General features: G+C 71.1%; 50 protein-coding genes (1 of these 50 running past the window's edge). 26 read left to right on the top strand and 24 right to left on the bottom strand.

Annotation, left to right across the window (positions count from 1 at the left end):
- The 5 genes from IVW53_09390 to IVW53_09370 all read left to right on the top strand — a co-directional run.
- Positions 1-2412, top strand: partial view of an AAA family ATPase gene (locus IVW53_09390; protein ID MBF6605778.1) — the 3' portion only. 1182 nt of this gene lie to the left of the window's left edge; only the last 2412 of its 3594 coding nucleotides appear in the window; its start codon lies beyond the left edge, outside the window; the stop codon is at positions 2410-2412.
- A gap of 176 nt (positions 2413-2588) precedes the next feature.
- On the top strand, positions 2589-4208 hold the full coding sequence (gene pckA / locus IVW53_09385) for a phosphoenolpyruvate carboxykinase (ATP) (protein ID MBF6605777.1): 1620 nt from the start codon (positions 2589-2591) through the stop codon (positions 4206-4208).
- Between the two features lie 58 nt (positions 4209-4266).
- Positions 4267-5202, top strand: a complete 936-nt coding sequence (gene mdh / locus IVW53_09380) for a malate dehydrogenase (GenBank protein ID MBF6605776.1) — start codon at positions 4267-4269, stop codon at positions 5200-5202.
- Between the two features lie 293 nt (positions 5203-5495).
- Entirely contained in the window at positions 5496-6404 is a 909-nt protein-coding gene (locus IVW53_09375; GenBank protein MBF6605775.1) for a prolipoprotein diacylglyceryl transferase, read from the top strand.
- A 144-nt stretch (positions 6405-6548) separates the two neighbouring features.
- On the top strand, positions 6549-8114 hold the full coding sequence (locus IVW53_09370; GenBank protein ID MBF6605774.1) for a CoA-acylating methylmalonate-semialdehyde dehydrogenase: 1566 nt from the start codon (positions 6549-6551) through the stop codon (positions 8112-8114).
- 332 nt (positions 8115-8446) lie between these two features.
- Here IVW53_09370 and hydA read toward each other — a convergent pair whose 3' ends face one another.
- The 4 genes from hydA to IVW53_09350 are packed head-to-tail and all read right to left on the bottom strand — an operon-like array spanning position 8447 to position 12128.
- The gene (gene hydA / locus IVW53_09365; GenBank protein ID MBF6605773.1) at positions 8447-9844 is read right to left on the bottom strand and encodes a dihydropyrimidinase; all 1398 of its coding nucleotides are present in this window, start codon (positions 9842-9844) and stop codon (positions 8447-8449) included.
- Between the two features lie 24 nt (positions 9845-9868).
- On the bottom strand, positions 9869-10876 hold the full coding sequence (locus IVW53_09360) for a TIGR03842 family LLM class F420-dependent oxidoreductase (protein ID MBF6605772.1): 1008 nt from the start codon (positions 10874-10876) through the stop codon (positions 9869-9871).
- Between the two features lie 3 nt (positions 10877-10879).
- Entirely contained in the window at positions 10880-11260 is a 381-nt protein-coding gene (locus IVW53_09355; GenBank protein ID MBF6605771.1) for a hypothetical protein, read from the bottom strand.
- A gap of 19 nt (positions 11261-11279) precedes the next feature.
- Positions 11280-12128, bottom strand: coding sequence for an acyltransferase (locus tag IVW53_09350; protein ID MBF6605770.1), 849 nt, complete (start codon positions 12126-12128; stop codon positions 11280-11282).
- A gap of 136 nt (positions 12129-12264) precedes the next feature.
- Here IVW53_09350 and IVW53_09345 point away from each other — a divergent pair, with 136 nt between their 5' ends.
- A complete protein-coding gene (locus IVW53_09345; GenBank protein MBF6605769.1) occupies positions 12265-13719 on the top strand; it encodes an aspartate aminotransferase family protein in 1455 nt (484 codons plus the stop codon).
- Between the two features lie 15 nt (positions 13720-13734).
- Here the strand turns inward: IVW53_09345 and IVW53_09340 are convergent, their stop codons facing one another.
- Positions 13735-15888: a phosphodiester glycosidase family protein gene (locus IVW53_09340; GenBank protein MBF6605768.1), complete on the bottom strand. Its 2154-nt coding sequence runs from the start codon at positions 15886-15888 to the stop codon at positions 13735-13737.
- Positions 15889-16085: 197 nt separating this feature from the next.
- On the opposite strand from IVW53_09340, the gene IVW53_09335 reads away from it, so the two are divergent.
- The 5 genes from IVW53_09335 to IVW53_09315 all read left to right on the top strand — a co-directional run bounded on the left by IVW53_09335 (position 16086) and on the right by IVW53_09315 (position 21246).
- Positions 16086-17396: an aminotransferase class III-fold pyridoxal phosphate-dependent enzyme gene (locus tag IVW53_09335; GenBank protein ID MBF6605767.1), complete on the top strand. Its 1311-nt coding sequence runs from the start codon at positions 16086-16088 to the stop codon at positions 17394-17396.
- Positions 17397-17426: 30 nt separating this feature from the next.
- Positions 17427-18371: an ABC transporter permease subunit gene (locus tag IVW53_09330; GenBank protein MBF6605766.1), complete on the top strand. Its 945-nt coding sequence runs from the start codon at positions 17427-17429 to the stop codon at positions 18369-18371.
- Positions 18368-19267 (top strand): ABC transporter ATP-binding protein, encoded by a 900-nt coding sequence (locus tag IVW53_09325; GenBank protein ID MBF6605765.1) that lies wholly within the window; start codon positions 18368-18370, stop codon positions 19265-19267. Before IVW53_09330 ends, IVW53_09325 begins: the two co-directional genes overlap by 4 nt.
- Positions 19264-20046 carry an ABC transporter permease gene (locus IVW53_09320; GenBank protein ID MBF6605764.1) on the top strand — a complete coding sequence of 261 codons (783 nt, stop codon included), beginning with the start codon at positions 19264-19266 and terminating at the stop codon, positions 20044-20046. Before IVW53_09325 ends, IVW53_09320 begins: the two co-directional genes overlap by 4 nt.
- Before the next feature lie 102 nt (positions 20047-20148).
- A complete protein-coding gene (locus tag IVW53_09315; protein MBF6605763.1) occupies positions 20149-21246 on the top strand; it encodes an ABC transporter substrate-binding protein in 1098 nt (365 codons plus the stop codon).
- Between the two features lie 72 nt (positions 21247-21318).
- Here IVW53_09315 and IVW53_09310 read toward each other — a convergent pair whose 3' ends face one another.
- Together IVW53_09310 and upp are read right to left on the bottom strand one after the other, a co-directional pair.
- A complete protein-coding gene (locus tag IVW53_09310) occupies positions 21319-22020 on the bottom strand; it encodes a haloacid dehalogenase type II (protein MBF6605762.1) in 702 nt (233 codons plus the stop codon).
- A gap of 73 nt (positions 22021-22093) precedes the next feature.
- On the bottom strand, positions 22094-22738 hold the full coding sequence (gene upp, locus IVW53_09305; protein MBF6605761.1) for a uracil phosphoribosyltransferase: 645 nt from the start codon (positions 22736-22738) through the stop codon (positions 22094-22096).
- A 155-nt stretch (positions 22739-22893) separates the two neighbouring features.
- On the opposite strand from upp, the gene IVW53_09300 reads away from it, so the two are divergent.
- The 7 genes from IVW53_09300 (at position 22894) to IVW53_09270 (ending at position 30793) form a co-directional block, all read left to right on the top strand.
- Entirely contained in the window at positions 22894-24090 is a 1197-nt protein-coding gene (locus tag IVW53_09300; GenBank protein ID MBF6605760.1) for an asparaginase, read from the top strand.
- Positions 24091-24193: 103 nt separating this feature from the next.
- Positions 24194-25231: a DnaJ domain-containing protein gene (locus IVW53_09295; protein MBF6605759.1), complete on the top strand. Its 1038-nt coding sequence runs from the start codon at positions 24194-24196 to the stop codon at positions 25229-25231.
- 75 nt (positions 25232-25306) lie between these two features.
- The gene (locus tag IVW53_09290) at positions 25307-26047 is read left to right on the top strand and encodes a metal-dependent transcriptional regulator (GenBank protein MBF6605758.1); all 741 of its coding nucleotides are present in this window, start codon (positions 25307-25309) and stop codon (positions 26045-26047) included.
- Positions 26044-27564 carry a glutamate--tRNA ligase gene (locus IVW53_09285; GenBank protein ID MBF6605757.1) on the top strand — a complete coding sequence of 507 codons (1521 nt, stop codon included), beginning with the start codon at positions 26044-26046 and terminating at the stop codon, positions 27562-27564. The genes IVW53_09290 and IVW53_09285 overlap by 4 nt, the downstream gene beginning before the upstream one ends.
- Entirely contained in the window at positions 27561-27941 is a 381-nt protein-coding gene (locus tag IVW53_09280) for a nuclear transport factor 2 family protein (protein MBF6605756.1), read from the top strand. Before IVW53_09285 ends, IVW53_09280 begins: the two co-directional genes overlap by 4 nt.
- 61 nt (positions 27942-28002) lie before the next feature.
- Positions 28003-28695 (top strand): response regulator transcription factor, encoded by a 693-nt coding sequence (locus IVW53_09275; protein ID MBF6605755.1) that lies wholly within the window; start codon positions 28003-28005, stop codon positions 28693-28695.
- A gap of 376 nt (positions 28696-29071) precedes the next feature.
- Positions 29072-30793, top strand: a complete 1722-nt coding sequence (locus IVW53_09270; GenBank protein MBF6605754.1) for a proline--tRNA ligase — start codon at positions 29072-29074, stop codon at positions 30791-30793.
- 51 nt (positions 30794-30844) lie between these two features.
- On the opposite strand, the gene IVW53_09265 is transcribed toward IVW53_09270, so the two are convergent.
- The gene (locus tag IVW53_09265; GenBank protein MBF6605753.1) at positions 30845-31681 is read right to left on the bottom strand and encodes a MerR family transcriptional regulator; all 837 of its coding nucleotides are present in this window, start codon (positions 31679-31681) and stop codon (positions 30845-30847) included.
- A gap of 81 nt (positions 31682-31762) precedes the next feature.
- On the opposite strand from IVW53_09265, the gene IVW53_09260 reads away from it, so the two are divergent.
- Both IVW53_09260 and IVW53_09255 read left to right on the top strand, forming a co-directional pair.
- Positions 31763-33034 carry a PAS domain-containing protein gene (locus IVW53_09260; GenBank protein MBF6605752.1) on the top strand — a complete coding sequence of 424 codons (1272 nt, stop codon included), beginning with the start codon at positions 31763-31765 and terminating at the stop codon, positions 33032-33034.
- A 10-nt stretch (positions 33035-33044) separates the two neighbouring features.
- Positions 33045-33731, top strand: a complete 687-nt coding sequence (locus IVW53_09255) for a glycerophosphodiester phosphodiesterase (protein MBF6605751.1) — start codon at positions 33045-33047, stop codon at positions 33729-33731.
- A 5-nt stretch (positions 33732-33736) separates the two neighbouring features.
- On the opposite strand, the gene IVW53_09250 is transcribed toward IVW53_09255, so the two are convergent.
- From IVW53_09250 to IVW53_09210, 9 genes are all read right to left on the bottom strand, one after another.
- Positions 33737-34096 carry a universal stress protein gene (locus IVW53_09250; GenBank protein ID MBF6605750.1) on the bottom strand — a complete coding sequence of 120 codons (360 nt, stop codon included), beginning with the start codon at positions 34094-34096 and terminating at the stop codon, positions 33737-33739.
- A gap of 104 nt (positions 34097-34200) precedes the next feature.
- A complete protein-coding gene (locus IVW53_09245; protein MBF6605749.1) occupies positions 34201-35580 on the bottom strand; it encodes a hypothetical protein in 1380 nt (459 codons plus the stop codon).
- The gene (locus IVW53_09240; protein ID MBF6605748.1) at positions 35492-35989 is read right to left on the bottom strand and encodes a histidine phosphatase family protein; all 498 of its coding nucleotides are present in this window, start codon (positions 35987-35989) and stop codon (positions 35492-35494) included. Before IVW53_09240 ends, IVW53_09245 begins: the two co-directional genes overlap by 89 nt.
- Positions 35990-35996: 7 nt before the next feature.
- Entirely contained in the window at positions 35997-36674 is a 678-nt protein-coding gene (gene phoU / locus IVW53_09235; protein MBF6605747.1) for a phosphate signaling complex protein PhoU, read from the bottom strand.
- 16 nt (positions 36675-36690) lie between these two features.
- Positions 36691-37587 carry a phosphate ABC transporter ATP-binding protein gene (gene pstB / locus IVW53_09230; protein MBF6605746.1) on the bottom strand — a complete coding sequence of 299 codons (897 nt, stop codon included), beginning with the start codon at positions 37585-37587 and terminating at the stop codon, positions 36691-36693.
- Positions 37588-37619: 32 nt separating this feature from the next.
- Positions 37620-38507: a phosphate ABC transporter permease PstA gene (pstA, locus tag IVW53_09225; GenBank protein ID MBF6605745.1), complete on the bottom strand. Its 888-nt coding sequence runs from the start codon at positions 38505-38507 to the stop codon at positions 37620-37622.
- Positions 38504-39406: a phosphate ABC transporter permease subunit PstC gene (pstC, locus tag IVW53_09220; GenBank protein MBF6605744.1), complete on the bottom strand. Its 903-nt coding sequence runs from the start codon at positions 39404-39406 to the stop codon at positions 38504-38506. Before pstC ends, pstA begins: the two co-directional genes overlap by 4 nt.
- 77 nt (positions 39407-39483) lie before the next feature.
- Positions 39484-40389 (bottom strand): phosphate ABC transporter substrate-binding protein, encoded by a 906-nt coding sequence (locus IVW53_09215; protein MBF6605743.1) that lies wholly within the window; start codon positions 40387-40389, stop codon positions 39484-39486.
- A 422-nt stretch (positions 40390-40811) separates the two neighbouring features.
- On the bottom strand, positions 40812-41336 hold the full coding sequence (locus IVW53_09210) for a hypothetical protein (protein ID MBF6605742.1): 525 nt from the start codon (positions 41334-41336) through the stop codon (positions 40812-40814).
- A gap of 173 nt (positions 41337-41509) precedes the next feature.
- Between IVW53_09210 and IVW53_09205 the strand changes: the two genes are divergently transcribed.
- The gene (locus IVW53_09205; GenBank protein MBF6605741.1) at positions 41510-42442 is read left to right on the top strand and encodes a hypothetical protein; all 933 of its coding nucleotides are present in this window, start codon (positions 41510-41512) and stop codon (positions 42440-42442) included.
- Between the two features lie 32 nt (positions 42443-42474).
- Here IVW53_09205 and IVW53_09200 read toward each other — a convergent pair whose 3' ends face one another.
- The 5 genes from IVW53_09200 to IVW53_09180 all read right to left on the bottom strand — a co-directional run bounded on the left by IVW53_09200 (position 42475) and on the right by IVW53_09180 (position 47525).
- Positions 42475-44130 carry a CHAD domain-containing protein gene (locus tag IVW53_09200; protein MBF6605740.1) on the bottom strand — a complete coding sequence of 552 codons (1656 nt, stop codon included), beginning with the start codon at positions 44128-44130 and terminating at the stop codon, positions 42475-42477.
- A gap of 10 nt (positions 44131-44140) precedes the next feature.
- Positions 44141-46315 carry a polyphosphate kinase 1 gene (gene ppk1 / locus IVW53_09195; GenBank protein MBF6605739.1) on the bottom strand — a complete coding sequence of 725 codons (2175 nt, stop codon included), beginning with the start codon at positions 46313-46315 and terminating at the stop codon, positions 44141-44143.
- Between the two features lie 73 nt (positions 46316-46388).
- The gene (locus IVW53_09190; GenBank protein ID MBF6605738.1) at positions 46389-46736 is read right to left on the bottom strand and encodes a hypothetical protein; all 348 of its coding nucleotides are present in this window, start codon (positions 46734-46736) and stop codon (positions 46389-46391) included.
- A gap of 13 nt (positions 46737-46749) precedes the next feature.
- Complete coding sequence (locus IVW53_09185) at positions 46750-47097, bottom strand: heavy metal-binding domain-containing protein (protein MBF6605737.1); 348 nt, start codon at positions 47095-47097, stop codon at positions 46750-46752.
- On the bottom strand, positions 47094-47525 hold the full coding sequence (locus tag IVW53_09180) for a DUF971 domain-containing protein (GenBank protein MBF6605736.1): 432 nt from the start codon (positions 47523-47525) through the stop codon (positions 47094-47096). The genes IVW53_09185 and IVW53_09180 overlap by 4 nt, the downstream gene beginning before the upstream one ends.
- A 59-nt stretch (positions 47526-47584) precedes the next feature.
- On the opposite strand from IVW53_09180, the gene IVW53_09175 reads away from it, so the two are divergent.
- Genes IVW53_09175 through IVW53_09165 form a run of 3 tightly spaced genes read left to right on the top strand, consistent with a single transcriptional unit; the run spans position 47585 to position 52446 of the window.
- Complete coding sequence (locus IVW53_09175) at positions 47585-50134, top strand: HAD-IC family P-type ATPase (GenBank protein MBF6605735.1); 2550 nt, start codon at positions 47585-47587, stop codon at positions 50132-50134.
- Between the two features lie 27 nt (positions 50135-50161).
- Complete coding sequence (locus IVW53_09170; GenBank protein ID MBF6605734.1) at positions 50162-51145, top strand: ATP-binding cassette domain-containing protein; 984 nt, start codon at positions 50162-50164, stop codon at positions 51143-51145.
- On the top strand, positions 51142-52446 hold the full coding sequence (locus IVW53_09165; protein MBF6605733.1) for an ABC transporter permease: 1305 nt from the start codon (positions 51142-51144) through the stop codon (positions 52444-52446). Before IVW53_09170 ends, IVW53_09165 begins: the two co-directional genes overlap by 4 nt.
- 8 nt (positions 52447-52454) lie before the next feature.
- Here the strand turns inward: IVW53_09165 and IVW53_09160 are convergent, their stop codons facing one another.
- Both IVW53_09160 and IVW53_09155 read right to left on the bottom strand, forming a co-directional pair.
- Entirely contained in the window at positions 52455-53180 is a 726-nt protein-coding gene (locus tag IVW53_09160; GenBank protein MBF6605732.1) for a hypothetical protein, read from the bottom strand.
- Positions 53181-53235: 55 nt separating this feature from the next.
- Entirely contained in the window at positions 53236-54486 is a 1251-nt protein-coding gene (locus IVW53_09155) for an ATP-binding protein (GenBank protein MBF6605731.1), read from the bottom strand.
- A gap of 214 nt (positions 54487-54700) precedes the next feature.
- Here IVW53_09155 and IVW53_09150 point away from each other — a divergent pair, with 214 nt between their 5' ends.
- Together IVW53_09150 and IVW53_09145 are read left to right on the top strand one after the other, a co-directional pair.
- Complete coding sequence (locus IVW53_09150; GenBank protein MBF6605730.1) at positions 54701-55318, top strand: hypothetical protein; 618 nt, start codon at positions 54701-54703, stop codon at positions 55316-55318.
- A 160-nt stretch (positions 55319-55478) separates the two neighbouring features.
- Positions 55479-57140: a restriction endonuclease gene (locus tag IVW53_09145; protein MBF6605729.1), complete on the top strand. Its 1662-nt coding sequence runs from the start codon at positions 55479-55481 to the stop codon at positions 57138-57140.
- The last annotated feature ends 531 nt before the right edge of the window (positions 57141-57671 follow it).

Below are 57671 nucleotides of genomic sequence, written 5' to 3'. Positions count from 1 at the left end.
CTCGGTCTCGACCGCACGACATCCGATGGCGGCGGTGCACCGGCGCGGGCCGATGGACTGTTCGCGGCCTGGCGGACATTCTTCGAGCGGATCGCGGCCGAGGGCACCGTGGTCCTCGTGTTCGAGGACCTCCACTGGGCGGATTCCGGGCTGCTCGATTTCATCGACCACCTGCTCGAGTGGGCGCGCAACCTGCCGATCTGCATCGTCACCCTGGCCCGGCCTGAACTCCTCGAGCAGCGAGCCTCGTGGGGGGCCGGAAAGCGGAACTTCACCAGCCTGAGCCTCGAGCCCCTGTCGCCGGCGGCGATGCGCCTGCTCCTCGGCGGACTCGTGCCCGGCCTCTCGGATTCGGTCGTCAGGACGATCGTCGCCCGCGCCGACGGCATCCCGCTCTACGCCGTCGAGACCGTCCGGATGCTCCTGGCCGACGGCCGGCTCACGGAGGAGGGCGGCGCCTATCGGCCAGTCGGCACGCTCGCCGACCTCGCCGTGCCCGAGACACTGCACGCCCTCGTCGCGGCCCGGCTCGACGGTCTCGAGTCAGCCGACCGATCGCTCCTCCAGGATGCGGCCGTCCTCGGCCAGAGCTTCACAATCGCTGGCCTGGCAGCCGTCTCGACCGTGGATGCCGAGACACTCGAGCCGCGCCTCCGGGCCCTGGTCCGGCGCGAGCTCCTCACCCTGGAATCGGACCCGCGAAGCCCCGATCGCGGGCAGTATGCGTTCGTCCAGGCGCTCATCCGCGAGGTTGCCTATAACACGCTCGCCCGGACCGACCGCAAGAGCCGCCACCTCGCCGCTGCCCGCTGGTTCGAGTCGCTCGATGACGGCGAGGGTGCTGGCGAACTCGCCGGTGCGCGTGCCGCCCAATACCTCGCCGCCTATCGCAACGCGCCGGAGGGACCGGAGGCGGACGCCCTGGCCGGCCAGGCGCGGCTCGCGCTCAAGGGTGCCGCGGACCGTGCCGCGTCACTCGGATCGTATCGGCAGGCCCTCGGGTTCCTCCGCCAGGCGCTCGAGACGACGGTCGACCCGACCGAGCTCGCCGTTCTCCGGGAACGGGCCGCCGAGGCAGCGTCGAACGACGCGGACATCGAGACGGTCCGCTCCTTCATCGACCCGGCCATCGCCTGGTATCGCGAGCAGGGCGATCGGACCGGAGTCGCGCGGACGAGCGCGCTGCTGGGCATGGCCCTCACGAACGACGCCCAACCGATCGCGGCGGCCGCCGTCCTCGAGGCCGCCGTCCTCGAGGCAGCCGATCTCGAATCCGAGCCGGACGTCGTGCGCCTCCTGACCGATCTTTCTCGTGCCTACGCGATCGTCAGTGATCCGCGCGCACTCGAGCTCGCCGATCGGGCGATCGCGGCGGCCGAGCGCCTCGAGCTCATCCCGTCCGTCGCGGAGGCGCTGGTCAACCGCGCGCTCGCCCTCGGATTCGCCGGTCGAAGCCAGGAGCCCATCGCGATCCTGCGGGGTGTCATTCCGCTCACCGAGGCTCACGGACTCATCCAGACCCGCCTGCGGGCCGGGAACAACCTGAGCGCAAATCTCTGGGCGTTCGACCCGCGAGCCGCACACGCCATGAATGACGAGCTCATCGACCTCGCCCGTCGCAACGGGATACGGGGCTGGCTCTCCCAGTTCCTGCAGGGCGGTGTCGGGTCCGCGGTGTACGTCGGCGAGTGGGCGGACGCCGACCGGCTCATCGCAGAGATCGACCGGGACGAGTTGACGCCGTCGATGGCGGTGAGCCTCGGCGAGAGCGAGGCACTCCTGTTCGCCCTGCGTGGCGACGCTGCACGTGCACGGTCGACGCTCACGGGGCTCGAGCCGTTTCGCGGCCTGTTCGACGACCCGCGGGCGGAGGGATGGCGGCATCAGACGCTCGCCATCATCGATTCGCTCGCCGGGAGCCTCGACCAGGCGTTTGCCGCCGGCATGCGATGTGCCGGGCTCGGGTTGGACATGGCATTCGTCGGGGCCGAGTGGGCCGCCCGGGCGGCGATCTGGTCGGGTGACGCGCGACGCGCCCGGAGCGCCCTGGAGCTGCATCTCGCCCGGCCGGAGCGGGGTCCGGTGGTCGCCGCCGACCGGCGCGTCCTGGGCGCCGGTGTCAGAGCGCTCGAGGGCGATCGCGCCGGGGCGATCGCCGACTACCGAGTCGCGATCGCCGCCTATCGCGACCTGCGGCTGCCGCTCCACCTCGGGATGAGCCTGCTCGACTACGCGACGATCATCGGCCCGGGTGTCCCCGACGCGCGCGCGGTCGCCGACGAGGCGCGCGAGATCTTCACGCGTCTCGGGTCCCTGCCGCTCCTCGCCCGTCTCGATGCGGGTCTGGCTCGCTGGACGACGTCCGCGGTTCGGGCAGAAGCGCACGCCGCCCGTCCGGTCGCCTCAGCGTAGACCTGCCAGCGTCGCGACCGTGTCGCAACCTTGTGTAACGGGTGTATCATCCGCCGGACTGCGGAAGCCGACTCCCTCCGGGCCCGACGACACCATCGAGCACGGAGCCACGCGCGGCCGGTCGACCACCCGACGAATCGGGCTGGGCCGGCCAGCCTCGCGCACAGGAGACGGAGATGACGTCAGCGCCCACCAACCCCAGGACGCGCCAGGCGACGTCCGCCGGCCCGACACCGCCGCCGTTCGGTCGCCACATCCGCGCCAACCTCGCGACAGCCGAGCTCTACGAGGACGCGATCCGCGCCGGGGAGGGGATCGTCGCCGCGGCCGGCCCCCTTGTCGTCCGGACGGGGAAGCACACCGGTCGCTCGCCGCAGGACAAGTTCATCGTCCGCGAGCCTTCGAGCGAGGGAAAGATCTGGTGGGGCGACGTCAATCGGGCGATCACCCCGGAGCACTACGACCGGCTTCGGGCGCGCCTCGTCGCCTACCTCGCTGACCGACCGCTCTACGCGCAGGACTGTTTCATCGGTGCGGACCCCGCACATCGACGTTCGCTGCGCGTGTACACGGAGACGGCCTGGGCGAGCATCTTCTCCCGAAACCTGTTCCGCCGACCGTCCGCCGCCGACCTCGCGCGGTTCGTGCCGAACTTCACGATCATCGACGTCCCGTCATTCAGGGCGGATCCGGCGACGGAGGGAACGCGCACGGAGACGGCGATTCTCCTGAATTTCGCCAGGATGGAGATCCTCATCGTCGGGACCGAGTACGCCGGCGAGATCAAGAAGGGCGCCTTCACGGTCATGAACTACCTCCTCCCCGACGAGGGGGTGTTGCCGATGCACTCGTCGGTGAACGTCGGCGCGGCGGACGATCCGGCCATCTTCTTCGGCCTCTCGGGGACGGGGAAGACGACGCTCTCCGCCGATCCCGAGCGGACCCTCATCGGCGACGATGAGCACGGCTGGGGACCGGACGGCCTCTTCAACTTCGAGGGGGGCTGCTACGCCAAGACGATCCGCCTCTCGCCGATGTACGAGCCGGACATCTTCGCCACGACCCGTCGCTTCGGGACGATCCTCGAGAACCTCGATCTGGATCCCGTGACCCGGGAGCTCGACCTCGACTCCGAGCGGTTTACGGAGAACACGCGGGCTGCCTATCCGCTCGACTTCATCGGCAACGCGGATCCGACCGGCATCGCCGGGCAACCCCGGAACGTCGTGCTCCTGACGGCCGATGCCTTCGGCGTGCTGCCGCCGATCTCGCGCCTGACGCATGCCCAGGCCGCCTACCACTTCATCAGCGGGTACACGGCGAAGCTCGCCGGGACGGAGGTCGGGGTCAGGGAGCCGAAGGCGACCTTCAGCACGTGCTTCGGGGCGCCGTTCACGCCCCGCCATCCGGGCGAGTACGCGCGGATGCTCGCCGAGCGGCTGGCGCGATGGGACGTCCCCGTCTGGCTCGTCAACACCGGCTGGACGGGTGGACCGTACGGCACCGGGGAGCGGATGAACATCAACCACACCCGCTCGATGGTCCGGGCCGCGCTGTCCGGGGCCCTCGACGGGGTGCCGACGGTCAGCGATCCGATCTTCGGCATCGAGGTACCGGTCGCCTGTCCCGATGTGCCGGCCTCGTTCCTCTCGCCTCGCTCCACATGGGCGGACGGTGCCGCGTACGATCGGGCTGCGGCGCGACTCGCCGCGATGTTCGCGGAGAACTTCGCCGCATTCCGGGACGGGGTCGATCCCGAGGTGGCTGCGGCGGGCCCACGGGTCGCCGGTACGTAGAATCCCTGGACCCGCGGCGTCGGCCGCACTCCCCGTAGCCCCGAAGGAGCCTCCCACCATGGCCCGCCACAAGGTCACCGTTATCGGCGCCGGCAACGTCGGCGCGACCAGCGCGCAGCGGATCGCGGAGGCCGGTCTCGCGGACGTGGTGCTCGTGGACATCGTCGAGGGGCTTCCCCAGGGCAAGGGTCTCGACCTCGCGGAGGCGGCGCCGGTCGTGGGCCATGATGCGCGGGTCGTCGGCACGAACGACTACGCCGACACCGCCGGCAGCGATGTCGTCGTGGTCACCTCCGGTCTCGCCCGGCAGCCGGGGATGAGCCGCGACGACCTCCTGGCGAAGAATGCGGGCATCGTCCGGGCCGTGGTATCGGCGGCCGCCGCCGTCTCGCCGAACGCGATCCTCATCATCGTCACCAACCCCCTCGACGCGATGTGCCACGTGGCGATGGAGGCGTCCGGCTTCCCGCGCGAGCGCGTGCTCGGGATGGCCGGGGTGCTCGACTCCGCGCGCTTCCGTTCGTTCATCGCCGAGGAGCTCGGCGTCAGCGTGAGCGACACGCACGCCTTCGTCCTCGGCGGTCACGGCGACACGATGGTGCCGCTCCCGCGGTACTCGACGGTCGCCGGGATCCCGATCACGGAGCTCATGACGCCCGAGCGGGTCGCCGCCCTCTGCGCCCGGACCGCCAACGGCGGCGCGGAGGTCGTCGCGCTCCTCAAGAGCGGTTCGGCCTTCTATGCACCGGCAGCGTCCGTCTTCGAGATGGTCGAGTCGATCCTCCACGATCGGAAGCGGGTCCTTCCGTGCGCGGTGCTCCTCAAGGGCGAGTTCGGGACCTCGGACCTGTTCGTCGGCGTCCCGATCGTTCTGGGCGCGGGTGGCATGGAGCGGGTCATGGAGATCGCGCTCGCGCCGGATGAGCGAGCCGCCTTCGACCGAAGCGTCGGCGCGGTGCGGGAGCTGGTGGCGACGCTCGCCACGCTCGGCTGACGGGGCGCCGGAGCTCGAGGCCTGAGAATCCGAGCGTCGAGGGGGTCAGACCGGCGCCCGGGTCGATGCCCGGCCCTCCCCCCTCTGGGCCGGGAACCGACCGGTCGGATGGCTCACGCCGAGGGTATCCGACGGGCGGATGATGGTCGGCTGGCCGACGCGTCCGTGAGCTTCGAGCCGACAAACGACCTGTCGGCCTGACGACAGGTCGACGCTCAACCGAACGCGTCGTCCACGTCCAGCCTCCAGTCCACGTCGAGTCGCCCGGTGCGACGGCTACACTCTCGGGCACCGTGCCGTTTGCCGCGATCGTCCTCGATTTCGACCCGATCCTCCGCTTCGGCGGGTATGGCGTGCGCTGGGAGACCCTCGGCATCGCCGGCTCGGTGCTGGTCGGGATCCTGCTCGCCGCCGTCATCGCCGGACGGACGGCGGTCGATGGCCCGGCGACACCCGCGTGGGCGCGGGGGGATCGGGCCAGGCTTCGCCGTGACGACCTCCTGTTCATCGTGCTCGGGGCCGTGCCGGGCGCGGCCGTCGGCGGACGCATCGGCTACGTCCTGCTCCATCGCGATTTCTATGCCGCGAACTCGTCGACGATCCTCGATCCGGGCCAGGGGAGCCTCGAACTCAGCCTGGCCGTCGTCGGGGCGACCCTCACCGGCGCGTATGTCGCACGCCTGCTCGACGCCCCCGTGGGTCGCTGGCTCCACGCTGCGGTCGTGCCAGTCTTCCTGACGATCGGGCTCGGCGAGCTCGCCCGGGTGCTCGGAGGCAGTGGCCAGGGCGCGTCGTCCGACGCGTCGTGGGCGCTCGCATATGGAGGTGCCGGTCCGTGGGGCTCGCTGGGGCCGGCGATCCCGGCCCATCCGGCGCAGGTGTACGGCGCGATCGTCGCCGGCCTCGTCCTCGTGGTCGTCGGCCTCCTCACGGCCCTCGGCGGCTTCCGCGCCCGAGACGGCTCGGTATTCCTCGTCGCGTTGCTCATCTGGGCCCTCGGTCGCGCCGTCGTCTCCGCCACCTGGCGCGACGACCCGCTGCTCGGCCCGCTCCCGGCCGGCGGCGTCCTCGCCCTCGGGGTCGCGTCGGTCGCGCTGGCGAGCCTCGTCGTCCGCCGATGGACCACGCGCCGCCGCGTCCGGGCTGCGGGCGACCTGGCCATGGCGGACTGGCCGGATCCCACGGATCCGCCCCGCGCATAAGTCTCGAACCGTCCCCATCGACCATCGCGCTATCCTTGCCCGAGCGGTCGTCGTCCACGACGCGACGACCGGTTTCGCTCGAACGTGGCCGGCATTCGCCAGGTTGCGCGCATCCGGGCGGCTGACGAACAGCGAGGGATCGACATGACGCAGGTCGCCGAACCGCATCTCCCGTCCGGTGCGACGCCGAGCGGGCAGCCCGCGGGAGGCGCCGGCCTCGCCCGCGTGGATCACTGGATCGGTGGCCGGCGAGTCGCCGGGACATCCGCTCGCCACGGGCCGGTCTACGATCCGGCGACCGGGCGGATCGCCCGAGAGGTGGCCTTCGCGTCGGTCGAGGAGGTCGACACCGCGGTGGCGGCTGCGAAGGCGGCCTTTCCCGCGTGGCGAGCGACATCGCTCGCGAAGCGCGCCGAGATCATGTTCCGCATCCGGAACCTCGTCGATGTCCATCGGCGCGACATCGCCGACTTCCTCACCTCGGAGCATGGCAAGGTCCCGTCCGACGCACTCGGCGAGATCGCCCGTGGGCTCGAGAACATCGAATTCGCCTGCGGGATCCCCCATCTCATGAAGGGCGGGTTCAGCGAGCAGGCCTCCACCGGGGTCGACGTCTATCAGATCCGCCAGCCGCTCGGTGTCGTGGCCGGCATCACCCCGTTCAACTTCCCGGCGATGGTCCCGATGTGGATGTTCGCCAACGCCATCGCCTGCGGCAACACGTTCATCCTCAAGCCGTCCGAGAAGGATCCGTCGGCCTCGATCTACCTCGCCGAGCTGCTCGCCGAGGCGGGCGTGCCGGCGGGCGTCTTCAACGTGATCCAGGGCGACAAGGTGGCGGTCGATCGCCTCCTCGAGCATCCGGACATCGCGGCCCTGTCGTTCGTCGGCTCGACGCCGATCGCGCGGTACATCTACGAGACGGGGACGAAGGCGGGCAAGCGCGTCCAGGCGCTCGGTGGTGCGAAGAACCACATGGTCGTGCTGCCGGACGCGGACATCGACATGGTCGCCGACGCCGCGGTCTCGGCGGGGTACGGCTCGGCAGGCGAGCGATGCATGGCGATCGCCACGGTCGTGGCCGTCGGCGGCATCGGCGACGCGGTCGTCGAGGCGATCAAGGCACGATTGCCGAAGGTGAAGGTGGGACCGGGCTCGGATCCGGACGCCGAGATGGGGCCGCTCGTCACCCGCCAGCACCGGGACAAGGTCGCGAGCTATCTCGACTCCGCCGTCGCCCAGGGAGCGCGGGTGGTGGCGGACGGACGCGAGCACCCGCTGTATCGGGAGTCGGATGGGTTCTTCCTCGGTGTGTCGCTCATCGACGGCGTGACACCATCGATGGATGCCTACCGGGACGAGATCTTCGGGCCGGTGCTCGGTGTGGTCCGGGTGGCGACGTACGACGAGGCCGTCGAGCTCGTCAACTCGAATCCGTACGGGAACGGGACGGCGATCTTCACCCGCGACGGCGGCGCCGCCCGGCAGTTCCAGTTCGACGTGAACGTCGGGATGGTCGGCGTGAATGTGCCGATCCCGGTTCCGGTCTCGTATTACTCGTTCGGCGGCTGGAAGGCTTCACTGTTCGGCGACCTCCATATGTACGGCCCCGAGGGGATCCAGTTCTATACGCGCGGCAAGGTCGTGACGTCGCGCTGGCCGGATCCGGGCACATCGAAGGTGGACCTGGGCTTCCCGCGGACGCGGTAGCGCTCTGCGCGCGGCCCGGCGATGTTCGCCGAGCCCGCGTGGCAGGTTCCGGCGATCGCTCGTCGCCGCCGTTTCGGTCAGATGCTCTCCAGGAGGGCGTTGGTCGCGCTGTCGCGGTCATGCGGTCGCGTGATGAGCGCCTGTCCGTAAGGTCGGACGGATCGCCTCGCGCTCACGCTCGACGCGGCACCCGCGCCGGCGAGGCTTCAATGACGAGTGCGCGCCTGGTGGTCATCTGACGCGAACCGAGCGATCCTCGCGACGTGATCTGACGCGAACATCCCGGCTCGTCGCTCGCGAACCTGAGGGACATCCGCCACGAACGGACCGCGTCAGTGCTCCCGTGCGAAGTCGGCCGGGCTCCGCTTGATGAACCGACCGGCGCCCTTGTGGCCTACGAACGCGCCATCGCGGACGACGACCGAGCCGCGGGACAGGACCACGTCTGCGGCACCCTGCACGACCCGACCCTCGTAGCACGAGTAATCGACGTCCATGTGGTGGGTCGACGCGCTGATCGTCCGCTTGCGGTTCGGGTCGTAGACGACGAGGTCCGCGTCCGCCCCCACCGAGACGGACCCCTTGCGCGGGTACATACCGAACATCCGGGCGGGCGCCGTCGAGCAGATCTCGACCCAGCGCTCCCTGGTGATCCGACCACCGACGACCCCGCCATCGTGCATGAGGTCGAGCCGATCCTCGACGCCCGGGAGGCCGTTCGGGATCTTCCGGAAGTCTCCCCGGCCGAGCTCCTTCTGGCCGTGGAAGTCGAACGGGCAGTGATCGGTCGAGACCACCTGGAGGTCGTCGCGCAGGAGGCCGGTCCAGAGTTCGGGCTGATGGTCCTTCGTCCGCATCGGCGGAGAGCAGACGAACTTTGCCCCCTCGAAGTCATTGCCGAGGTCGTCGAGCGAGAGGAACAGGTATTGAGGGCACGTCTCAGCGTAGGCGCGGACCCCGCGGTCGCGGGCGCTGCGCACGGCGTCGAGGGCCTCCCGGGCCGAGAGGTGGACGATGTAGACGGGCACGCCGGCCGCTTCGGCGAGACGGATGACCCGGTTCGTCGCCTCGCCCTCGAAGATCGGATATCGCGCGATACCATGGTAATACGGTGAAACGTGGCCGGCCGCGACCTCTTCGGCGGCGACCACGTCGATCGCCATCCCGTTCTCGGCGTGCATCATGATGAGCCCGCCGTTCCCGCGAGTCCGCTGCATCGCCCGGAAGATCGCCCCGTCGTCGCTGTAGAAGACGCCCGGGTAGGCCGTGAAGAGCTTGAAGTCCGGCACGCCCTCGGCGACGAGCCCGTCCATCTCGGCGAGCGTTGCGTCATTGACGTCGCTCATGATCATGTGGAAGCCGTAGTCGATGACGGTGTTGCCCTGGGCCTTGGCGTGCCAGGCGTCGAGGCCTGCCCGGAGCGACTGCCCGCGCGACTGGACGGCGAAGTCGACGATCGTCGTCGTCCCACCGAAGGCCGCCGCGCGCGTCCCTGTCTCGAACGTGTCCTTGGCGAAGGTGCCGCCGAACGGCAGCTCCATGTGGGTATGGACGTCGATGGCGCCGGGGATCACGTAGCGGCCGGTCGCCTCGATCGTTTCCTCGGCGGCCATGCCGGCCGCTGCCAGGTCGCGCCCGATCGCCGCGATCGTCTCGCCGTCGACGAACACGTCGGCGACCGATGAACCCTCGGCCGTCACGACCGTCCCGTTCACGATGAGGATGCGCATCGTCTCGTTGTCCTCCCTGGCCGATCAGCCGACCGCGGCGCCGTCCCGGAGCGCCGGGACGATCTCACGTCCGTACGTCTCGAGGACCGACTCCTCGTCGCCGTTCATCAGGTAGAGGTTGAACTGATCCACTCCGGCTTCCGCCAGCTCGCGGAGCTTGGCAAGGTGCTCGTCCACCGACCCGAGCACGCAGAACCGGTCCGTGACCTCATCGCCCACGAAACCGGCGTTGCTCGAGCCGACCTCCGCGTGGTGGTGGTAGTCGTAGCCGGTCCGATCGCGGACGTAGCCGGTGAGCGAGTCGGGCAGCTGCTCACGGGGATACTTGTTCACCAGGTCCACGACATGGTTGCTCACGAGCGCCGGGAACCATCGGGTCCGCTCGCGACACTCGCCCCGCTCGCCGACGTGGGCGGGCGCGGCCGCCTGGACCTTCACCGAGCCGGCGGGCCGATCGGCGGCGGCCTCGGCCGTCCGCAGCTGACCGACGAACCAGCGGATGAGGTCGGGGTCGGCGAGCTGGAGGATGAGCCCGTCCGCGACGCGCCCGGTCATCGCGATCGCCATCGGCCCGTAGCCGGCGACCCACACGGGGAGCTTCCAGCGTCCGGTCCAGGGCAGCGCGAGCTCGGCCCCCTCGTAGGTCGTGGTCCGGCCCTCCACGAGGTCGCGGATGACGACGATCGCCTCCTCGAGCGTCGCCATCGTCGTCGGCGGCTTGCCGAGCACCCGGCGCGCCGAGTCGCCCCGGCCGATCCCGAGATCCATCCGACCGCCGCTCAGCTCGTCGAGCACGGCGAGCGCGGATGCGGTGACGGACGGCTCGCGAGTGGCGGGGTTCGTCACGCAGGTGCCGAGACGGAGGGTCCGCGTCGCCTGCGCCATGAGCGTGAGGAGGGGGTACGGATCGCGCCACAGGACGTGCGAGTCGAAGACCCAGCCGTGCTCGAAGCCGGCGTCCTCGGCCCGGCGCGTGAGCTCGATGGTCCGCTCGATCGGGTGGTCGAGCTTGAGGGTGAAGCCGAACCGCATCGGTCAGGGGGCCTCGCGAGGCGCGTGCGATTCGGCCGGCTCGGATGGTTCGGCGGCCGGCTTCACCATCGCGTCGGAGACGGAGCTCGGCGCGTCCGGCGGGTGATGGTCACCGAGGTGGGTCAGGTGATCGACGCCGGCCTCGACGATCGAGACGAGCGACTCGACCATCTCGACCGTCTGGCCACCGGTGAACGGGGCGATGATCGCTCCGACCCCGATCTCGGCAGCGGACTCGGCGATCGCCGCGGCTTCGTCCGCCCGGCCGGGCGCTTCGTCGCCGCGATCGGGCGCGTCGCCATCGGCCCGGCCGGGCGCGTCGTTCGGCCCGGCGCCCGCCGGGTGGAGGTTCGACTCGTGCGACTCGTGCAGGTCCTCGGTCATCGGACAGCGTCCCTTCGCGTCATGGTGTGACGAGGTCCTCGTACATGTCCGGTCGACGGTCGCGATAGAACTGCCACGTCTGGCGGACCTCGACGATCCTGTCGAGATCCATGTCGCGAACGAGGAGCTCCTCGGCGTGCGCGTCGCCGACCGCGCCGATGAACTGCCCGCGCGGGTCGCAGAAGTAGCTCTGGCCGTAGAAGTCGTCGTCGCCGAGCGGTTCGATCCCGACCCGATTGATCGTCCCGACGAAGTACCCGTTGGCGACGGCGTGGCTGACCTGCTCGATCCTCCAGAGGTACTCGGACAGGCCGCGCGATGTCGCGCTCGGGATGAACACCATCTCTGCGCCGTTGAGGCCGAGCGCCCGTGCCCCCTCGGGGAAATGGCGGTCGTAGCAGATGTACACGCCGACCTTGCCGACGGCCGTCTCGAATACCGGGTAGCCGAGGTTGCCCGGCCGGAAGTAGTACTTCTCCCAGAAGCCCTTGACGTGCGGGATGTGCGTCTTGCGGTACTTGCCGAGATAGGTCCCGTCGGCGTCGATGACCGCCGCCGTGTTGTAGTAGATCCCGCTCGCCGTCTCGTCCTCCTCGTACATCGGCACGACGAGGACCATCCCGGTCTCCTTCGCGAGGGCCTGCATCCGGGCGGTCGTCGGACCATCCGGGATGAGCTCCGTGTACGAGTAGTACTGCGGCTCCTGGACCTGGCAGAAGTACGGGCCGTAGAACAGCTCCTGGAAGCACATGACCTGGGCGCCCTGCTTCGCGGCGTCGTGGGCGGCCTGCTCGTGCTTCTGGATCATCGTTTCCTTGTCGCCGGTCCAGCTCGCCTGGAGCAGCGCACCGCGCACGATCCGGGGCATGGTCGGGTCCCTCCTCGAGACGCTCGACTGCGTCGAGTCCGATGATTCGCAGTTGCCGATCGAAGGACGGAATCGTACACCGGGGCTGCGGCGGTCGAAGGGCGGTACGATCGGCCGAACACGCACGAGGTGGACGATGGACGAGCGCGCACTGTTCGGGCGCACGGCGAGACTGGCGGCCGACTACCGGGCAGGCCTGGACGAGCGGCCGGTAGCGCGACCGGTCGACCTCGATGCCCTGCGCGCAGCGCTCGGCGGCCCCCTGCCCGAGGCCACCACGGAGCCCCGTGAGGTCATCGAGCGGCTGGCCGCCGCGGCGGACCCGGGCCTCGTCGCGTCCGCCGGGCCGCGCTACTTTGGCTTCGTCGTGGGCAGCGGGCATCCCGCGGCGACCGCGGCAGACTGGCTGACGACCGCCTGGAACCAGAACGCCGGGCTCTACGCGCTGTCGCCCGCGGCGGCCGTCGCCGAGGAGGTGGCCGGGCGATGGCTCGTCGAGCTGTTCGGCCTTCCGAGCGGAACGAGCGTCGGCTTTCCGACCGGGGCGACGATGGCGACCTTCACGGCGCTCGCGGCGGCCCGTGACCGCGTCCTCCGCGACGTGGGCTGGGACGTGGAGGAGGAGGGACTCGTCGGGGCCCCACCGATCAACGTCGTCGTCGGCGCCGAGGCGCACGTGACGATCTTCGCGTCACTCCAGATGCTCGGCCTGGGGCGGGGCGCCCGCCATGTCCATCGGGTCGCCGCGGACGGGCAGGGCCGGATGCGACCGGACGCCCTTCGGGCGACCCTCGCCGGCCTCGACGGGCCGACCATCGTCTGCGCCCAGTCCGGCAACGTGAACAGTGGCGCGTTCGATCCATTGCCGGAGATCGTCGCCGCCGTGCGCGGCCACGGCGGCTGGCTCCACGTGGACGGTGCCTTTGGACTGTGGGCGGCCGTGGCACCCGCGCGGCGGCACCTCGTCGCCGGCATCGAGCTCGCGGACTCGTGGACGACGGATGCCCACAAGTGGCTCAACGTGCCGTACGACTCGGGACTCGTGTTCGTCCGCGACGTGGCTGCGCACCAGGTGGCGATGCGCCTTGGGGCGGCGTACTACGTGGAGACCGGCGGGGCCGAACGCGACAGCTACAACTGGGTACCCGAGTCGTCGCGCCGGGCGCGCGGCTTCGCGGTCTGGGCCGCCCTCGCGTCCCTCGGGCGGCAGGGGCTCGCCGAGCTCATCGAGCGCGACTGCACGAACGCCTCCCGGATGGCGGAAGGGCTGGCGACCGAAGCGGGGGTCGCGATCCTCAACGAGGTGGTGCTCAACCAGGTGCTCGTCCGATTCTTGCCGAACGACCCGGCGGCGGCTCCGAGCCCCGACCCGGCGGCGGATGCGCTGACCCGCGACGTCATCGCCCGCGTCCAGGCCGACGGCACGTGCTGGCTCGGTGGGACGACGTGGCACGACATGACGGCCATGCGGGTCTCCGTGAGCGGCTGGCAGACGACGCCCGCCGACATCGACCGCTCCGCGGAGGCGATCCTCCGCTGCGCCCGAGCCGCACGCGATGCGCTCGACGCGACGGTGGCGCCCACACGTTGAACGGGCGGCTCCTCGTCAGGGCGCCGGTCGCGTCACCTCGATGAGGAAGGCATCGACGTCCACTCGCGGCCTCCCGGCGGTCGCGCGTGGTCGGATCTCGAGGACGTGGCGGCCCACCGTCGCCCAGCCCGTCCGGAAGACGACCCGCCGTGCGGCCGACTTCGCCGCCCGCAGGTCGATCGTCGCCGCAAGCCGTCCATCGACGAACACGAGGGCGGCGCCACGGTCCGGCCCGATGCTCGACACCCACGCCACGTCGGATCCGCTAAAACGGATCGTGACGGACGTCCCGCCGGTCGTCGCGGCCCGCACGGCGCCCCCGTAGTAGCCGGCGGCGGTGAAGCGGGCCCACCGCCCGCGGTAGGCCACGGTCGAACTCCCTTCCTGGACCACCGTCTGGGTGATGCGGGGGCCCACCGCCTTCGGGCTCACGTTGCCGGCGCCGTCCATCGCATCGACGGCGAAGCGGTACGTCGGCCCCGGCGCGACCCGGACGACGGCCGACCGGACGAGCGGTCCGAACAGCGGCACGGCCGTGTAGGCGGCCCCGTTCGCGCTCATCCACACGTGATAGGCGGCGACGCCGCTCCCCACGTCGGTCGCCGCGGGCCAGGCGAGCTGGACCGCGATCGCCGTCTGGCCGGCCATCCAGCCGGTCACGAACGAGGCGATCGGCGGGCCGGCGATCGGCGGCGTGGTGTCCGTCGCGACGACCACCGGAAACGTCGCGCTCGCACTCAGGCCGAGGGCGACCGCCTGGATCATCGCCGGCCCCGGCGTGGCGGCGAGGAATCTGCCGCTCGGATCGATCGTCCCGCCGCTCGCCGACCAGCCGACGCTCGAGGGCGGGACCGGGACGGCGTTGATCGCGGTGTCCCAGCCGACGGCCGAGAAGGTCGTGGCCGAACCGACCGCGACACTCGCGGGAGCGGGCCGGATGGCGAGCCCCGCGATCGGCCCGTCCGGGGCCGTGCTCACGACCGCGAGCGCATTCGTCACCGCCCGTGGAGCGCCGTCCGACGGCCGGTTCACGAGGCCGGCCATCGCGTCGCCCGGTCGGCGGGCGACGAGCGTCGTCGATCCGCCGCCGTCGAAGTTGATCGCGCTGACGGCTCCCTGGCCCTGGAGCAATCCCGCGAGGTCCGTGAGGTCGATGCCGGCGCTGTAGCCCGGGAGCTGGCCGTCGACCGTGGCGATGAGCAGCTTCCCGTCCGCCGTGATGCCGACGGCCGTCCGGGCGTTGGCGGTGCCTGCCCCGGACCACGGCGGGTTCACCCCGACCACGCCGCCGCGGAGGATCCACTCGCCTCCGCCGATCGCCTCGGTGACGCCCTCCCAGCCGGGAGTGATCGCCGTGGCGATCGTGACGCTCTGGCCCGGCACGAGTGCGTTGAGGTACGAATCGGTCCCCGCCCGCGACAGGACGAGGGTGCCCGGCGCGAGCGCGGTGTCGCCGACGCCGATGCCGATCGACTGGACGGTCGCGACGTACGTGCCGCTCGGGGCGATCGGGCCGGGAACGCCGCTGAGCACGACCTCGGTCCCCGTCGCGTCGGTCCCCGTCGAGGTGCCGAAACGGGGCGAGAAGAGCGCGGTCTCGTACTCGTTGCGGGCCTGATTGAAGCGGGTGATGGGGACCACGAGCCCGCCGCCCACGTCGAGGGTCATCGTCTCGGTCACGTCATCCATCCGGATGACGCCGGCCGCATCCACCCCGATCAGCGGCCGCGACCCGCGCCGGGCCGTCACGAGCTCTCCGCCGTGGATCTGGGTGCCGTTCGGCGCCGCGAGCACGCCGCCGTAGCCGCTCCAGAAGTCGCCGTTCACCGCGGCGACGACACGGTGACCGGGCGTGCTTTCCCGGCTGGCCATGGATGAGACGGTCTCCAGCCCGGCGACTGTGTCGTTCGATACGAGCGACTCGAGATGGACGTTCGGGGCGGCTGGATCCACCCGCACGATGTTCGCCACCGATGGGCCGGCGTCCGTGGTGAGGCTGCCCCACGTGTGGACGGTTCCCGGCCCGAGCGGCTCGGAGCCGGCGACGGTGAAGGGAACGAGGACCGTGGCCGATGCAGGCGCCGGTCCGATCGATCCCGCGGCGAGGACGAGGGTCACGAGGACGGCGGTCCGGAGGGCGGCGGCGGGCGGACGACGTCCGTGTTCCATGTCACCTCAAGCGCGGATCCTCTCCGTGGCATGGTACCGGTTGTGGTGTAATGGCGACCACGGTCGTCCCGCCGCGACCGCGCGCCGCGTCCGGGCCCGCAGCCGGGAGGCGGCTGCATCAGGGCACGTCGCGGGGCCGGATCCGCCCCGCTCCGACAGATCCGAGGTATCCGATGGGTATCAGCACGGCCCCCGCCATGACGGCCGAGGAGATCGTCCGCCTGTCCCGCGAACACACCTTCTTCTCCTGGTCCGTCCAGGGCGCCGTCGACCCGATCGCGATCGACCACGCCGAGGGGATCTATCTCTATACCCCCGACGGCCGCCGGATCATCGACTTCAACAGCCAGCTCATGTCGGTGAACATCGGCCACGGTGACCGCCGCGTCATCGACGCGATCAGCGCCCAGGCGGCCAAGCTGCAGTACGTCCAGCCGGCCTTCGCGACCGAGCCGCGGGCCAGGCTCGGGGCGAAGCTCGCCGAGATCATGCCGGGCGACCTGGACAAGGTCTTCTTCACCCTCGGCGGGGCGGAGGCGATCGAGAACGCGATCAAGCTCGCCCGACACTACAGCGGCCGCCACAAGATCCTCGCCCGCTACCGCAGCTACCACGGGGCGACGATGGGGGCGATGACCCTCACCGGCGATCCGCGCCGCTGGGCGAACGAGCCGGGCATCGTCGGGGTGGTCCGCTACCCGGACACGCACCGCTGGGGCGAGCCCGGACCGCGCCCGGTCGCCGAGAGCCTGCAGGGCCTCGAGGACGTCATCCGCTACGAGGGGGCGCACACGATCGCGGCGGTCTTCCTCGAGACGATCGTCGGCACGAACGGGATCCTCATCCCGCCGGACGGCTACATCGCCGGCGTCCGCGAGATCTGCGATCGGCACGGCATCCTCATGGTCGCCGACGAGGTGATGGCGGGCTTCGGGCGGACCGGGCGCTGGTTCGCCGTCGACCACTGGGACACCGTGCCCGACCTCATGACGATGGCAAAGGGCCTCACGAGCAGCTACCTGCCGCTCGGCGCGGTCGCGATGCGCCACCACATCGCCGAGTTCTTCGAGACGAAGATGTACTACGGCGGGCTCACGTACAGCAGCCATCCGCTGAGCCTCGCCGCGGCGCTCGCGACGATCGAGGTGTACGAGGAGGACGACCTCATCGCCAACGCCGCCCGGATGGGCGAGGTCATGCGCGCGCATCACGAGGCCCTCGCCGCGAAGCACCCGAGCGTCGGCGCCCATCGCAGCCTCGGCCTGTTCGGCATCCTCGACCTCGTCCGCAGCCGCGAGCCGTACGAGCCGCTCACCCCGTTCAACGGCACGAGCGACGAGATGAAGGCGATCGGGACGTTCTTCCGCGAGAACGGCCTCTACACGATGATCGCGAACAACTCGATCCACACGAACCCGCCGCTCTGCATCAGCGAAGCGCAGCTCGGCGAGGCATTCGAGATCGTGGACCGCGCCCTCGAGATCGCCGACCGCTCGTTCCGCGGCTAGGGCGGGCGGCGAAGCGGCGGGCGGGCGGCGATGGCGACCACGGGCGCGTCCGTTGCCCGGCCCGAGCCGCTCGTCGCCACGGCGACGGGGCGCCCCGCCGGATGGCGTCGCCGTGTCCTCGGAACGATCGTCCTCGTCCTCGCTGTCATCGTCGTTTGGGAGGGCGCGAAGTGGCTCGGCGGTGACCCGTGGCGGATCCACGGGATCGTCCTCGGCGTCGCGATCGACTACGTCCATACCCCGCCGTTCGCCTGGCGGATCGCCTCGGACCTGTCCCTGCCGCACGTCTGGGACGTCGTGCGCGCGTTCGTCGATCCCGCCCAGCGCAATGGTCCGCCCCTCGGGCTCATCCTCGTCGGGCAGGCGTTCTTCACGTTCCGCGAGGCGCTCTTCGGGTTCGCGCTCGGCGGGGCGCTCGGCCTCGGCCTGGCCATCCTCTTCGTCCACTCGCGGCTCGCCGAGCGGGCGCTCGTGCCGTACGTCGTCGCCTCGCAGGCCGTCCCCATCCTCGCGATCTCGCCGATCATCGTCGTCGCGACCAAGGCGGGGTGGCTCTCCGTGGCGATCATCTCCGCCTACCTCACCTTCTTCCCGGTGACGATCGGCGCGCTCCGCGGGCTGCGGGCGGCGGATCCACGGGCATTCGAGCTCTTCCGCTCGTACGCGGCCACGAGTCGCCAGGTGCTCTGGCAGCTCCGACTCCCCACGTCCGTGCCGTATCTCTTCTCGGCCTTCCGGGTCGCCGCCGCGGCCGCCGTCATCGGGGCGATCATCGGAGAGCTGCCGTCCGGCATCGCGGACGGTCTCGGCAGCGCGATCCTCAACTACAACCAGTACTACACCTCGGGCCCGGAGAAGCTCTGGGCGACGATCGTCGTCTGCTCGTTCGTGGGCCTCGCGTTCGTCGGCCTGGTCCGGCTGGCCGAGGCGGCACTCACCGGTGGTCGCTACCACCCCACGGAGTTCGCCCGATGACGACCGAGCCATCGGGAGCCGCCGGTCCGCGACCCACCCCTCCGTTGACCGTGCCGGTGGTCGAGGCGACGGGTGTCGGCAAGGTGTTCGGAACGGCCGCGGCCGCAGTGCCCGCACTCGACGGGATCGACCTGACGATCCAGGCCGGCGAGTTCGTCTCCCTCATCGGTCCGTCCGGATGCGGGAAGTCGACGTTCCTCCGGATCATCGGCGACCTCACGGAGGCCACCAGCGGCGACGTTCGCGTCAACGGCAAGCCCGCCCGCCAGGCCCGCCTCGACCGCGACTACGGGATGGTCTTCCAGGCGCCGGTCCTCATGGAGTGGCGCACGATCGCCCGGAACATCGAGCTGCCGCTCGAGATCATGGGCTTCCCGAAGGCGGAGCGGGCGCGCCGCTCGGCCGAGCTCCTCAGCCTCGTCGAGCTCGAGGGCTTCGAATCGAAGCATCCGTGGCAGCTGTCGGGCGGGATGCAGCAGCGGGTCGCGATCGCCCGCGCCCTCGCGTTCGACCCGCAGCTCCTCCTCATGGACGAGCCGTTCGGGGCGCTGGACGAGATGACCCGCGAGCGGATGAACCTCGAGCTGCTCAAGATCTGGGGTCGCACGAAGACCACCGTCATCTTCGTCACCCATTCGATCCCCGAGGCCGTGTTCCTCTCGACGCGGGTCGTCGTCATGTCCGCCCGACCCGGTCGCATCGCACGGATCGTGGACATCGACCTGCCGGCGGTCCGGACGGTCGAGACGCGCGAGACCGGCCGCTACTTCGAGCTCGTGACGAGCGTCCGGGAGGCGCTCCGGCACCACGACGTGGAGACCGCCGCCGACGGCCCGCGCGGCGGGCTCGCGGATGGCGCCGAAGGGGCCCGCATCCGGGCCGAGGGTCTCGGATGACCGTGTTCCGACGGACGGCCGACTGGCTCCCGCCGGTGATCCTCTTCGTCGTCGTCCTCGCGGTGTGGGAGGGGGCGTCCATCGGATTCGGGATCCAGTCGTTCCTCCTCCCGCGTCCCTCGCTCATCCTCGAGCGGGTCGCCGAACTGTGGCCGGACACGCTCGCCCGGGGCGTCGCGTTCACCGCGACGGAGGCGCTCGGGGGGCTCGTCATCGGCGTGTTGGCGGGGACGCTGGCCGGCCTTGCCACGGCCCGCTGGGCGACTGCCCGCGAGACGCTCCTCCCCATCGCGATCGGTGCCAGCACCGTCCCGATCATCGCGTTCGCCCCCATCACGATCAACTGGTTCGGTCCGGAGAGCATGCTGCCACGGATGATCGTGGTCGCGGCGATGGTCTTCTTCCCGATCATGGTGAACACTGTCCGCGGCCTCACCCAGGTGGAGCCGGCAGCGCTGGAGCTCATGGCGTCATACGCGGCAAGCGACTCCCAGACGCTCACCCGCCTCCGCATCCCGAACGCCCTGCCGTTCTGGTTCACGGCGCTCAGGATCGCGACGTCGTTGAGCGTCATCGGGGCAGTCGTCGGCGAGTTCTTCGGGGGCCCGCTCTACTCGCTCGGGATCTTCATCACGAATCGGACCGGGGTTTCGAACTACCCGGACGCGTGGGCAGCGATCGTCCTCGCCTGCGCCCTCGGGATCGCGTTCTATTGTGCGGCGCTCGTCGCCGAGCGGCTCGTCGTGCCGTGGCAGGCCGCTCGCGAAGCGAGCCGATGAACGGGCGTCCCGTGTCCTACCATCGACCGATCCATTCCCGGTGCACGGGGCGGCTCCAGGCCGCGGGGGATGCGCCGACAGGTGTGAGGAGGAAGGCGATCGATGAAGATGCCTCGAAGGGCGCTCGGACTCGGCGTGGCGGTCGCGCTCATCGCGACCGCGTGCAGCAGCGGCAGTAGCGGGGGAAGCCTGACGAAGGTCAGGTTCCAGCTCCAGTGGGTCGCCCAGGCCCAGTTCGCCGGTTACTACGCCGCCGTCGATCAGGGCTACTACAAGGATGCCGGGCTCGACGTCACGCTGCTGCTCGGCGGTCCGCAGGTGGACAACGTCCAGGTCGTCGCGTCCGGCGGCGCCGACATCGGGACGGCATGGTTGCCGAAGATGCTCCAGTCGCGCCAGAACGGGACGGATCTGGTCTCGATCGCCCAGGTGTTCCAGCGTTCGGGCACCCGGATGGTGTCGTTCAAGAACAAGAACATCACCACCATGGCCGATTTCGCCGGCAAGAAGATCGGGTCGTGGCTCGGCGGCAATGAGCCCGAGCTGTTCGCCGCGCTGACCAAGGCCGGCATGGATCCGCTGAAGCAGAACATCATCAAGCAGAACTTCGACATGTCCGGTCTCCTGAACGGGGACCTCGACGTCGCCCAGGCGATGATCTACAACGAATACGCGCAGGTCCTCGAGGCGAAGAACCCGGCGACCGGGAACCTCTACCAGCCGAGCGACTTCAACCTCATCAACTTCAACGACCCGGCCATCGGCACGGCGATGCTCCAGGACCAGATCTTCGCGAGCGCGAAATGGCTGAGCAGCGGGAGCAACGCCGATGTCGCGACGAAGTTCCTCAGCGCCTCGTTCAAGGGCTGGATCTACTGCCGCGACAACCCGCAGGCGTGCGTCCAGATCGTCCTCAAGTCGGGGACGCAGCTCGGGGCGAGCCACCAGGCATGGCAGATGAACGAGATCAACGGCCTCATCTGGCCGTCCCCGAACGGCATCGGCATCCTCGATCCGGCGCTCTGGACGCAGACCGTCGACGTCGCGACCAAGTACGGCGTCCTCAAGGCTGCGCCGAGCGACGGCGCCTACCGCACGGACCTCGCCACCGCGGCCCTCGCCGCGCTCGGCTCGTCCGTCGACACGAAGGGCGCGTCGTTCCAGATGCAGACCATCACGCTTAACGCGGGCGGGAACTGAGCCCCAGCGCGTCCATCGCAGACCAGAGGCCGGCCCGCTCGGGCCGGCCTCTCCGATTCAGGACGGCGGCGTTCAGGCGAGCGCGATCCGGGCGAGTGACGCCATGTCGGGGACGGTCAGGTCCGGCGTCGTGGCGGCGGGCGGCGTCGCCCCGAATCCGGATCGGCCATGGCGCCGATCGACCCAGGCGGTCGACAGGCCGAAGCGCCGGGCAGGAACGTGGTCGTGGAAGAGGCTCTGCGCCACGTGGAGGACGCGCTCGCGCGGGACGTCGATGCGGGCGAACGCCGTCTCGAAGTTCCGCTCGGACGGCTTGTAGCTGCCGACCTGCTCGGCCGTCACGATCCAGTCGAACGTCACGCCGAGCCGCCGATTCGACGCCGCGAACAGGTCGTCGTCGCAGTTGGTGATGACGCCGAGGCGGAATCGCCCCGCCAGCCGGGCCAGGGCGTCCGCTGAGTCCGGGAATGCCGGCCAGTCGACGACCGAACCGCCGAATACGGCGACCTCCGCGGCGGTGGGCTCGACGTCATAGGCGGCGGCGACGGCGCGAAGGGCTCCCGCGAGGACGTCGCGGTACCGACGATACGAGCCGGCCTCGATGGCCGCCTCGGCGGCGGCGTACCGCTCGAGGAGCTCATCGTCAGGCGGCTCGATCCCACGTGGACCGAGGACCGACCGCAGCCCGGCGAGGATCCCGGTCTCCCAATCGATGAGCGTCCCGTAGCAGTCGAACGTGAGGGCGTCGAAGCGGTCAAAGTCGAGCGAGGGCACGGACCGGTCTCCTTCGAGCGGTGGCGGCGTGGGCGAACCGTGGCGATCGCTGCTCGGGTGTCTCGGTGTCGGCTCAGTCCGTCCGGCCCGTTCCGAACTGGCGGTCGCCGGCGTCCCCCAGGCCGGGCAGGATGTATCCCTTGCCGTTGAGCTGGCGGTCGAGTGCGGCGCAGTAGATCTCGACGTCCGGGTGGGCGGCGCTCACGGCGGCCACGCCTTCCGGTGCGGCGATGAGGTTGACGAGCTTGATCCGCTCGGCGCCCCAGCGCTTGAGGACCTCGATGGCCGCGGTGGCGGAACCCCCGGTCGCGAGCATCGGGTCGAGGATGAGGCAGAGGTCCACGGTCGCCGAGTCGGGGAGACGGTTGTAGTACTCCACCGGCCGCAGCGTCCGTTCGTCGCGGAACAGGCCGAGGTGCCAGACCTGGGCGGTGGGCATCAGCTCGAGCATCGCGTCCACCATGCCGAGGCCGGCCCGCAGGATCGGCACGAGGCCGATCCGGTCCGCGAGCTCGCTGCCCTCCATCTGCTCGAGCGGCGTCTCGACCTCGAGCGGGCGTACCCGCGCATCGGCGAGGGCCTCGTAGCCGAGCAGCCACGAGAGCTCGCGGACGACCTCTCGGAATTTCTTCGGCTCGGTCGCGGCGTCGCGGAGGATGGCGAGCTTGTGGAGGACGGCGGGATGGCGCGAGACGTGGAGGTTCGCCGGTTCGGGCACGATTCGACTCCGTCATGGCATCCGGGCGATGGGTCGATCGTAGCACCGGGCCGGTGTGCCTCGTGCGCGGCCGGGTGGGATCGGACGGCAGGCTCGAGTCCGCGAGCGGTCGTTCCGGCCCGTCCGGTCGGCGTTCCGCGCGGTATCCTCCCGGGGTGCCCACGTCCCCCCACACGCCTGCCCGACACGGTCCTCCCGACGCGGTCCCATCCGGGCAGGCCCACGTCGCCGCAGCGACGGGACGCACCGGGCGCGTCACTCGCGCGTCGCGCTCGATAGCGCCGGTCCTCGTCCGCCAGGTGCGGAATGGGATCGGTGAGAGCGAGCATCGCGGCCACATCGTCGAGGTCGACGCAGGGGGCCGGATCGTGCGGATGGTCGGCGATCCCGATCGGGTCGTGACGCTCCGCTCGACCGTCAAGCCGTTCGGCGCGATCGCCCTCCTCGAGGCGGGCGCGGAGGTCGCCCTCGATCTGACGCCCGCCGAGATCGCGATCCTCGCCTCCTCCCATTCGGGTGAGGATCTTCACGTCCGGACGATCCAGGCCATGTATCGCCGGGCGGGCGTGAGCCAGACCCTCCTCGGCTGTGGGACCGAGGGCATGCCGCTCGATGCCCTCACCGCAGCCCGGCTTGCCCGTGACGGAGAGCGGACCTCGCCGATCCGCCACATGTGTTCGGGGCAGCACTCGGTGTTCCTCCTCCTCGCGCGGCTCAAGGGCTGGCCCCTCGATGACTACTGGGAACCGGACCATCCGGCCCAGGTCGCGTACCGCGCGGCGGTCGAGCGCTCGTACGGCGTCGCCAGCGGGTCCCTCCGCACGGCACTCGACGGCTGTGGCGTCCTGACGTACGCGGTGCCGCTCCGCGAGGTGGCCCGGGCCTATGCCTTCCTCGCCGACCCCGACGCCATCCCGGCCACCGACCCCCGGACCGCGGTGGCCCGCCACCTCCGCACGATCCGCGACGCGATGCTCGCCCAGCCGGAGATGATCGGCGGAACCCGCGACCGGCTCGATACCTCGCTCATGAAGGCACTGCCGGGCCGGCTCGTCAGCAAGTCCGGGATGGAGGCCCTTCGCGGCATCGCGGTCCTCGCGGGGTCACGGACGAACGGCGCGACCGTTGGGCCGTCCGGCGTGGCCGTGAAGATCGAGGACGGCGATGGGTACGAGCGAGCGACGTGGGCCGCGACCGTGGAGGCGCTCCGTCAGATCGGCCTGCTCGACGGCCAGCCCCTGCGTGCACTCGCCCGCTACCACCGGCCGGCGTCGCTCGACCCGCATGGCCGCGTCGCGGCGGAGGCGATCCCGGCCTTCGATCTCGCGCCGGTCGGCGAGCTCTTCGCCTGAGCGGCGGCAACGGCCGAGCGGCGCCAACGCGGGGGATCCGGCGGTCCAGCGCTCGACGTGAACCAGGAGCGCGAAACGAGCGAGAGGTCGATACTCGACACGGATGACTCGACCGCCCGATCCCTTTCGCACCCTTGACGTTCCGCGCGACGCGACGCTCGGTGACGTCAAGGCGGCCTACCGACGGCTCGCCAAGCTCTACCATCCCGACTCGGCGGGACCGGCGGCGCTGCCGCGTTTCCTCGCCATCCAGGCTGCGTACGAGACCCTGACCGAGGGTCCCACGCGCATCCGGATGGGCGCGAGCCGGCCTCGTCCCGCCTCGCGCACCCGGCGATCGGCCGATGGCGGGCCCGAGCCGGAGCGACCAGGACCGGCCAGGGGATCCGCGGGACGGTCGGAGGGCCGCGGGGGACGGACGCCCGGTGCGGAGACGGCCGGCTCCGGGGCATCGGGTGGCGGCCGCGCACGTCGAGCGCGCCGCACGCCCGCCTCGACCTCGTACGACGGCGTCGAGGCGGAGCCGTTCGAGCCTGAGTGGGAGGGCGCGAGCTGGTATGGCGGCTCCTCCGGCACGTACTGGACCCTCAACCCGAAGGAGTTCGCGGACCCTCGCAAGCACGGCCCGGAATACCTGGCCCGGGGTCGCCGTGACCGGCCTCGGCCCGGGTCGAGGGGGACGCCGGTCACGCCCGGCGCGACGCGGAGAACGGCGGCGCCCGGCGGGAGCGGACGACCGCCGGACGACGATCGGCAGATGGCGACGGACCGGCCACCGTTCGAGCACGACGTCCGCCCCGGGGAGGCAGGGAACGGCCCCGGCGAGAGCGCGAGGCGAGCCTCCGGACACGTTCCGGCACGGTCGCCGGCCAACGCCGACCCGGCCGACGCCGGCCGTTCACGCCCGACCGGACCGCTCAACCGCTCGTCGCGCCCCGCGCGAGACGGTTCGTCGCGCGCGCCCGGGATCGGGATCGTCGCGGTCACCGTGGTCGGGGCGATCGTCGTGACTCTGCTGCTCCTCGCGGCGGGGAACGGCCTCACCGCGGGCTCCGCTTTCGCGGTCGTCGTCATCATTGGTCTCGGCGCGACCGCGGTCGCCGTCGGTCGCGAGCTCATCGGGCCCGGCCGACGAGCCTGATCCGGGTGGGCGCGTGCCTGCGCTGCGCCGCGATGCTCCGGCCGCCGCGCCGCGAGGTCCCGTACCATCATCGGCGTGCCGCACCGCCCTGATCGCTCGAGCCGCCACGATATCTCCGGCGCAGCCGGCGAATATCTCCTCGCCCTCCGGATCACTGCCGTGGCCGGATCGCGCGCCACGGCGGCGCATGTGGCGCGGCACCTCGGCGTCAGCACCCAGGCGAGCTCCGAGATGTTCCGCCGCCTCACCGCGGACGGTCTCGTCACGCAGACGGACGGCCGCGAGCTCGCGCTCACGGATGCGGGACGGACCGCGGCGGACGCGATCTTCCGCCGGCATGCCCTGCTCGAATGGCTCCTCACCGCCGTGGTCGGGCTCGGCTGGGCCGAGTCGGACGAGGAGGCGGCGCGGCTCCAGGGTGCCATCAGCCCGCGCGTGGAGGCCCGACTCGATGAGCTGCTCGGTCATCCCGAGACGTGCCCCCATGGCAACCCGATCGACGCGGCGATCGCTCGTCGCCGGCCGGCCGGCACGCCGCTCGCCGATCTCGAGGCGGGTCAGCGGGCGACCATCTACCGGATCACCGAGGAGGCCGAAGAGGACGCCGCCCTCCTCTCGTACCTCGAGGCCAGGGCGCTCACACCCGGCGCGCCGATCGTCGTCCTTGCCAGATCCGCGTCGCTCGATTCCCTCACGCTCGACGGCCCGCGGGGTCGAGCCACACTCGGGCTTCGGCCTGCCAGCCTGGTCCACGTCATCCCCGGCGAGGCGGATCCGGCGCTCTTCCATCATGTCCCGGCGACGGTCTCCCGATGACCGCCGGCGATGTCCGCGTCCGCATCGCGCCGAGCCCCACGGGTCCCCTCCACATCGGCACGGCGCGGACCGCCCTCTTCAATTACCTCTTCGCCCGCCATGCCGGCGGGACGTTCATCCTGCGCCTCGAGGACACCGACGTCGCTCGAAGCTCCCTGGCCTACGAGAAGGACATCCTCGACGGACTGCACTGGCTCGGACTGACCTGGGATGAGGGACCGGCCGTGGCCGGCGAGGCGGCCCGCGGCCCCTACGCTCCGTATCGGCAGATGGAACGACTCCCGCTGTACGCCGCGGCCGCCGATCGGCTGCGGGCCGCCGACCTCGCCTATCCGTGCTACTGCTCGCCCGCGGAGCTCGAGGCCGAGCGACGGCGTCAGGAGGCCGCGCATCTGCCGCCACGGTACAGCGGCCGATGCGCGTATCTCGGTGCGGCCGAGCGTGCGGCGTTCGAGTCGGAGGGCCGCCGGCCGGCCCTCCGATTCCGGATCGTCGACGGCGTCGTCGCGTTCGACGACCTCGTCCGCGGCCGCGTGGAGATCGATGCGTCGGCGCTCGGCGGCGACCTCGTCATCGTCCGGGCTGACGGCATCCCGCTCTATCACTTCACGGTCGTCGTCGACGACGCCGCGATGCGGATCAGCCACGTCATCCGCGGTGAGGATCACCTCTCGAACACTCCGAAGCACATCCTCCTGTTCCGGGCGCTTGGTGAGCCCGAGCCGCATTTCGGCCATCTCCCGCTCATCCTCAACCCGGATCGGACGAAGATGAGCAAGCGGAAGAGCCAGACGGCCATCGTCGACTACATCGCCGAGGGCTTCGTCCGGGAAGCCGTCGTCAACTACCTCGCCCTGCTCGGCTGGTCGACCGGGACCGAGGAGGAGATCCTCTCGCTCGCGGACCTCGCCGCGCGGTTCGATATCGGGCACGTCCAGAAGGCCGGTGCGGTGTTCGACCGGGGGCGCCTTGAGTGGCTCGATGGACAGTGGATCCGTCGCCTGCAGGCCAGCGAGCTCGTGGACCGGCTGCGCCCGTTCCTCGCGGCCGAGTCGGCCGCCGGCCGGATCGACCGGATGCCCGCCGATGATGAGATCGCCGCACTCGTCCCACTCGTCCAGGAACGTCTGCCGACGCTCGGCGCGATCGGCGAGCTCGTCGGGTTCCTCTTCGTCGATGCGCCCGTGATCGACCCGGTGGAGCTCGTCCCGAAGCGCTGGGACGCCGCGACGACGCTCGACGGTCTGGCCGCGGCCCGCGCGGCGATCGCGGCCGGCGGACAGGTCTCATTTGATCACGACGGGCTCGAGATCACGCTCCGTGGTCTGGCCGAAGCGCGTGGGTGGAAGGCCGGCGACCTGTTCATGGCGATCCGCGTCGGCGTCACCGGGCGGACCGCGACGCCGCCGCTGTTCGAGACGCTCGTCGCCCTGGGTTACGAGCGGACACTCGCCCGCCTCGCGAGAGCGGCGCGGATCCTTGCGGGGGCCGTGGGGGACCAAGGAGGAGCGACATGACCAATGCGGACGTCCAGCGCTGGCTCGACGACTACGTCGAGGCGTGGCGCACCTATGACCCGGACGCGATCCGCGAGCTGTTCGCTGCTGAGGCCGAGTACCGCTACAGACCGTCCACAGAACCGGTGGTGGGAGCGGACGCGATCGTCGGCGACTGGCTCGCGAACCGCGACGCGCCGGGGACCTATGAGGCCCGCTACTCGCCCTGGACGGTCGACGGCGATCGAGCCGTGGCGACCGGCGAGACGCGCTACGCGAATCCCGACGGCACACATCGGACGACCTTCGACAACCTGTTCCTGCTCGAGTTCGATCGCGAGGGTCGGTGCCGATCGTTCACGGAGCTCTTCGTCGAGCGTACCCAGCCCGAAGGTTGAGAGTCCGGATCCGGGTCGGGACGCAACGCGCCGTTAACGCAGCCGACTATCCTGAGGATCGATGGCCCGCACGATCCTCGTCGTCGATGACGAGCCCACCCTCCGCGAGACGATCGCGGAGTCGCTCGAGGCCGACGGGTATCGTGTCCTGACCGCTCCCGACGGCCGCCACGCACTCTCGGCGTTCCGGGCAGAGCATCCCGACCTCATCCTCCTCGACCTCATGCTTCCGGAGTTGTCCGGGATCGAGGTCTGCCGGATCATCCGAGCCGAGTCGGACGTGCCGATCGTCATGCTGACGGCCAAGGACGCCGAGCTGGACAAGGTCGTGGGCCTCGAGCTCGGGGCGGACGACTACGTGACGAAGCCGTTCAGCCTTCGGGAGTTGTCGGCGCGGATCCGGGCGATCTTCCGGCGGGCGGAGTCGCAGGCCGTCGAATCCCCGCCTGTGGTCATCGACCTCGGCCGCGTCCAGATCGACCTCGCCGGTCACCGGGTGCTCCGTGACGGCCGTCCGGTCGCGCTCAAGCCGAAGGCGTTCGAGCTGCTCGCGTTCCTGGTCCGCCATCCGGGCCGGATCTTCACTCGCGACCAGCTCCTCGAGCACGTGTGGGGGTACGACTACGCGGGGGAGACGCGAACCGTCGACGTCCACATCCACTGGCTCCGAAGCAAGATCGAGGAGGACCCGAGCGCCCCGGTGTTCCTCCACACGGTGCGCGGCGTCGGGTACGGGTTCCGCCGCCCGGGCTGAATGCCGCGCGGGGTTCGCGGATCGCGGGCGGCTCGCGGGCGGGCGCCCGGCTCGCGGTCGCGCGCCCCGGTCGCGGATCCTGACAAACGACCACCAGGGAGACACTCGTCGGCCGGCTGCCGTCCCCCGTCCACCGCGATCGGTCTCGACAAGCGTCGATGCGCGATCGGTGCGCCCGCAACCCTGCCATCTGACCTCCAGGCGCACATCTGACACCGCGGTCCCGACCAACGCCCGCGTGATGACCATCTGACGGGATCCGTATCCACCGCCGCGCCCGCCGCGAACGCCCCGCGCCGCCCGCCGCACCGCCCGCGCCAGCCGGCCGCCGGCCCGCGGCGCCTGCGCGAGCCTGCCCGACCGGTATCCTTCGCTGATGCGCCTGTCAGCCCTGTTCTTCGCCACCCTCCGTGACGATCCGGCCGATGCCGAGATGCCGTCGCATCGCCTCCTGCTCCGGGCGGGCTACGTCCGCCAGCTCGGATCTGGGCTGTACTCGCTCCTCCCGCTCGGCTTCCGCGTGACGCAGCGAGTCGAGCAGATCATCCGCGAGGAGATGGACGGGATCGGCTGCCAGGAGTTGTCCATGCCCGTCATCCATCCGGCGGATCTGTGGCGGGAGACCGGCCGGTACGACCAGATCGGCCCGGAGATGGCCCGCTTCAAGGATCGCGGCGGCCGGGACATGGTGATCGCGATGACCCACGAGGAGGTCGTCGCGGACCTGCTCCGCGACATCGTCCGGAGCTATCGCCAGCTGCCGGTCATGGTCTACCACTTCCAGACGAAGTTCCGCGACGAGCCGAGGTCCCGGGGCGGTCTCATCCGCGTCCGCGAGTTCGTCATGAAGGACTCGTACAGCTGTGACCGCGACGAAGCGGGGCTCGACCGGAGCTATCGGCTCCACTACGACGCCTACGCGCGGATCTTCGAGCGGCTCGGGCTCCAGGCGATCGCCGTCGCGAGCGATGTCGGGATGATGGGCGGCTCGGGCGCCCACGAGTTCATGGTCCTCAACGTCGCGGGCGAGGATGTCCTCGTCCTGTGCGAGTCGTGCGGCTTCTCGGCGAACCGTCAGGTTGCGCGCGTGCGCCCGCCCGCAGCCACCGGCGCTGCCGCGGCCGACCCGGTCGCCCTCCTCCCGATGGAGGACGTCGAGACGCCCGGCGCCACCACGATCGCGAACCTGGCCACCTTCCTCGGCATCGCGGAGGCGGAGACCGCGAAGGCCGCCTTCTTCGTCACCGGCGACGGTCGGCTCGTCACCGCGATCGTCCGTGGCGACCGCGACGTCAACGAGACGAAGCTCTCGAACGTGGTCGCCGCCATCGGCGGCCTTCGACCGGCCCAGGTCGATGAGATCCGGGCCGCCGGCATGGAGCCCGGCTATGGCTCGCCGCTCGGCGCCCACGACACGCTCGTCGTCGCCGATGAGCTCGCTGCTCGCACGCCGAACCTCGTCGCCGGGGCGAACCGGATCGGCTGGCACGTCCGTAACGTCAACGCCGGCCGCGACTACACCCCGGACGTTGTCGCCGACATCGACAACGCCAGGGAGGGCGACGCCTGCCCGAACTGCGGCTCGCCGGTCGTCCTCCGCAACGGGATCGAGGTCGGCAACATCTTCAAGCTCGGCACGAAGTACACGACGGCGCTCGGCGCGACGTACCTCGGCGAGGACGGCGCGGCCCACCCGATCGTCATGGGCTCGTATGGGATCGGCCTCGGCCGGAACGTCGCCTGCATCGTCGAAGCGCACCATGACGAGAAGGGGATCGTCTGGCCGGCCGCCGTCGCACCGTACGCCGCCCATCTCGTCGCGATCGGTGCGAACCGCGATCCGCGGGTGACGGAGGTCGGCGATCGGCTCCACGCCGCGGCCCTCGCCGCCGGTCCCGACCGGGAGATCCTCTACGACGATCGGGACGAATCGCCTGGGGTGAAGTTCACGGACGCGGAACTCCTCGGCATGCCGACGATCCTCACCGTGAGCCCGCGCTCGCTCGCCGCCGGCGGCATCGAGGTGACCGACCGTGCGACGGGGGAGCGGACGACCCGCTCCATCGAGGAGGTCGAGGCGACGCTCGTCGGTCGCTGACTGTCGCCGCCCACCTCGCTGCGCACCTCGCCACTCGTTCCCGCCGACCGCTCAGGCCATCGCGCCGACCGCGGACCTCCCGGCTGCTCTCCGGGCGAGCTCGACGAACGGGCGGATCCGACCGACAAGCTCGAGGTTCGTCCGCCGGAAGGCAGCCAGCCTCTCGGCATCGGTGCCGTCCACCTCGGCAGGGTCGTCGAGACCCCAGTGGAGGGCGTTGTAGCGACCGGGGAAGACCGGGCAGGATTCCCGGGCCCGGTCGCAGACGGTGACCACATAGTCGAACCGTTCCTCGAGGAACTCGTCGACGGACTTGCTCCGCGCGCCCGACCAGTCGATCCCGGACTCGGCAAGGACCCGGATCGCATACGGGTTCACAACCCGCGGCTCGGTCCCGGCAGAGAAGACCGCGAAGTCCGGTCCCCCGATCCGGCCGAGCAATGCCTCGGCGATCTGGCTCCTCGCACTGTTGCCGGTGCAGACGAACAGGACGCGGATGGGCTGGTCGGACATCGGGACTGCCTCCTCTGCCGCGCGACCGGCGGCGACGATCGTGTGCTCGAGATCGATGAGCTGGCCCTCGACGCGATCGAGGTCCGCACGGCGTCTGGCGATCGCCGCGCGCTGCGCGGCGACGAGCGCCGCGAGATCCAGGTCGAGTCCGGCCGGACGCTCCGCGGCGAGACGGGCGAGTCGAGCGGCCTCGCGCGGGCCGAGGCCGAGATCGCGGAGACTCACGATGAGCCGGAGACGGTCGAGATCGGCCTCGTCGAACTCGCGGTAGCCGTTCGCCCGGCGCCGGGCAGGCGGCAGGATCCCGGACGATTCGTACCAGCGGATCGCCGTCGCCGCGATCCCCGCCCGTCGGGCGAGCTCGGAGACGTTCATCGCCGGAACCGTACACCTTCGAGTCACTCGAAGGTCAAGCGGGAGCCGGTGCGTCTCGTCGCAGTGTGCGATGCTCCGGGCATGGAGCCTTTGGCGATCGTCGTCGTCGCGATGGCGGCGCTCGCGGCCCTCGGCGCGGGACTTGTCGGCCCTCGTCGCGGCGTCGCCGAGATGCGGCGACTCCGCCGCACTGCGGGGGTCGACGCATCGGATGACGTGGCCGAGCGCCTCCGGGAGCTCGAGACACGGGTCACCGAGCTGGCGGATCGCGAGGCCCGCGACGCCCGGGACCTCGATCATCTCGTCGAGATCGTCGGCGTCGGCGTCGTCCACCTGACGGCCGATCTCCAGGTCGACGCCGCGAACACGGCCGCCCACCGGTACCTCGGCCGTTCGCCGGGCTCGATGCTGGGTCGCCCGGCGCTCGAGGCGGTCGTGGACGCGCGGATCGAGGCGGTGATCGTCGCTGCGGCGGCCGACCGCGCGGTGGTGTCCGCGGAGATCGTCTCCGCCGACGCCGACGGACCAAAGCTCCTGGTCCGGGCCCGGCGGTCACCGGGCGGCGTCTGGCTCGTCCTCGAGGACGTGTCCGAGCTCCGACGGCTGCAGCGGATCAGGACCGAGTTCATCGACAACCTCTCCCATGAGCTCCGGACGCCACTTACCACGGTGAGCCTCCTCGCCGAGACCTTGTCGCGGGATGCCGACGCGGCGGGCGAGGCCGTCCCGGCCCGGATGCGGGATCGGATCGGGAAGATCGAGATCGAGACCGGGCACCTCGTCCAGATGGTGAACGAACTCCTCGACCTGAGCCGGATCGAGAGCGGCAGGGCGCTCGCCCTCCTTGACGACGTCGACCTCGGGCGCCTGGCCGAGGCGTCCGTGGAGCGGCTCCGGCTCTTCGCGGAACGCCAGCGTGTGCGGTTCGAGATCGTCATCGAGCCTGACCTGCCGCTGGTCCGTGGCGACGAGGACCGGCTCGGTCAGGTCCTCGTCAACCTCCTCCACAACGCCGTGAAGTTCAGCCCCAACGGCGGCGAGGTCACGGTCCGCGCCGGGACCGACGGAGCCACCGTCGCGGTCTCGGTGGAGGACCGCGGGATCGGCATCCCGAAGGCGTCGCTCGATCGGGTTTTCGAGCGGTTCTACAAGGTGGATCGGGCACGCGTGCGGAGCGGCGGCGGGACGGGCCTCGGACTCGCCATCGCGCGCAACGTCGTCGAGCAGCACGGCGGACGGATCCGGGTCGAATCCCGTGAGGGCAGGGGTTCGACCTTCACCTTCGAGCTGCCGATCGGCCCGCTGCCCACGGTCGAGCCACCGACGCCGATCGTCGACGCCACCGCCGTCTGACGAGGAGCCGATGGACCGACACACGCCGATCCACACCCCGCGGACCCTCCGGCTCGCCCACCGCGGCGACCACCGGCACGCGCCGGAGAACACGCTCGCCGCCTTCGAGGCCGCGATGCGGGTGCCGGCCTGCGACGGGCTGGAGTTCGATGTCCAGCTCTCCCGCGACGGCGTCCCGATCGTCCTCCATGACGAGACGCTCGAACGGGTTCAGGGCGTGGCCGGCGCCGCGGTGGACCTCACGGCCGGCGAGCTCGGGCGCCACGGCGTCCCGACACTCGAGGCGGTCCTCGCCGTCGCACCCCGACGGATGTTCCTCGACGTCGAGCTCAAGGTTCCCATCGGGCGACCTGTGGTCGAGGTGCTCGCCGCTGGTCGAGGTCCTCACCTCGCCGACGCCGTCGTCTCGTCCTTCGATCCCGAGGCGCTCCGCCGCCTTCACGGCCTCGCGCCGCAATGGTCGATCTGGCTCAATGCCGAAGATCTTGCGCCGGCGACGATCGCCCTCGCCGCGGATCTCGCCTGTGCCGGGATCTCTGCGGAGTGGCGGGCGATCGATGAGCCGGCGGTGACCCGCGTCGCACGGGCAGGCCTCGCGCTGGCGGCGTGGACGGTGACGCGGAGGCCGACGTATGCCCGGCTCGTCGAGCTCGGGGTCGTCGCGATCTGCGCGGAGGGTCCTGCGCTCGACGGTTGACGGACCTACCGCCGCACCAGGAGAACCGGACACGGCGCGTGGTCGACGACGAAGCGCGCCGCATGGCCGAGGCTGTGGGGATCCGCCGCGACCCGCACCGCGGCCGCACGGACGCCGACGACGACGCAGTCCGCCCGCCGCTCTGCGGCCCGCTCCACGATGGTGTGACCCGGCCGCCCACGGGCGATGGCCGAGCTCGCCGGCCGACCCAGGGCGGCCACCGCGTCGGCGACGAGCGCCTCCGCCCCGTGACGCTCCGCCCCGTAGGACGCGGGTGGCAGGCCGTGCGCCGGATCGCGGCCTGGCAGATGGGCGGCCCGAAGCCCGATCTGGTGGGCCGCGGCGTCATCGATGACGTGGAACATCTCGATGGCGGCGGTCGGGGGCACGAGTGCCCGGACCTCCGTCCAGAACTCCACGGTCTCCTCACCCGAGACGGCGACGAGGACGGTCGGCGGTTCCATGGCAGTCACCTCACGGTCAGTGTCGCGACGAGGACGGCGGTGCTGGCGACGAGGATCGGCGGCGTGATGAGCAGCCCCACCCGAAGATAGTCCGCGGGCCGGACGTCCATCCCCCGGTCGCGGAGGATGAGGAGCCACAGCACCGTGGCGAGGGAGCCGACCGTCGTGAGGTTCGGCCCCAGGTCGGCGCCGACGATGGAGCCGAAGGCGGCCGCCTGGCGGACCGGTCCGGCGAGATGGGTGCCGTCGATGGCGCTCACCATGACGAGCGCCATCGGGACGTTGTTCACGAGGTTCGCGCCGACCGCGGCGACGGCGGTCGAGAGGATGGCGATGACGGCAGGAGAGTCCCGACCGGCCGAGAGCGTCGTGCCGACGAGCGCCTGGACGACTCCCTGGTCCTCCAGCGCCCGGACGAGGACGACCATCCCCGCGACGTAGGCGAGGATCGCCCAGCTCACGCCGTCGAGCGGTCGACGATGCGCCGCGCCCGCTGCCAACGCCTCCACGACGAGGAGGAAGACGAAGCCGACGCAGGCGACGAGGCCGAGCGGAGCGCCGAGGAGGCCCCCGCCGACGAACGTGACGGCGACCCCGCCGAGGGCGATCCAGACCGCGGGCAGGGGGCGACGTTCGAAGCTCGCTGTCGCGTGCCGGAGACGGCGTGGCACCCGAAGCCGGAACAGCCACATGAGCGCGACGATCGTCAGGGCGACCGCGACGACCGCCGCCGGCCCGACCGCCGCGAGGTAGTCCGGGACCGGGACGCCGACGCCATCGAGGATGAGGACGTTGACGGGATTGCTCACCGGCAGCAGCAGCGAGGCCGCATCGGCGATGAACGTGCAGGCGAGGACGTACGGGAGGGCGTCGACGCCGAGGCCGACGACGAGCCCGTACACGACCGGCGTGAGGATGAGGACGGTCGCGTCGTTCGAGAGGACCATCGAGATCGCCGCACCGAGGCAGAGCACGGCGAGCAGCAGTCGCCGCCCGCTCCCGGCCGACCAGCGCACCGCGAGGGCGCCGGTCTGCTCGAAGAAGCCGCTCCGTTCGGCGACGGCGGCGAGTCCGGTCATCCCGACAAAGAAGGCGAGTACGTTTGCGTCGCCGACCACCGCGGCGACCGCCGCGTCCGGCCCGACGAGGCCGACGACGACCGCGACGACGGCCCCGCCCACGCCACTCGCCCATTCGGGGAGTCCGCGCGGGCGCGCGATCGTGAGGACGACGACGACGAGGAAGAGCCCGACGCCGGTCGCCGCGGCGAGCGGTCCGTTGATCTCGGTCTCTCGTTCAGCCGCCGGGCAGGGCGTCCGGCGGGAGGAGCCAGCGGAGGACGCCCGCCGCCGGGGCGATGGGTCCGTCGAGGTCGATCCGGGCAAGGGTGCCCTTGCGCATCGTGAGCTCTGCGCCGATCAACGTCGAGACGAGCTCGCTGAAGTCCGGATCGTGGCCGACGAGCAGCGGTCGGCGCAGGTCACCGGCGTCGCGGAGGATCGCCTCGAGGGTCTCGAGGTCGAGATCGCCGGCCAGGCGCTCGTCCACGGTCACGCGCCGGCCGAGGGCGACGGCCACCGCCTCTGCCGTCTGCGCGGCGCGGACCTTGGGGCTCGTGAGGATGGCGTCCGGTTCGAGGTCGAGCGCCGCGAGGTGGCGCGCGAGCCGGTCGGCCTGGCGGAGTCCCTTCGCCGAGAGCGGGCGCTCCGCGTCCGGCCTCGTCCACGCCATCGGGTCGCCGGCATCGGCGTGCCGGAGGAGGTGGAGTTCGATCCGTCGCGTCCGATCGCCCATCATCGCATCAGGGATTGAGGTCCTCGATCTCGCCGGTGGCGAGGAAGACCACGTCCTCGGCGATGTTCGTCACCCGATCGCCGATCCGTTCGAGGTAGTGGGCGGCGAAGAGGATCCGGGCTCCGCGGTCGACGTTGGCCGGATCCGCCCGCATGAGGTCGAGGACCTCGTCGAACGTCCGGTGGTACAGGTCGTCCACGTCGTCGTCGCCGGACGCGACGAGCCGGGCCGCCTCCTGGTCCGCGTCGACGAGGGCGCGAAGGACGCCGTGGACGAGGCCGGCCACGGTGGACGCCATCTCGGGCAGGCCCACGTAGCCCATGAGCGGCGGCTGCGGAGCGAGCTTGCGGGACTGCTTCGCCACGCTGGCGGCATGGTCGCCCATCCGCTCGAGCTCGTAGCTCACGTGGTCGAGGGTGAGGAGGAAGCGCAGGTCGCGCGCCACCGGCGCCTGTGTCGCGATGGTCGTTGCGATGAGTGTCGAGACGGATCGCTGCGCCTCGTTGATCCGCCGGTCCCCGACGATGACGCCGAGCGCGCGCTCGGCGTCGTGGTCCGTCAGCGCCTGGAGCGCGCCCCGGATCGCCTCCTCGACGAGGTTCCCCATGCGGAGGATCGAATCGGTGATCGCCCGCAGCTCGCGATCGAGCGGCTCGCGCGTCGCGTGATGGAGCGCCTCCGTCATCGACCCTCCCTCCGTCTCAGCCGAACCGGCCGGAGACGTAGTCCTCGGTGAGCCGCTCCCGGGGATTCGTGAACATGGCAGCGGTCGGGCCGTATTCCACGAGGTAGCCGGCTCGATCCTCGCCCATCGTGAAGAACGCGGTCCGGTCGCTCACCCGTGATGCCTGCTGCATGTTGTGGGTAACGATGACGATCGTGAAGTTATCGCGCAACTCCGCGATGAGCTCCTCGATCTTCAACGTCGCGATCGGGTCGAGGGCCGAGCACGGCTCGTCCATGAGGATGACCTCCGGATCGATCGCCAGCGTCCGCGCGATGCACAGCCGCTGCTGCTGACCACCGGACAGGGCGAGGCCCGACTTCCGGTGGTGATCGTCCCTGACCTCGTCCCACAGCGCCGCTCTCCGCAGCGACCGCTCGACGATCTCGTCGAGCCGGGCCCGGTCACGGACGCCGTGACGGCGGGGCCCGTACGCGACATTCTCGTAGATCGTCATCGGGAACGGGTTGGGCCGCTGGAAGACGAGACCCACCCGGCGACGGACCTCGACCGGGATGATGTCAGGTCCGTTGATGTCCTCCCCGTCGAGCTCGACGCGACCTTCGACCCGCGCCGTCGGGATGAGGTCGTTCATGCGGTTGAAGCAGCGCAGGACCGTGCTCTTCCCACAGCCGGATGGCCCGATGAATGCGGTCACCGCGTTGGACGGGATCCGGAGGTCGACGTCGCGAACGGCGAGACGGCCGCCGTATGACACGCGGAGACCGCGGAGGGCGAGCTTCGTGGGCGGCACGACCTCCGCCGCGGGCACGAGCTCCGCCTCGGTCGCCTCCGCATCGCGAGGCGTCCCCGCGGCGTCGCCCTCGTTCGGGTCGCGGACATCGTCGACCGCTCGATCCTCGATCGCGTCCATGCCGCGTGCCTCGCGCGTCGGTTCGGGATGGATCATGCGCCGGTGATCCGCCGCTGGAGCGCCCGGCCCAGCCCGCGCGCCCCGAGGTTGAAGCCGAGGACCATGATGACGAGGACGGCCGCGCTCGTGTCGGCGATCTGCCGGACGAACGCGCCGAGGCCCTCCGAGTTGAGCTTCCAGATGTAGACGGACAGGGTCGTCGCCGGATGGAACGGGCTCCACGGCGAGCGAGGGTCGGTGACGTTGAGGTTGAGGAAGTCGTAGTTCGTCGGCGTCGAGAGCCCCGAGGTGAAGATGAGTGCCGCCGCCTCGCCGAAGATCCGCCCGGCGGTGAGGATGATGCCCGTGACGATGCCGGGGATCGCGAGCGGCAGGACGACGTGGCGGATGGACGCCCACTTGGTCGTCCCGAGGGCCAGGCTTGCCTGTCGCTCATCGTCGGGAACAGCCCGGATCGCCTGCTCGGCGAGGCGCGCCATGAGCGGCAGGTTGAACACGGTGAGGGCGAGCGAGCCGCTGAGCGCGGTGAAGCCCCAGTGCGTGGCGCCCACGAAGAGGGCGAGACCGAACATCCCGACGACGATCGAGGGGACCGAGCTGATGAGCTCCTGGCAGAAACGGATCGCGGTCGTCACGGGGCCCTCGCCGGCGTATTCCGCGAGGTAGATCCCGCCGAGGATGCCGAGCGGGACGGTGATGGCGAGGGTGAGGACGAGGATGTAGAGCGAGTTCCAGAGGATCGGCCCGATCCCGCCGACGGTCGTGTCGCTCGGATCGCCGACGAGGAAGCCGAGGCTGATGGTCCCGACCGCGGCGAGAAGGAAATGGACGATGATGGCGCCGAGGATGAGGATGACGAGCCCGGCGATCGCCCACAGTACGACGGTCGCCATGCGGTCGATGAGGATCGCCCGTCTCATGCCCCGACCACCCTCCGCCGACCGAGGACGCGTACGAGGGCCACGAACCCGAGCGACATCACGAGGAGGACGAGCCCCATCGTCCACAGCGCCTCGTTCCACGGCTCGCCGGAGACCGTGTTGCCCATGTCCAGGGTGATCTGGCTCGTGAGTGTCGTCATGGGCTGGGTGAGGCTCGTGGGGATGACCGGCCGGTTGCCGATCACCATCTGGACCGCGAGGGCCTCGCCCGCCGCCCGCATCATGCCGAGGACGACCGCGGTCGTCAGGGCGGTCGCGCCGGCGGGAAGGAGGATGTGGAGGATCGTCTGCCAGCGGGTCGTGCCGAGGGCGAGCGACGCCGAGCGGAGATCGGCCGGGATGGCGAGCAATGCGTCATAGGCGATGCTCGAGATCGTCGGCAGGATCATGAGTGCGAGAACGAGGGACCCCGCGAACCAGCTGAACCCGACCGTGAAGCCGAGGCCGGACCCGTTCTCACGGAGGAACGGCACGAGGATGGTGATCCCGAGCCAGCCATAGACGACGCTCGGGATCCCGACGAAGATCTCCATCGCCGGCCGGGTGATCGCGCGCGCCCATGGCGGCGCGACCTCCGCCATGAAGATCGCCAGGCCGATGGACAGCGGCGCGGCGATGATCGCGGCGACGGCCATCACGCTGATCGTGCCGAGGATGAACGGAAGGATCCCGAACGACGTGGCGGCGCCGGCATCGGGCGCCCAGGTCGCGGACAGGACCTCCGCGATCGGGACGTGCGACGCGGTGAAGAGCTGGATCCCGTTCCAGCTGATGAACGCGAGCAGGAGGCCGACCAGCACGACGACGAGTCCAGCGGCCAGCAGGGTGATGCGCCGCGACGGATCGAGGCGCTCGCTCACGGTGAGCGAGCGCCTCAGGCTCGATGACGGGCTGACGAGATCGATCGCCGCCACGTGGTGGCCTCCGAGCGCAGGTGCCGGGTCGGACCGTCGACCTATTGTGCTGCCGGAGCGTAGAACAGACTCGGCACGAGCGTCCCCTGGATCGCCGGGCTGAGCATGTAGTCGAGGAACGCCTTCGTCAGACCGGTCGGCTGGCCCTTGGTGTACATGTGGCCGAACGCCTGGATCTTGTACGAACCGTTGGCCATGTTCGCCACGGTGGCGTCCACGCCGTCGAGCTGGAGCCCGACGAGCGCCCCCTTGCTCTGCTGGTAGTAGGCGAAGCCGATGACGCTCGTCGCCCCGGGCGTGGCGGTGACGGCCTGGGTGACCGCGCCGTTCGAGTCCTCGGTCAGGGCCTGACCGGAGGCTTCCTGGGCGCCCTTGAGGACGACCTGCTTGAAGACTGCCCGGGTTCCGGACGACTGCGGTCGGAGGATGAGGACGATCGGCTGGTCGTTGCCGCCGACGCCCTTCCAGTTCGTGATCTTGCCGGTCCAGATGTCACTCGCCTGCTGCGTCGTGAGGTTCGTCACGCCGGTAACGCTCGGATTGACGACCATGACCCAGCCCTGCCGGACGACGAGGTGGTCGATGAGCTGCGACGCATCCGCCGGCTGGAGCTTGGACTCCGCGGTGATGTCGGAGTCGCCGATCTGGACCGTGCCCTGGAGGACCTGGGTGAGTCCGGTGCCCGAACCGCCGCCCTGGACCTGGATCGAGGCCCCGGAGCAGGCGGTGGTGTACTGCTTGCCCGCGGCGTCGATGAGTGGCTGAAGGGCCGTGGAGCCGGCGGTGGTGATGCTCCCCGAGACGCAGGTCGGAGGGGTGCCGGCGGACGAGGCGGTCGAGGGCGCGGCGGCGCTCGGGGCGGTGGTCGCCGCGGGACTCGGCGTGGCAGCCGAACCGCACGCGCCGACGATGAGGAAGGCTGCGACGCCAAGGCTCGCCAGGCGCATTCGATGAACGATCAACAGGGTCTCCTTCTTGTGGGTGGGCAGGCCGCCTGCAGGCGGGCAGGCCTCCGGTCGGATCGACGCCGTGACGCCGCTCACGGTGGGCGGCGCCGATGAACCCGGGGTTGGTGAGGCGTTAACCGTGGGTCAACGCCAGTGGGCCGTCGCGCGGCCGTGGACGGCGGACGACGTCGCGCCCTCCTCGCGGAAGTGGGAAACCGGCGTGTCCGGTGAGGTCGGACACGCCGGTCGGGAGGAGCCCGGCGCCGGTCCCGAGCAGAACGGCGCCGGAGGAGGGAGGAGTGCCGGACGGAGCGTTTCCGCCTGCCCTGGTGGGGCAAGGGGTCTGCGTCGTTCGTCCGTGGTGTACGCTCGCGGCACGGAGTCAACGGCCGGTCGTCGACACGTGAGCGCACGTTAACGTTTCACGGCGCATCATCGTCGACCGTGCCGACCGCAACGGGCGCAACGCCACAGCACGGCGCAGGAGGAGAAATGGTCAAGAAAGAGCGCGCGACAGGCCCGAACAGGCCGAGCCGGGCGGCGGATCGTCCGAGCGCGGCCGAGGCGAAGCGGTCGCGAGCGGTCGCGAAGGTGGATCGGGCGCTCGAGGTCGCCCGCGCGGAAGTCGCCCGTCGGACGCGACAGCTCGGCAAGGCCTCGACGGTCGTGGCCGATCTCGAGTCTCGACGGGCGACGCTCAGCGCGCCTCCTCCGACTCCGGCGTCCGGCCCGGCGAGCAGTGGAGGCACACCGAAGGCCGCGCCGGCGAAAGCCAAGGCGACGGCCGCGAAGGCCACCCCGGCGAAGGCCACCCCGGCGAAGGCCAGGGCCGCGACCGCGAAGGCCACCCCGGCGAAGCCCGCGGCGACCTTAACGACGTCGACGCTCGGATCGCCGGCGCCGAGTCGGAGCGCCACCCCGGCGAAGGCCAGGGCGACGGGTGCCACGGTCCGGCGACGATCGGCGGCCCCGAAGGCTCCCGCTCGCGGCACGGCCCGGCCACGCAGCCGGAGGGCGCCCCGAACCGACCGACCGTCCGGCGGGCCGGCGGGCGGGTGAGGGGCCCCGCCGCGCGTTCATTGCGTCGTTCGGGACACCGCTCGGGCGTACCCAGCGTCCGGTGATCGCGGCCTCGGCTGACGCGGGCTCGAATTCGGTCCACCTCTTCGTCGCGGTCGTTGCCGGCCATCGCCTCGAGCCGCTCCTCGACGAGTCGGCATTCCTCGGCCTCGGCGCGGCGGTCGACGAGCGAGGCCGCCTCGGGCGCCAGAAGCGCGCCGAGCTCGCCTCCACCCTCGGTCGCTTCGCCGGGATCGCCCGCGACCTCGGCGCGGCGTCCATCACGTTCGTCGGCACCGAGCCGCTCCGTCGCGCGGCGGATGCGCGACTCGCCGTTCGCGACGCAGAGCGCGCGAGCAACGTGCCGCTCCTCGTGCTCACGCATGAGGAGGAGGGGTACCTGACGCTCATCGGCGTGACCCACGGTCGGGAGCCGGCTGCCGACCTGGCGGTCGTCGACGTCGGTGGCGGCAGCAGCGAGTTCGTTCTCGTCGGACCGGATCGCGATGCGGTCGCCAGGGGCGTGCGTGTCGGTTCGGCGCGGTTGACGGCCCAGTGCGTCACCCACGATCCACCGACCGCCGATGAGGTCACGTCGCTCCGGGCGGCCGCCCGGGAGCGGCTCGCCTCGGCTCCGGATGCCGAGGTCCGGCGGCTTGTCGCCGTGGGCGGCACCGCGACGAACCTCCTCAAGGTCCTGCCGGTCGCGGCGCTCGATCGGACCCTCACGCGGGCGCGGCTCGCGTCGGCGATGGCGACCCTCACCGCCGAACCGGCCGCCTATGCCGCGATCCACCACGCGGTCAATCCCATCCGGGCACGGGTCCTGCCTGCCGGGACCGCGATCATGGAGGCGATCCTCGAGCGCTACGGGCTGGACCGGATGACGGTCGTCGACACGGGGATCCGGGAGGGAGCCGTGCTCGCGACGACACACGCGGGGCCGGGCTGGCGGGGCGAGCTTCGGTCCATCGCCCACGGTTGGCGCCGCTGACGGTCGACCCCGGGCTCCGCCGCCCGCGCCGTTCAGAGCGCGGCGGTCGCCCGACCGAGGCTGCGCCGGAAGCCCACGCTCACGAGACCGCGCCAGACCGGGCCGATCGAGCGCCGGAGGCGGGCCACCTCGCGCTCGCGGTCGACGAGGTATCGCCCGATCGCCGCCGTCTCGGCCTCCGACAGCCGGCCGGCCCGCTCGACAAGGAAGGCGCGAGCCATGGACGCGGCGACATCGGCGTCGTTGAGGAGGCCGAGGTGATCCTGGAGCGCCGTCACCCGGGCGATGAGACCCGCCGCCTCGGGACCGAGACACTCGCGCACGAATTCGAGCGTGTAGCGGAGCCACTTGCCGGCGATCCGCAGCTCATGCAGGGTGCTGACGTCCGCCCAGCGGAGGACCGGCTCGTAGGCCCGCACGGCCTCGTAGGCGGCCCAGATCCGCGATCCGGCGCTGTCGCGGATGCGGTGCGGCGCCGTCGGGAGGACCGAGCCTGAGGCGAGGCCCTCCGTGCGGACGAAGTCGCGGAACTCGTCCACCCAGCGCGCGTAGCCGTCGCTGTCGAGTTCGCGGATGAGGAGGACGCGCGCATCGTCGCGCTGATCGCGCCACGCCGCGAAGAGCGGCTGGAGGGCGAGCTGTTCGACGACCGCCTGGTCGGCGAGGTAGGCCTCCGCGGCGTCGATGAGGACATCGAGATCGCGGACCGCACCGAGCCGCCCGGCCACGGCCCGGAGGCGGCGTCGATGGCGGCGGGTCCGGTCCGCCCGGAAGCCGTCGCCGAAGACCCGCCACGCAGCGCGCATGCGGCGCGTCGCGACGCGCATCGAATGGAGCTCTTCGGGGTCCGTGCCCTCCCGCGTGCCGGCCTCGCGGGCGAGCATCCGGGCGAGGTGGAACCGAAGGACCTTCCGCCCGGCCTCGGCGACGCTGTCCTCCGCGACGACGCCCGGGGTCTTGCCGACGACGAGCGGCGCGGAGCGGGGCGTCGGTCCGCTCGCGCCGGCGCTCTCCCCGGTCGCCCGGTCGTCGGGGGTCTCGGGCGGCCGTTCGTCATCCGCGGCCGAACGTGCGGCGAGCGCCGTCTGGAGCTTCGAGCCCGGCGCCGGCGTGAGACCCGCGAGCTGCCCGAGCTCCCCCTCGAGCTCCACGAGCCGGGCGGCGTCGCCGCCGGTCAGCTCCACCTCGAGCTCGACGAAGCGGTCCACGATCCGGCCACGCGACACCACGTCCACCTCGTCGAGGCTCAGCTCGGCCGTCGCGTCCGTCGCGCGGAGCCGGCGCTTGCGGCGGAGCTGGCGCACGGTGACGAGCTCGACGAGCGGTGCGTCGCCGCACAGCTCGAGGATGAGCGAGCGGGCGTCCGACGGCGGCCAGTCGCGTGGCTCGAGGGCGCGGTCGGCGGGCCCCTCGAGCTCTTCGCGGCGGGTGAGCGCCCCCTCGCTCGGCGTCGTGCCCTTGACGGTGACGATCGTCTCGCCGTTCGTCTGGCGGAGGCGGGCGGCGAATCCGGCTCGCGCCAGGGCGCCATCCACGGTGTCAAGGTAGCGATCCTCGTGCTGAGCCGTCCGTGGCGCCGCCGATGCGCGGAACGGACCGAGCGCCTCGGTGCCGAGGAGGCGTTCGCCGACCGCCGGGTCGACGACGCGGTACTTGAGCTCGATCTCGACCGGTCGTTCGACGGTCATCGTCGGGCACTCACGCTCGCGGGTCGAGCGAACCCGCGCCCGCGCCGGGTCGGTGCGGCGTGGAGGCGGTCGCGCCCGAGGCGAGGGCGCGCTCCTTGAGCGCCGCGAACGTGTCGACCGTGCCCGGCGCGTGGAGGAGGTCCTCCGTGCGCCGCCAGATCGCATCGTCGCCGAGCTGCCACGATCGGCGGTCGTCGGCGAGCATGACCGCGACGATCTCCTCGATCCGGGCCCGGGCGTCCGGATCCTCGACCGGCACCACGGCCTCCACCCGGCGGTCGAGGTTCCGCTCCATGAGATCCGCCGAGCCGATGTACCACTCCTGCTCACCGCCGTTGCGGAACCCGAAGATCCGCGAGTGCTCGAGGAACTCGCCGACGATCGAGCGAACGCGGATGCGGTCCGAGATCCCGGCGAGGCCCGGCCACACCGCGCTGATGCCACGGACGATGAGGTCGACATCCACACCGGCTTGGCTCGCCCGGTAGAGCGCCGCGATGCACGCCGGGTCGACGACCGAGTTGAGCTTGAGGGTGATCCGCGCCTCCCGCCCGGCGGCGGCGTGGCCGATCTCGCGCTCGATGAGCTCGATGACGCGGGATCGGAGCGAGAGGGGCGCGATGAGGAGGCGCCGGAAGGACCGCTGCCGCGACAGCCCGGTGAGGACGTTGAACAGGTCCGTCACGTCTGCGCCGAGCTCCGGGCGGCACGACAGGAGTCCGAGATCCACGTACAGGCGGGCCGTCTTCTGGTTGTAGTTGCCGGTCCCGACGTGGACGTAGCGGCGCAGACCGGTCCCTTCGCGGCGCACCACGAGGAGGACCTTCGAATGGGTCTTGAGCCCGACGAGGCCATACACGACGTGGGCGCCGGCCTGCTCGAGCTTGCGGGCCCAGACGATGTTCGCCTCCTCGTCGAAGCGGGCCTTGATCTCGACGAGGACGACGACCTGCTTGCCGCGCTCCGCCGCGCGGATGAGGTCGCGCACGATCGGCGAGTCGCCGCTCGTCCGGTAGAGCGTCAGCTTGATCGTCAGGACCTCGGGATCGTCCGCCGCCTGGGCGATGAACCGCTCGACCGATGCGGCGAAGCTCTCGTACGGATGGTGGACGAGGAGGTCGCCGGCGCGGATGACGCTGAAGACGTCTGTCGGCTCGTCATCATCGGGCGGGGTGAGACGGGCCGGAACGATGGGGGTCCACGTCGGCGCGCGGAGATCCGGCCGGTCGAGCTCCACGATCGACCATAGGCCGGTGAGGTCGAGCATGCCGCTCACCTCGTAGCAGTCGGCGTTCGTCAGGCCGATGCCGCGCAGGAGGATGAGCCGCGTCGCGGCCGGCATGGATCGTTCGACCTCGAGCCGGACGGCCTCGCCGAACCGCCGGCGTCGGAGCTCCTCCTCGATCGCCATGAGGAGGTCGTCCGCCTCGTCCTCCTCGATCGCGAGGTCGGCGTTGCGGGTGACCCGGAAGAGATGGGTCTCGAGGATCTCCATGCCGCTGAAGAGCAGGTCCAGGTTCGCCTCGATCACCTGGTCGATGAGGACGTACGTGTGCGGCGCGATCTCGACGAGCCGCGGCAGGATCTGCGGCACCTTCACCCGGGCGAACCGCCGTTCCCCGGTCTCCGGGTCGCGCATCCCGACGGCGAGAGAGAGGCTCAGCGTGCTGATGTACGGGAACGGGTGGCCCGGGTCCACCGCGAGCGGCGTGAGGACCGGGAAGATTTCTTCGATGAACCGTTCCCGGAGCCGGGCGTGGTGGTCCGCCACAGCCTGATAGTCGACGATCGCGACGCCTTCCTCGGCGAGCTCGGCACGGACCGTCGCGAAGATCGCCGAGTGCTCGGCGATGAGGCCCTGGACGCGCGGCTGGATCTCGCCGAGCTGTGCCGCGGCGGTCCGGCCGTCCGGCGATGCCGAGGCCGAGCCGGCTGCCACCTGCTGGCGGAGGCCGGCGACGCGGACCTGGAAGAACTCGTCGAGGTTGCTCGCGAAGATCGCGAGGAACCTCGCCCGCTCGAGGAGCGGATTCCGATCGTCGCGTGCCTCGTGAAGGACACGGGCGTTGAAGTCGAGCCACGAGAGCTCGCGGTTGAGGTACGGGAACGGGGCGTCGGCGACCGGGCGCCGCGCCCGCGGACGGGCGCCGGTCGAGCGCGCGACACCCGGGCGAAGGGCGGTCATCCGGCGGAGGACTCCAGCGACGTTCCGGGCGCCGTGCCCGGGGTCGCCGATCGTAGCACGGCCCCGCTCGAGGTCAGCCCTCCGCCCGGTAGCGGCGCTCGCCGGTCCCCGGATCGAGCCAGACACGCATCCGGCGGCCGGTCGTCGGGTCCACGAACGCCTCGCCCGTCCGCTGGAACCGCGCCTCGAGGGCGCCGTCCGTCTCGCCGCCGCCGGGACCGGCGGGCGCCGCCGTCCGTTCCGCGTGCTCGGAGCGGTAGCGGCCGCGTTCGAGGGTCACGGCGAGGATCCCCGCGCCGCCGAGGACGACCAGCTCGATCCCCACGCCCGGCGATCCGCCGCCGAGGATGAACACGAGGCCGCCGAGGAGCATCACCCCGGCGACGACACCGATGAGGATCCGGACTCCCGTGTGCATCATCGGCGTGCCGGGACTATTCGGCGATCGGCTGGGGTGCGGTCGCGTCCGGCACGACGACGACGGCCGTCCCGTAGGCCACGATCTCCGACATCGTCTGGCCGATCTCGGACGAGTCGAAGCGGAACGAGATGACCGCGTTCGCACCCATGAGCGTCGCGTTCTGGATCATCCGGTCGAGGGCCTGACGGCGGGTGTCCTCGAGGAGCTGGGTGTATTCGTGGATCTCGCCGCCGACGAGCGAGCGGAGACCGGCCGCGAAGTTGCCGGCGAAGCCGCGGCTCCGGACGACGAGCCCGAACACCTGGCCCTTCGTCTCCTGGACGCGCCAGCCGGCGATGTACGGGGTGGTCGTGGTCATCATCGGGTGGATCCCTCCGCGGTCGTGGCGAGTGGGGCATGGACGGCGTGATCCGGCGGGCGGTCGGCGGTCGATCCGTCGTGTGCACGGGCGTCCGACGCGCGCCCGGCCGTGCAGACGGGGCACGGGCAGCGGTCCCGCAGGAGCGCGAACGTGTAGTACCCCGTCTGGTGCCCGTCACCCCAGCTCGGCGCCACGGCGTACTGGCCCACGAGCTGGAGGTCCACGAGTCGCGTCTGCTCGGCGGTGAGCGTCGGACGCGAGTCGAGCCAGCCGGGCATGCCAGCCTCGCCCCGACAGTAGGCGCACGGGCAGAGCCAGCGCAGGGTCGTGGACCCGAACGTCGTGACGTGGTCGTCCGCCCACGCGATCTCGAGGGTCCCCGCCGTCCGATCGGCGTGGATGCGAGTCGGCGTCGTGCGGTCGGTCATCGTCGGTCGATTGTAGTCGCATCCCTCCGCCTGCCCGGTGACGCCCGATAATGAAGCCGATGATGCCGGCCGATCCGCACGCCGCCCAGGCCGCGGCGGTGGCCGATGCGCTCGGCGTGGATCCGGCCCGCGGTCTCGACCCGGACGAGGCGGTACGCCGCTCCCGCGAGGCCGGGCCGAACGCGCTCGAGGCGGCCCGCCGCGAGTCGGTCGTCCACATGATCGTCGAGGCGGCGGTCGAACCGTTCGTCCTCCTCCTCTTCATCAGCGGCGTCCTCGCCATCGCGCTCGGCGAGGGCCGCGACGGGCTGCTCATCCTCGGCGCGCTCATCCCGATCGTCGGAGCGGAGGTCGTCACGGAATACCGTGGTGAGCGAGCGCTCGAGGCGCTCCACGACGCCACGGCACCGGTCGCCCGGGTGCGCCGCGCCGGCGCCGTCCTCGATATCCCCGCCGCGGAGCTCGCGCCGGGCGACGTGGTCCTCGTCCGGTCGGGCGACATCGTCCCGGCGGACCTGCGACTCGTCCGCGCCACGCGGCTCCTCCTCGATCGGAGCGTCCTCACCGGCGAGTCGCTCCCGGAGCCCGGCTCGGTCGACCCCGACCCGGCGGACGGGCCACTGACGGCCCGCCGCTCCATCGCCTACGCCGGGACGAGCGTGGTCGGCGGACGAGGGGAGGGGATCGTCGTGGCGATCGGTCCGCAGACGGAGTTCGGCCGGATCGCCGCCCACCTCGCCGGCGCCGAGCGCCGTCGGTCGCCCCTCCAGCTCGAGCTCGATCGGCTCGTCCGCATCCTCCTCGTCGTCGCGATCGGGCTCATCGCGATCGTCACAGGGCTCGGGTTCGTCCGCGGCCAGCCGGCCGGCGAGAACCTCCTCGCCGGAGTCTCGGCGGCGATCGCCGCGATCCCCGAGGAGCCGCCGATCCTCCTCGCGGTCATCCTCGGCCTCGGGGCGTACCGGCTGCTCCGACGCGGCGTCCTCGTCCGGCGCCTCAACGCGGAGGAGACCCTCGGGGCGATCGACCTGATCGTCACGGACAAGACCGGAACCCTCACGGCGAATCGGCTCGAGGTCGTCGCGATCCGCACCCTCGGCGGCCCGGTGGTCGATCCTGTGGGACGCGGCCGTCTCCTCGATGCCGCGCTCCGGGCGGAGGAGGACGCGTGGGGTCGCGCGGACGGAACCGTGGCCGGATCGTTCACCCGAGCGCTCGAGTCGGCGATCCTCGCGCTCGACGGCGATCCGACCCTCCATCCGCAGGATCTCGTCAGCTCGATCCCGGTCGCCGACGCGCTGCCCGCATCGCGGACCGCGTCGCGTCAACCGGACGGGACGCTCGTCGCCCACGCCCTCGGGGCGCCGGAGGCGATCCTCGGCCTCGCGGTCGGCACTGACGCCGGCGTCGCCGCACGATGGCGAACGCTCGTCGACGAGGCCGCTGCGGACGGTGAGCGACTCGTCGCCCTGGCGACGGCCGTCCACCCCGGGGAACCGCTCGACGGGTCGACGATCGGCTGGGAGGTGACCGCCCTCATCGGGTTCGCCGATCCGATCCGGCCCGGCGTCGCGGACGCGCTCGCCGTGGCGACCGGAGCGGGCGTGCAGGTGCTCGTGGTCACCGGCGACCACCCCCGGACCGCGGCGGCGATCGCCCGCGCCGCCGGCCTCGGTGAGACGCGGATCGTCACCGGCGACGAGCTCGCCGGCTGGGACGACGAGCGGCTCCGTCGTGAGCTTCCCGACCTGCACATCGTCGCCCGGAGCACCCCGGAACAGAAGGAACGGCTCGTACGGGTGGCGCGCGCGAGTGGACGGATCGTCGCGGTGACCGGCGACGGGGTCAACGATGCGCCCGCGCTCCACCGCGCGGACGTCGCCGTCGCGATGGGCAGCGGGACCGCCGTCGCGCGCGAGGCGAGCGACCTCGTCCTCGGTGACGACTCGTTCGCGACGCTCATGTACGGCCTGGGCGAGGGTCGACGGATCGTCGATAACGTCCGGAAAGGCCTCGTCTTCCTCGTCTCCACCCACGTGGCGCTGCTCGGGTTCCTCCTCATCGCGACGATCGCCGGCTTCGGCCAACCGCTCCTGCCGATCCAGATCCTGTGGCTCGAGCTGTTCATCGATCTCTCCACCTCGATCGCGTTCGAGCGCGAGCCACCGGAGCCGGATCTCATGGAGCGACCGCCGCGGCCGGCCGGGAAGCCGCTCCTCACGAACGACCTCCTCGGGCGCATCGTGGCGGCCGGCGGGTTCAGCGCGGTCGCCGCACTCGTCCTCATGGAGGCGAGCGGTGGCGGCTTCGAGCACGAGCGGTGGCTCGCCTTCACCGCCCTCGTCGTCGGCCAGGCCGTCCGCGCCTACGCGAACCGGAGCCTCTCGACCCCGCTCCACCGACTCGGACGGAACGGGGTCCTCGCGGCCGGCTGCCTCGCCGTCATCGCCGTCCAGGCGCTCATCCCGATCGTGCCACCGCTCGCGGACGCGTTCCGGGCGGTCCCGCTCGACGGCCGCGACTGGCTCCTCGTCGCGCTCGTCGCGCTCGGGCCGGCGCTCCTCGCCGAGACGGTGCGCACGTTCCGCCGAACGTCCTGGGTGGCCTGACCGCTCCCGGCGGCTATCCTGCCCGTCATGTCGCTCGTCATCGACGGACTCACGAAACGGTTCGGCACCGTCCTCGCCCTGGACGGCGTGGAGTTCCGGGTGGAGCCCGGCGAGGTGTTCGGGTTCCTCGGCGCCAACGGTGCGGGCAAGACGACGACGATGCGGATCGTGCTCGGCATCCTTGCCGCCGACGCCGGAACGGTCACCTGGCGCGACCGTCCCACCGTGGAGCTGCCCCGCCGGACCTGGGGCTACCTTCCCGAGGAGCGCGGCCTGTACGGCAGGATGCGGGTCCTGGACCAGCTCGTCTTCTTCGCCCGCCTGTACGGGATCGACGAGCGGACCGCCCGCCGCGACGTCCACGCCTGGCTCGAGCGATTCCGGATCCCGGAGTACGCGGGCCGGCGCGCGGAGGAGCTCTCGAAGGGGAACCAGCAGAAGGTCCAGTTCATCGCGGCGATCCTCCACGATCCCGAGGTCCTCATCATGGACGAGCCGTTCACGGGCCTCGATCCGGTGAATGCGGCCCTCCTCAAGGAGGCGTTCGCCGAGCTGCGCGAGCGCGGCCGGACGCTCATCTTCAGCACCCACCAGATGGACACCGTCGAGGAGCTGTGCGAGTCGATCGCGATCGTGGATCGGGGGCGGGTCGTCGTCGGCGGACGGCTGGCCGCCGTGAAGCGGGCGAGTGGCCGGCGGTTCGTGCGGCTCGCGATGGAGGACGACCGGGAGCTCGCCTGGCTGGCGGAGATCCCGGGCGTGACGGTCGTCCGATCCGGCCTCGACTACACGGAGGTGGAGATCGCCCGTGAGTCGGATCCGGGGACGATCCTCGCCGCCGCGATCGCGCACGGAGCCGTTCGACGCTTCGAGATCGCCGAGCCATCCCTCGAGGCGATCTTCATCGAGCACGTCGGGCGGCCGCCGTCTGATGAGCGGCACCTCGCCTCGCTCGGCGGCGTCGAGGCCGCTACCGCGACCGCCACGCCGCGCTCGGGCTCCGCCGCGTGACCGTCGATCGCGCCTCCCTTCGGAACGCCGGCCTCATCGCCCGTCGCGAGTACCTCCAGTGGGTGCGACGGCGGGCGTTCATCGTCTCGACCGTCGTCCTCGCCATCGTCGTCCTCGTCCTCGGCCAGGCCCCGGTCGCCCTCCAGGCGCTCGAGCGCGGCAGCCAGGCGAAGCTCGGCATCGTGGTCGGGGCCTCGGCCTCGGGGCTCGTCACGGACCCGGTGGCGGACGCGACGGCCATCCTCTCGGTCTATGCGTCGTCGTCCGGTGGCAGCCCGCCGTTCGTCGTCAGCGGCTGGACCGACTCCGCCGCGGCGACCGCGGCCCTCCGTCGTGGCGATCTCCGGGCGGTCATGGTCGTCGCTCGCGGCCCGGACGGGCGCCTGACGTTCGATGTCCGGTCGGATGCCAACCCGGCGGGAAGCCAAGCCGTCTACCTGCGGCTCGCGGCGACGTGGATCGCCACCCGCGACGCCCTCCAGCGGGCGAACGCCACCGAGCGTGGCTCGGCCCTCATCGGCGCGTTCACGATCCACCCGCTGAGCGGCTCGGCCGCCGCCCCCACGGAGGTCCAGACCATCGGCAATCTCATCCTCGCGACCGTCCTCGTGATCCTCGTCTTCATCACGATCATGGCCTACGGGATGTGGATCGCGACGAGCGTCGCCGAAGAGAAGTCGAGTCGCGTCATGGAGCTCATGCTCGGCGCCGCCACGCCCCTCCAGATGCTCACCGGCAAGGTCGTCGGCGTCGGTGCCGCCGGGCTCACCCAGTACGCCCTCCTCATCGGGGCGGGTCTGGTCGGCCTCCTGCTCCAGGGTCCGGTCGGGCGCATCTTCTTCGGCGCCACGAGTGGCGGCCCGCCGATCTCCGGCCTGTCCGTCGGGATCCTCGCCGGCTTCATCGTCTTCTTCATCCTCGGCTTCGCCCTCTACGCGTTCCTCTACGCGGCGGCGGGGTCCCTCGTCAGCCGCCAGGAGGACGTACAGCAGGTCGCGATGCCGATGATCGCGCTGTCGATGGCGGGCTACTTCAGCGCCTCGCTCGCCGTCTCCGCCGTGGATGCGCCGTGGGTCGCGCCGCTCTCGTTCGTCCCGTTCTTCAGCCCCTTCGTCATGCTCGTCCGGTTGACGGAGGGTCGGGCGTCGCTCGGGGAGGTCGCGCTGGCCGTCGCCCTCCTCGCCGCGACGATCGGCGTCGTCATGTGGATCGCCGCACGCGTCTACACCACGGGCGTCCTCATGTACGGTCAACATCCGGGCGTGAGGGCGTTCCTCGCCGCGGCCCGCAGCCGGCGCTGACCGCGGGATCAGACGTCGTCGAAGGGCAGGCGGCTGATGAGGGTCAGGACCGGTGACGTCGTCCCCGCCGAAACTCCTGCTGCGTCGCCGACGACAGCCTGCGCGGAAGCGGGGCCGGCCTCGATCCAGCGCCACAGACGGCTTCGGAGGCCCGGCAGGTACGGGCTCCCCCGAACCCGGGCCATCATCCCGGTGATGCCCTGGGCCTGGACGGCGGCGTGGAGGGCGAGCCCGGAACCGACGATCGCCGGGACCGCGATGACCGCGTCGCCCGGCGTGAGCGCCCCGCGGAGCAGCCGGCGGCGGCGTTCGAGCGGCTCGCGGAGGAGCGGGCGACCGTCGAGGACGAGGAGATCGAAGACGAGGTAGGCGACCGGCGGGCCCGGCCGTCCCGCGAGCCGTTCGGCGAGACCGAGCGGATCGACCCGGCCGGAGGAATCCACCACGACGAGCTCGCCGTCGATGACCGCCGATCGGGCAAGCGTCCGGCTCTGGAGATCAGCGAGCTCGGGGACGAGCGCGGCGAGATCGCGTCCCTGCGCGCCGAGCAGGCGCAGCGGTCCCCGATCCGCGGCCTCGACGAAGGCGAGGGCGCGCTCACCGCCCCATGACGGCTCGAACAGGTGGTCCGCCGAGTCGAACGGCTCGGGCGCCGATCGGGCGAGCATCGGACGGAGGTCCAGCGGCAGGTTCGGGAGCTCCGGCTCGAGACGCATCGAGAGCTGCTCGGTCATCGTCGACCGATGGTAGTCGCTACGCTCGGCTGTACCCCGCCGCGGATCGCCTCGGTCAGGGGCCAAGCGCGCCGATCGGGACGACCGCGACGCCGTCGTCGCGGACGTAGCCATAGCCGGTGCCCGTGATGACGGCGAGGACGAGTGGTTCACCCGTCGCGTCCGTGTCGACGCGGGCCCGCAGCTTCATCAGGTGCTCCGCCGCGGCATCGACCTCGCCGGGACCCAGCTTCACCTCGAACGCCGCCCACCGGCCATCCGGCATCTCGATGATCGCGTCGGCCTCGAGGCCCGACTCGTCGCGATAGTGGTAGATCTCCGCCTCGAGCGCCTGCGCGTACACTCGCAGGTCGCGCACGACCAGGTTCTCGAACAGGAACCCGAACCAGTTGAGGTCCGCGAGCAGGCGCGCCGGCGTCGCGCGAACCGCGGCCACGGCGAGCGACGGGTCGACGAAGTGGCGCACCGACGCTGCCCGGAGGCGGGTTCGGGAGCGCAGCCCGGGAGACCACGCGGGGAGGTCCTCGATGATCATCAGCCGGGCCAGGGCGTCGAGGTACGACGAGACCGTCTCCTCCTTGAGGTTTCCGTCCGTCCCGTTCACGTCGGCCCGGAGCAGCTTGATCGGGGCCGACGTCGCGAGGTTCCGGGCAAGCGAGCGCAGGAGGCGTGTGACGACCTGCGGGTCCCGCCGCACCCCGTCGACACGCTGGACGTCGGCGCGCGCGATCTCGTTGATGTAGCCGCGCAGGCGGCGCTGGGCCTGCGGGACGGCGAGGCCGAGGTTGCCGGGCCAGCCCCCCGCCGACACAAGATCGGCGATCTGCCGGACGGTCAGCCCCGGGTCAGTCGCGCGAACCGGCTCGCCGCGCAGGACCGCTGCGAGCGAGACCGCGCCCGTCGAGTGACCCGACTCGGAGAGTGCCATCGGTCGCATCCGGAGCCGGATGATCCGCATCGCCCCGATGTGGCGCGTCTCCTCGTCGGGCGGCACCGCGGATCCCGTCAGGATGAACTGGCCCGTCGCGCCACGGTCGTCGACGGCGCGCCGGACGTGGTCCCAGATCGCCGGCTCGCGCTGCCACTCGTCGATGAGCCGCGGGGTGTCCCCGTCGAGGACGAGCGACGGGTCGATGGCGGCAGCCTGGCGCGCCCGCCGGTCCACGTCGAGGAGAACCTCGCTGCGGGTCGCTCGGCGCGCGGTCTCGGTCTTGCCACACGCCTTCGGTCCCTCGACGAGGACAGCCCCCGCGCTCGCGAGCGAGGCGGCGAGTTCGGCGTCGACGACGCGAGCGTGGTATGGCATGCGCGGATTGTCCGCTCGCAGGCGTCGGTCAGTCAACTGGCAGGGGGATGTCTGCGGACTTCGCAGGGGGATGTCTGCGGATCTGTGACGGTGACGTATGCGGCGTTGCCCTGGGGATGAATGCGGACGAACACTGAAGAATCTCACGCCAGAGGCGAACCCTTCGTGCCACAGACGTGCCACCGTTGGCAGGGGAGGGGTACGATCGCCCGCCATGGACGTTGCACAGGCCACGGAACTTCTCGCGCTTGCGACCTTCCTCCTCGGTGGCGGCGCCTTCTGGGCAGCTTTGGAGGCGTATCGCAGCCGCAAGAACCGCGAACGCGACCGCGATGCTCGCGCAATTCGGGACGCACTCGTCGAGCTTGCGGACGCCGTTCGCGTATGGCGGACCTGGCCCCCGCTCACCGGATCTCTTGTCTGGGGCATGCCGGACCGGCCGGTCCTGCTGCTCAAGGTGCGGGAGATGCTCGGACTCGTGAATCTGTCGGCAGAAGCGCTCGCCTATCTCCTCTGGTCCGAGGACGCCGTCCGACAGATCTCGTCGAGCTATCTGGACGTGATCCACGACCGTATCCCGCAGATCGGCAATCCGAGTGGTGAGCCCTTCGGGGGCTGGACGACCGACGAAGGCCAGGACCTCTACTGGGCGGCTCTCGGCCAGATCCTCGACACGGCCGCGGTGACGCTCGAGGAATGCCGGCGGCGACGTTTCGGCCAGATCGCGATCGCGTTCGCACCGCTTTTCGCGGTCGAGCTCGAGCGAAGGCCCGTCGTGGATAGCCTCTTCATCGTGCCGAACTTCCTGGGGCCGAGACCACCACGCCCATAGGACCAAACACTCCCGGCCGTCGCGTGCGGCCACGAGCGTCGAGTCGCGCCGCAGATCGACCCATCGCACCCCCTTTTTCGGCCGCGATGCAGAGATCGCCCCGCCGGCCGCACCGACGGGCTGCTACGCTCCCCGGCATGGGCGAGGGGAAGCCGAAACAATGAAGACCAACGTCCTCTACTACGGGGACAATCTCGACATCCTGCGCCGCTTCATCCCGGACGAGTCCGTCGACCTCATCTACCTCGATCCGCCCTTCAACTCGAACGCGAGCTACAGCGTCATCTTCAAGGACGAGTCAGGGCGCGGCAGCGACGCGCAGATGACGGCGTTCGACGACACGTGGCACTGGGGACCGGACCCCGAGCGCCAGTACCTCTACCTGACCAACAGCTCGTATCACCAAGGCTCGGTGGCGCCGTCGGTGAGCGCGCTCATCGGCGCGTTCCATCAGGGCATCCGGCCGAGCCCGATGCTCGCGTATCTCGTCGAGATGGCTGTCCGACTCGTCGAGCTGCACCGGGTGCTGAAGCCGACCGGTTCGCTCTACCTCCATTGCGATCCGACCGCGAGCCACCACCTGAAGCTCGTGCTCGACGCGATCTTCGGCCCCGAGCACTACATCAACGAGATCGTGTGGAAGCGGCAGACGTCCCACAACGACGCGGCGCAGGGCGCCAAGCACTTCGGTCGGCTCCAGGACGTTCTCCTCTTCTACGCGAAGAGTTCGAGCTACTACTGGACCCAGCCGTACCGCGCCTACGACCCGGAATACGTTGAGGACTTCTATCGGAGTGTTGAGCCGGGAACCGGCCGTCGCTTCACCCTGAGCGACATCACGGCGCCGGGCGGCGCCTCGCCGGAGAAGCGCAATCCTCATTACGAGTTCCTCGGCGTCACGCGCTACTGGCGGTTCAGCGAGGAGCGCATGAGGGAGCTGTTCGCGGAGGGGCGGATTGTCCAGTCCAAGCCGGGAACCGTCCCGCGCCAGAAGCGCTATCTCGACGAGATGCCAGGCATGCCACTCGGGACTTGGTGGGACGACATCCGGCCTGTTCAAGCTCAAGGCGCGGAGCGCCTGCCGTATCCGACGCAGAAGCCGCTCGCGCTCCTGGAGCGGATCATCTCCGCTTCCTCAAAGCCGGGCGATATCGTGCTCGACCCGTTCTGTGGCTGTGGCACGGCAACGGTGGCCGCTCAGAAGCTCGGCCGGCAGTGGATCGGGATCGACATCACGTACCTCGCGATCGCCGTCATGCGGCAGCGGCTGCGTGACAGCTTCCCGGAACTCGGCGAGGTTGAGGTCGTCAACCGGCCGACGGAGGTGGCCGGTGCCCGCGCCATGCTTGCCGACGGGAGCCTGGAGCACCGCTACCAGTTCCAGTGGTGGGCACTCGACCTCGTCGGCGCGACCCCGCGCGGCAGCGTCGAGAAGAAGGGTGCCGATAAGGGCGTCGACGGCGTGATCACGTTCACTGGTGCCGGCAACAAGCCGGAGACGTGCATCGTCTCGGTCAAGAGCGGCACGGTGAACCGCGCCATGGTCGCCCAGCTCAAGGGTGACATGCAGGCACACGGTGCCGCGATGGGCCTATTCGTGACGCTCGAAGAGCCGACCGCTCCGATGCGGCTCGAAGCCGCCGAGGCCGGGTACTACCACTCGGACGTGTCAGGCAAGGACTACCCGGGCGTCCAGATCATCACTATCCGCGAGCTGCTCGACGAAGGCAGGAAGCCGAGCCTGCCCTTACTCGTGCTGCCCGCCTTCCAGCAGGCGCGCCCGGTCAGGAAGGCGGCTGAGCAGGCCGAGCTGTTCGGGTAGGCATCGTGGCGAGCGACCGGGAGCCAGCCAGCGGCGCGCGTTCGCGCGGGTCGCCGGGCGGATCTGCCCGGTGCTCACCTCGCCTGTGTCCGTGTCGAGGTAGTCGAAGGTGATCTGTGCCCAGTGCACGTCAAGGCCACCTTCGATTGTCATCGGGATCTCCTCGCGCTCCTGTTTGCGCACGATCGTGTGCTTGTGGCTGAGGGGTCCCTTCACACGCCATCTTTTCGGAACCGTGCCGCCGGCAGAGACAGGCTGCCACAGATCACGCGAAACCCGCCTCAGCAACGTGCGACTTCGACTGCTGGTCCCGATGTCCGGGCCGGGAGGGCCACCCAGATTCATGACGCTGGGATCGCTTCCGGCAGGATGCCTGGGAGCTGCTCTGCGAGCGTCCGCTCGACTTCGAATGCGATCTGACGAACGTTGCCGAGGAGTGCATCACCGGCAAGTGGCCCCGTCTCCCCGTCTGCGGATTTCGCTCCAATCCGATCAGTCGTTTCGGAGGTTTCCGATCACCCGCCCGTGAGG

Source organism: Chloroflexota bacterium (assembly GCA_015478725.1).
Classification (GTDB): Bacteria; Chloroflexota; Limnocylindria; order Limnocylindrales; family CSP1-4; genus C-114.
The sequence above is the reverse complement of the archived record's forward strand: the minus strand, read 5'-3'. Positions and strand labels throughout refer to the sequence as shown.

Bases quoted from the DNA above. Each gene is read 5' to 3' on its own strand.
- pckA (MBF6605777.1), top strand. From the start codon at position 2,589: ATGACGTCAGCGCCCACCAACCCCAGGACGCGCCAGGCGACGTCCGCC.
- mdh (MBF6605776.1), top strand. From the start codon at position 4,267: ATGGCCCGCCACAAGGTCACCGTTATCGGCGCCGGCAACGTCGGCGCG.
- IVW53_09370 (MBF6605774.1), top strand. From the start codon at position 6,549: ATGACGCAGGTCGCCGAACCGCATCTCCCGTCCGGTGCGACGCCGAGC.
- hydA (MBF6605773.1), bottom strand. From the start codon at position 9,844: ATGCGCATCCTCATCGTGAACGGGACGGTCGTGACGGCCGAGGGTTCA.
- IVW53_09360 (MBF6605772.1), bottom strand. From the start codon at position 10,876: ATGCGGTTCGGCTTCACCCTCAAGCTCGACCACCCGATCGAGCGGACC.
- IVW53_09355 (MBF6605771.1), bottom strand. From the start codon at position 11,260: ATGACCGAGGACCTGCACGAGTCGCACGAGTCGAACCTCCACCCGGCG.
- IVW53_09350 (MBF6605770.1), bottom strand. From the start codon at position 12,128: ATGCCCCGGATCGTGCGCGGTGCGCTGCTCCAGGCGAGCTGGACCGGC.
- IVW53_09345 (MBF6605769.1), top strand. From the start codon at position 12,265: ATGGACGAGCGCGCACTGTTCGGGCGCACGGCGAGACTGGCGGCCGAC.
- IVW53_09340 (MBF6605768.1), bottom strand. From the start codon at position 15,888: ATGGAACACGGACGTCGTCCGCCCGCCGCCGCCCTCCGGACCGCCGTC.
- IVW53_09335 (MBF6605767.1), top strand. From the start codon at position 16,086: ATGACGGCCGAGGAGATCGTCCGCCTGTCCCGCGAACACACCTTCTTC.
- IVW53_09330 (MBF6605766.1), top strand. From the start codon at position 17,427: ATGGCGACCACGGGCGCGTCCGTTGCCCGGCCCGAGCCGCTCGTCGCC.
- IVW53_09325 (MBF6605765.1), top strand. From the start codon at position 18,368: ATGACGACCGAGCCATCGGGAGCCGCCGGTCCGCGACCCACCCCTCCG.
- IVW53_09320 (MBF6605764.1), top strand. From the start codon at position 19,264: ATGACCGTGTTCCGACGGACGGCCGACTGGCTCCCGCCGGTGATCCTC.
- IVW53_09315 (MBF6605763.1), top strand. From the start codon at position 20,149: ATGAAGATGCCTCGAAGGGCGCTCGGACTCGGCGTGGCGGTCGCGCTC.
- IVW53_09295 (MBF6605759.1), top strand. From the start codon at position 24,194: ATGACTCGACCGCCCGATCCCTTTCGCACCCTTGACGTTCCGCGCGAC.
- IVW53_09285 (MBF6605757.1), top strand. From the start codon at position 26,044: ATGACCGCCGGCGATGTCCGCGTCCGCATCGCGCCGAGCCCCACGGGT.
- IVW53_09280 (MBF6605756.1), top strand. From the start codon at position 27,561: ATGACCAATGCGGACGTCCAGCGCTGGCTCGACGACTACGTCGAGGCG.
- IVW53_09275 (MBF6605755.1), top strand. From the start codon at position 28,003: ATGGCCCGCACGATCCTCGTCGTCGATGACGAGCCCACCCTCCGCGAG.
- IVW53_09270 (MBF6605754.1), top strand. From the start codon at position 29,072: ATGCGCCTGTCAGCCCTGTTCTTCGCCACCCTCCGTGACGATCCGGCC.
- IVW53_09265 (MBF6605753.1), bottom strand. From the start codon at position 31,681: ATGAACGTCTCCGAGCTCGCCCGACGGGCGGGGATCGCGGCGACGGCG.
- IVW53_09260 (MBF6605752.1), top strand. From the start codon at position 31,763: ATGGAGCCTTTGGCGATCGTCGTCGTCGCGATGGCGGCGCTCGCGGCC.
- IVW53_09255 (MBF6605751.1), top strand. From the start codon at position 33,045: ATGGACCGACACACGCCGATCCACACCCCGCGGACCCTCCGGCTCGCC.
- IVW53_09250 (MBF6605750.1), bottom strand. From the start codon at position 34,096: ATGTTCCACGTCATCGATGACGCCGCGGCCCACCAGATCGGGCTTCGG.
- IVW53_09240 (MBF6605748.1), bottom strand. From the start codon at position 35,989: ATGGGCGATCGGACGCGACGGATCGAACTCCACCTCCTCCGGCACGCC.
- phoU (MBF6605747.1), bottom strand. From the start codon at position 36,674: ATGACGGAGGCGCTCCATCACGCGACGCGCGAGCCGCTCGATCGCGAG.
- pstB (MBF6605746.1), bottom strand. From the start codon at position 37,587: ATGGACGCGATCGAGGATCGAGCGGTCGACGATGTCCGCGACCCGAAC.
- pstA (MBF6605745.1), bottom strand. From the start codon at position 38,507: ATGAGACGGGCGATCCTCATCGACCGCATGGCGACCGTCGTACTGTGG.
- IVW53_09215 (MBF6605743.1), bottom strand. From the start codon at position 40,389: ATGCGCCTGGCGAGCCTTGGCGTCGCAGCCTTCCTCATCGTCGGCGCG.
- IVW53_09200 (MBF6605740.1), bottom strand. From the start codon at position 44,130: ATGACCGTCGAACGACCGGTCGAGATCGAGCTCAAGTACCGCGTCGTC.
- ppk1 (MBF6605739.1), bottom strand. From the start codon at position 46,315: ATGACCGCCCTTCGCCCGGGTGTCGCGCGCTCGACCGGCGCCCGTCCG.
- IVW53_09190 (MBF6605738.1), bottom strand. From the start codon at position 46,736: ATGATGCACACGGGAGTCCGGATCCTCATCGGTGTCGTCGCCGGGGTG.
- IVW53_09185 (MBF6605737.1), bottom strand. From the start codon at position 47,097: ATGATGACCACGACCACCCCGTACATCGCCGGCTGGCGCGTCCAGGAG.
- IVW53_09180 (MBF6605736.1), bottom strand. From the start codon at position 47,525: ATGACCGACCGCACGACGCCGACTCGCATCCACGCCGATCGGACGGCG.
- IVW53_09175 (MBF6605735.1), top strand. From the start codon at position 47,585: ATGATGCCGGCCGATCCGCACGCCGCCCAGGCCGCGGCGGTGGCCGAT.
- IVW53_09170 (MBF6605734.1), top strand. From the start codon at position 50,162: ATGTCGCTCGTCATCGACGGACTCACGAAACGGTTCGGCACCGTCCTC.
- IVW53_09160 (MBF6605732.1), bottom strand. From the start codon at position 53,180: ATGACCGAGCAGCTCTCGATGCGTCTCGAGCCGGAGCTCCCGAACCTG.
- IVW53_09155 (MBF6605731.1), bottom strand. From the start codon at position 54,486: ATGCCATACCACGCTCGCGTCGTCGACGCCGAACTCGCCGCCTCGCTC.
- IVW53_09150 (MBF6605730.1), top strand. From the start codon at position 54,701: ATGGACGTTGCACAGGCCACGGAACTTCTCGCGCTTGCGACCTTCCTC.
- IVW53_09145 (MBF6605729.1), top strand. From the start codon at position 55,479: ATGAAGACCAACGTCCTCTACTACGGGGACAATCTCGACATCCTGCGC.